53 protein-coding genes, 7 tRNA genes, 1 rRNA gene and 1 other annotated feature (1 of these 62 running past the window's edge) are annotated in these 57,671 nt (G+C 50.1%); of the genes, 17 read left to right on the forward strand and 44 right to left on the reverse strand.

What is annotated here, in order from left to right; translation table 11 throughout:
• Positions 1-134: 134 nt before the first annotated feature.
• The 6 genes from KOL70_RS19615 to rluD all read right to left on the reverse strand — a co-directional run bounded on the left by KOL70_RS19615 (position 135) and on the right by rluD (position 6,895).
• A tRNA-Ala gene (locus KOL70_RS19615) sits at positions 135-210 on the reverse strand.
• A gap of 116 nt (positions 211-326) precedes the next feature.
• A tRNA-Ile gene (locus tag KOL70_RS19620) sits at positions 327-403 on the reverse strand.
• A 73-nt stretch (positions 404-476) separates the two neighbouring features.
• Positions 477-2,018: ribosomal RNA gene (locus tag KOL70_RS19625) — 16S ribosomal RNA — on the reverse strand.
• Positions 2,019-2,490: 472 nt separating this feature from the next.
• Positions 2,491-5,064 carry an ATP-dependent chaperone ClpB gene (clpB, locus tag KOL70_RS19630; RefSeq protein WP_215481431.1) on the reverse strand — a complete coding sequence of 858 codons (2,574 nt, stop codon included), beginning with the start codon at positions 5,062-5,064 and terminating at the stop codon, positions 2,491-2,493.
• 125 nt (positions 5,065-5,189) lie between these two features.
• Positions 5,190-5,918: a purine nucleoside phosphorylase YfiH gene (gene yfiH / locus KOL70_RS19635; RefSeq protein WP_215481432.1), complete on the reverse strand. Its 729-nt coding sequence runs from the start codon at positions 5,916-5,918 to the stop codon at positions 5,190-5,192.
• Complete coding sequence (gene rluD, locus KOL70_RS19640) at positions 5,915-6,895, reverse strand: 23S rRNA pseudouridine(1911/1915/1917) synthase RluD (protein WP_021507316.1); 981 nt, start codon at positions 6,893-6,895, stop codon at positions 5,915-5,917. The genes yfiH and rluD overlap by 4 nt, the downstream gene beginning before the upstream one ends.
• Before the next feature lie 129 nt (positions 6,896-7,024).
• On the opposite strand from rluD, the gene bamD reads away from it, so the two are divergent.
• On the forward strand, positions 7,025-7,765 hold the full coding sequence (bamD, locus tag KOL70_RS19645; protein WP_058759616.1) for an outer membrane protein assembly factor BamD: 741 nt from the start codon (positions 7,025-7,027) through the stop codon (positions 7,763-7,765).
• Between the two features lie 11 nt (positions 7,766-7,776).
• On the opposite strand, the gene KOL70_RS19650 is transcribed toward bamD, so the two are convergent.
• On the reverse strand, positions 7,777-7,968 hold the full coding sequence (locus KOL70_RS19650) for a hypothetical protein (RefSeq protein ID WP_104094475.1): 192 nt from the start codon (positions 7,966-7,968) through the stop codon (positions 7,777-7,779).
• Between the two features lie 64 nt (positions 7,969-8,032).
• On the opposite strand from KOL70_RS19650, the gene raiA reads away from it, so the two are divergent.
• From raiA to pheA, 3 genes are all read left to right on the forward strand, one after another.
• Entirely contained in the window at positions 8,033-8,359 is a 327-nt protein-coding gene (raiA, locus tag KOL70_RS19655) for a ribosome-associated translation inhibitor RaiA (protein WP_021507319.1), read from the forward strand.
• A 97-nt stretch (positions 8,360-8,456) separates the two neighbouring features.
• Positions 8,457-8,581, forward strand: a sequence feature (Phe leader region).
• The gene (gene pheL, locus KOL70_RS19660; protein WP_121497579.1) at positions 8,458-8,505 is read left to right on the forward strand and encodes a pheA operon leader peptide PheL; all 48 of its coding nucleotides are present in this window, start codon (positions 8,458-8,460) and stop codon (positions 8,503-8,505) included. (Overlaps the previous feature by 48 nt.)
• Positions 8,582-8,603: 22 nt before the next feature.
• Positions 8,604-9,767, forward strand: coding sequence for a bifunctional chorismate mutase/prephenate dehydratase (gene pheA / locus KOL70_RS19665; RefSeq protein ID WP_021507320.1), 1,164 nt, complete (start codon positions 8,604-8,606; stop codon positions 9,765-9,767).
• A 33-nt stretch (positions 9,768-9,800) separates the two neighbouring features.
• On the opposite strand, the gene tyrA is transcribed toward pheA, so the two are convergent.
• Positions 9,801-10,922: a bifunctional chorismate mutase/prephenate dehydrogenase gene (gene tyrA, locus KOL70_RS19670; RefSeq protein ID WP_021507321.1), complete on the reverse strand. Its 1,122-nt coding sequence runs from the start codon at positions 10,920-10,922 to the stop codon at positions 9,801-9,803.
• Between the two features lie 6 nt (positions 10,923-10,928).
• Positions 10,929-12,008: a 3-deoxy-7-phosphoheptulonate synthase gene (locus KOL70_RS19675; RefSeq protein ID WP_021507322.1), complete on the reverse strand. Its 1,080-nt coding sequence runs from the start codon at positions 12,006-12,008 to the stop codon at positions 10,929-10,931.
• 303 nt (positions 12,009-12,311) lie between these two features.
• Between KOL70_RS19675 and KOL70_RS19680 the strand changes: the two genes are divergently transcribed.
• Positions 12,312-12,833 carry a GNAT family N-acetyltransferase gene (locus tag KOL70_RS19680; protein ID WP_215481433.1) on the forward strand — a complete coding sequence of 174 codons (522 nt, stop codon included), beginning with the start codon at positions 12,312-12,314 and terminating at the stop codon, positions 12,831-12,833.
• Between the two features lie 57 nt (positions 12,834-12,890).
• Here KOL70_RS19680 and rplS read toward each other — a convergent pair whose 3' ends face one another.
• The 5 genes from rplS to ffh all read right to left on the reverse strand — a co-directional run bounded on the left by rplS (position 12,891) and on the right by ffh (position 16,403).
• Entirely contained in the window at positions 12,891-13,241 is a 351-nt protein-coding gene (gene rplS / locus KOL70_RS19685; protein ID WP_021507324.1) for a 50S ribosomal protein L19, read from the reverse strand.
• 42 nt (positions 13,242-13,283) lie between these two features.
• The gene (gene trmD / locus KOL70_RS19690) at positions 13,284-14,048 is read right to left on the reverse strand and encodes a tRNA (guanosine(37)-N1)-methyltransferase TrmD (RefSeq protein ID WP_021507325.1); all 765 of its coding nucleotides are present in this window, start codon (positions 14,046-14,048) and stop codon (positions 13,284-13,286) included.
• Between the two features lie 35 nt (positions 14,049-14,083).
• The gene (gene rimM / locus KOL70_RS19695) at positions 14,084-14,632 is read right to left on the reverse strand and encodes a ribosome maturation factor RimM (RefSeq protein WP_021507326.1); all 549 of its coding nucleotides are present in this window, start codon (positions 14,630-14,632) and stop codon (positions 14,084-14,086) included.
• Positions 14,633-14,650: 18 nt separating this feature from the next.
• On the reverse strand, positions 14,651-14,899 hold the full coding sequence (rpsP, locus tag KOL70_RS19700; RefSeq protein ID WP_007893313.1) for a 30S ribosomal protein S16: 249 nt from the start codon (positions 14,897-14,899) through the stop codon (positions 14,651-14,653).
• A gap of 142 nt (positions 14,900-15,041) precedes the next feature.
• Complete coding sequence (gene ffh / locus KOL70_RS19705; protein ID WP_021507327.1) at positions 15,042-16,403, reverse strand: signal recognition particle protein; 1,362 nt, start codon at positions 16,401-16,403, stop codon at positions 15,042-15,044.
• Positions 16,404-16,569: 166 nt separating this feature from the next.
• Here ffh and KOL70_RS19710 point away from each other — a divergent pair, with 166 nt between their 5' ends.
• Together KOL70_RS19710 and KOL70_RS19715 are read left to right on the forward strand one after the other, a co-directional pair.
• Positions 16,570-17,364, forward strand: coding sequence for an inner membrane protein YpjD (locus KOL70_RS19710; protein WP_215481434.1), 795 nt, complete (start codon positions 16,570-16,572; stop codon positions 17,362-17,364).
• Positions 17,365-17,377: 13 nt separating this feature from the next.
• Positions 17,378-18,664 (forward strand): HlyC/CorC family transporter, encoded by a 1,287-nt coding sequence (locus KOL70_RS19715; protein WP_215481435.1) that lies wholly within the window; start codon positions 17,378-17,380, stop codon positions 18,662-18,664.
• Between the two features lie 57 nt (positions 18,665-18,721).
• On the opposite strand, the gene luxS is transcribed toward KOL70_RS19715, so the two are convergent.
• From luxS to mltB, 17 genes are all read right to left on the reverse strand, one after another.
• Positions 18,722-19,237: an S-ribosylhomocysteine lyase gene (luxS, locus tag KOL70_RS19720; RefSeq protein ID WP_010617126.1), complete on the reverse strand. Its 516-nt coding sequence runs from the start codon at positions 19,235-19,237 to the stop codon at positions 18,722-18,724.
• 150 nt (positions 19,238-19,387) lie between these two features.
• Positions 19,388-20,992, reverse strand: coding sequence for a glutamate--cysteine ligase (gene gshA / locus KOL70_RS19725; RefSeq protein ID WP_215481436.1), 1,605 nt, complete (start codon positions 20,990-20,992; stop codon positions 19,388-19,390).
• A gap of 31 nt (positions 20,993-21,023) precedes the next feature.
• A complete protein-coding gene (locus tag KOL70_RS19730) occupies positions 21,024-21,452 on the reverse strand; it encodes a YqaA family protein (protein WP_021507330.1) in 429 nt (142 codons plus the stop codon).
• A complete protein-coding gene (gene yqaB, locus KOL70_RS19735; protein ID WP_058771641.1) occupies positions 21,449-22,015 on the reverse strand; it encodes a fructose-1-phosphate/6-phosphogluconate phosphatase in 567 nt (188 codons plus the stop codon). The genes KOL70_RS19730 and yqaB overlap by 4 nt, the downstream gene beginning before the upstream one ends.
• Positions 22,016-22,285: 270 nt before the next feature.
• A tRNA-Arg gene (locus KOL70_RS19740) sits at positions 22,286-22,362 on the reverse strand.
• Positions 22,363-22,417: 55 nt separating this feature from the next.
• Positions 22,418-22,494: transfer RNA gene (locus KOL70_RS19745), tRNA-Arg, on the reverse strand.
• Between the two features lie 55 nt (positions 22,495-22,549).
• Positions 22,550-22,626 (reverse strand) — tRNA-Arg (locus KOL70_RS19750).
• A gap of 99 nt (positions 22,627-22,725) precedes the next feature.
• Positions 22,726-22,802, reverse strand: a tRNA-Arg gene (locus KOL70_RS19755).
• A gap of 9 nt (positions 22,803-22,811) precedes the next feature.
• Positions 22,812-22,904: transfer RNA gene (locus KOL70_RS19760), tRNA-Ser, on the reverse strand.
• 307 nt (positions 22,905-23,211) lie between these two features.
• On the reverse strand, positions 23,212-23,397 hold the full coding sequence (gene csrA, locus KOL70_RS19765; protein WP_021314278.1) for a carbon storage regulator CsrA: 186 nt from the start codon (positions 23,395-23,397) through the stop codon (positions 23,212-23,214).
• A gap of 249 nt (positions 23,398-23,646) precedes the next feature.
• Entirely contained in the window at positions 23,647-26,274 is a 2,628-nt protein-coding gene (gene alaS / locus KOL70_RS19770) for an alanine--tRNA ligase (protein ID WP_215481437.1), read from the reverse strand.
• Between the two features lie 135 nt (positions 26,275-26,409).
• Complete coding sequence (locus KOL70_RS19775; protein ID WP_233209874.1) at positions 26,410-26,925, reverse strand: regulatory protein RecX; 516 nt, start codon at positions 26,923-26,925, stop codon at positions 26,410-26,412.
• Positions 26,926-27,032: 107 nt separating this feature from the next.
• Positions 27,033-28,103, reverse strand: a complete 1,071-nt coding sequence (gene recA, locus KOL70_RS19780) for a recombinase RecA (RefSeq protein ID WP_021507334.1) — start codon at positions 28,101-28,103, stop codon at positions 27,033-27,035.
• Between the two features lie 93 nt (positions 28,104-28,196).
• The gene (gene pncC / locus KOL70_RS19785) at positions 28,197-28,691 is read right to left on the reverse strand and encodes a nicotinamide-nucleotide amidase (protein WP_058776003.1); all 495 of its coding nucleotides are present in this window, start codon (positions 28,689-28,691) and stop codon (positions 28,197-28,199) included.
• Between the two features lie 102 nt (positions 28,692-28,793).
• Entirely contained in the window at positions 28,794-29,570 is a 777-nt protein-coding gene (gene tam / locus KOL70_RS19790) for a trans-aconitate 2-methyltransferase (protein WP_215481438.1), read from the reverse strand.
• A gap of 212 nt (positions 29,571-29,782) precedes the next feature.
• Positions 29,783-30,118 (reverse strand): zinc ribbon domain-containing protein YjdM, encoded by a 336-nt coding sequence (locus KOL70_RS19795; RefSeq protein WP_088516493.1) that lies wholly within the window; start codon positions 30,116-30,118, stop codon positions 29,783-29,785.
• A gap of 86 nt (positions 30,119-30,204) precedes the next feature.
• Positions 30,205-31,287: a lytic murein transglycosylase B gene (gene mltB / locus KOL70_RS19800; RefSeq protein WP_031279678.1), complete on the reverse strand. Its 1,083-nt coding sequence runs from the start codon at positions 31,285-31,287 to the stop codon at positions 30,205-30,207.
• Positions 31,288-32,123: 836 nt separating this feature from the next.
• Between mltB and KOL70_RS19805 the strand changes: the two genes are divergently transcribed.
• Genes KOL70_RS19805 through KOL70_RS19825 form a run of 5 tightly spaced genes read left to right on the forward strand, consistent with a single transcriptional unit; the run spans position 32,124 to position 39,445 of the window.
• Positions 32,124-32,375, forward strand: coding sequence for a helix-turn-helix transcriptional regulator (locus KOL70_RS19805; protein WP_215481439.1), 252 nt, complete (start codon positions 32,124-32,126; stop codon positions 32,373-32,375).
• Positions 32,368-35,400 (forward strand): type I restriction endonuclease subunit R, encoded by a 3,033-nt coding sequence (locus KOL70_RS19810; protein WP_215481440.1) that lies wholly within the window; start codon positions 32,368-32,370, stop codon positions 35,398-35,400. The genes KOL70_RS19805 and KOL70_RS19810 overlap by 8 nt, the downstream gene beginning before the upstream one ends.
• A gap of 16 nt (positions 35,401-35,416) precedes the next feature.
• On the forward strand, positions 35,417-36,661 hold the full coding sequence (locus KOL70_RS19815) for a restriction endonuclease subunit S (RefSeq protein ID WP_215481441.1): 1,245 nt from the start codon (positions 35,417-35,419) through the stop codon (positions 36,659-36,661).
• On the forward strand, positions 36,661-37,791 hold the full coding sequence (locus KOL70_RS19820) for an AAA family ATPase (RefSeq protein ID WP_254185897.1): 1,131 nt from the start codon (positions 36,661-36,663) through the stop codon (positions 37,789-37,791). Before KOL70_RS19815 ends, KOL70_RS19820 begins: the two co-directional genes overlap by 1 nt.
• A 22-nt stretch (positions 37,792-37,813) precedes the next feature.
• Positions 37,814-39,445: a type I restriction-modification system subunit M gene (locus tag KOL70_RS19825; protein WP_215481442.1), complete on the forward strand. Its 1,632-nt coding sequence runs from the start codon at positions 37,814-37,816 to the stop codon at positions 39,443-39,445.
• Between the two features lie 608 nt (positions 39,446-40,053).
• Here the strand turns inward: KOL70_RS19825 and KOL70_RS23665 are convergent.
• From KOL70_RS23665 to KOL70_RS19840, 3 genes are all read right to left on the reverse strand, one after another.
• Positions 40,054-41,496, reverse strand: coding sequence for a hypothetical protein (locus KOL70_RS23665; RefSeq protein WP_254185898.1), 1,443 nt, complete (start codon positions 41,494-41,496; stop codon positions 40,054-40,056).
• Positions 41,497-42,052: 556 nt separating this feature from the next.
• On the reverse strand, positions 42,053-43,165 hold the full coding sequence (locus KOL70_RS19835; protein ID WP_125311381.1) for a hypothetical protein: 1,113 nt from the start codon (positions 43,163-43,165) through the stop codon (positions 42,053-42,055).
• Positions 43,166-43,277: 112 nt separating this feature from the next.
• Positions 43,278-43,478: an AlpA family transcriptional regulator gene (locus tag KOL70_RS19840; protein WP_125311383.1), complete on the reverse strand. Its 201-nt coding sequence runs from the start codon at positions 43,476-43,478 to the stop codon at positions 43,278-43,280.
• Positions 43,479-43,787: 309 nt separating this feature from the next.
• Here KOL70_RS19840 and KOL70_RS19845 point away from each other — a divergent pair, with 309 nt between their 5' ends.
• Positions 43,788-44,327, forward strand: a complete 540-nt coding sequence (locus KOL70_RS19845; protein WP_215481443.1) for a hypothetical protein — start codon at positions 43,788-43,790, stop codon at positions 44,325-44,327.
• A 42-nt stretch (positions 44,328-44,369) separates the two neighbouring features.
• On the opposite strand, the gene KOL70_RS19850 is transcribed toward KOL70_RS19845, so the two are convergent.
• The 5 genes from KOL70_RS19850 to KOL70_RS19870 form a co-directional block, all read right to left on the reverse strand.
• Complete coding sequence (locus tag KOL70_RS19850; RefSeq protein WP_215481444.1) at positions 44,370-45,299, reverse strand: site-specific integrase; 930 nt, start codon at positions 45,297-45,299, stop codon at positions 44,370-44,372.
• 46 nt (positions 45,300-45,345) lie between these two features.
• Positions 45,346-45,798, reverse strand: coding sequence for a DNA repair protein RadC (radC, locus tag KOL70_RS19855; protein WP_215481445.1), 453 nt, complete (start codon positions 45,796-45,798; stop codon positions 45,346-45,348).
• A 1-nt stretch (position 45,799) separates the two neighbouring features.
• Positions 45,800-46,261, reverse strand: coding sequence for a hypothetical protein (locus tag KOL70_RS19860; protein ID WP_058771194.1), 462 nt, complete (start codon positions 46,259-46,261; stop codon positions 45,800-45,802).
• Positions 46,262-46,384: 123 nt separating this feature from the next.
• A complete protein-coding gene (locus tag KOL70_RS19865) occupies positions 46,385-46,804 on the reverse strand; it encodes a DUF2787 family protein (RefSeq protein WP_254185899.1) in 420 nt (139 codons plus the stop codon).
• Between the two features lie 232 nt (positions 46,805-47,036).
• Entirely contained in the window at positions 47,037-47,411 is a 375-nt protein-coding gene (locus tag KOL70_RS19870) for a helix-turn-helix domain-containing protein (RefSeq protein ID WP_045814444.1), read from the reverse strand.
• A gap of 187 nt (positions 47,412-47,598) precedes the next feature.
• On the opposite strand from KOL70_RS19870, the gene KOL70_RS19875 reads away from it, so the two are divergent.
• The 3 genes from KOL70_RS19875 to KOL70_RS19890 all read left to right on the forward strand — a co-directional run bounded on the left by KOL70_RS19875 (position 47,599) and on the right by KOL70_RS19890 (position 49,077).
• Positions 47,599-48,126 (forward strand): hypothetical protein, encoded by a 528-nt coding sequence (locus tag KOL70_RS19875; protein ID WP_215481446.1) that lies wholly within the window; start codon positions 47,599-47,601, stop codon positions 48,124-48,126.
• 12 nt (positions 48,127-48,138) lie between these two features.
• Positions 48,139-48,498, forward strand: a complete 360-nt coding sequence (locus KOL70_RS19880) for an acyl-CoA dehydrogenase (protein ID WP_215481447.1) — start codon at positions 48,139-48,141, stop codon at positions 48,496-48,498.
• A 246-nt stretch (positions 48,499-48,744) separates the two neighbouring features.
• Entirely contained in the window at positions 48,745-49,077 is a 333-nt protein-coding gene (locus KOL70_RS19890; RefSeq protein ID WP_215481449.1) for a hypothetical protein, read from the forward strand.
• An 85-nt stretch (positions 49,078-49,162) separates the two neighbouring features.
• On the opposite strand, the gene KOL70_RS19895 is transcribed toward KOL70_RS19890, so the two are convergent.
• Genes KOL70_RS19895 through KOL70_RS19905 form a run of 3 tightly spaced genes read right to left on the reverse strand, consistent with a single transcriptional unit; the run spans position 49,163 to position 52,645 of the window.
• Positions 49,163-50,077 carry a hypothetical protein gene (locus tag KOL70_RS19895; protein ID WP_215481450.1) on the reverse strand — a complete coding sequence of 305 codons (915 nt, stop codon included), beginning with the start codon at positions 50,075-50,077 and terminating at the stop codon, positions 49,163-49,165.
• A 45-nt stretch (positions 50,078-50,122) separates the two neighbouring features.
• Positions 50,123-51,316, reverse strand: a complete 1,194-nt coding sequence (locus KOL70_RS19900; protein ID WP_215481451.1) for a hypothetical protein — start codon at positions 51,314-51,316, stop codon at positions 50,123-50,125.
• A 45-nt stretch (positions 51,317-51,361) separates the two neighbouring features.
• Positions 51,362-52,645, reverse strand: a complete 1,284-nt coding sequence (locus tag KOL70_RS19905; RefSeq protein WP_215481452.1) for a site-specific integrase — start codon at positions 52,643-52,645, stop codon at positions 51,362-51,364.
• A 217-nt stretch (positions 52,646-52,862) separates the two neighbouring features.
• Between KOL70_RS19905 and mutS the strand changes: the two genes are divergently transcribed.
• The gene (mutS, locus tag KOL70_RS19910) at positions 52,863-55,418 is read left to right on the forward strand and encodes a DNA mismatch repair protein MutS (protein ID WP_215481453.1); all 2,556 of its coding nucleotides are present in this window, start codon (positions 52,863-52,865) and stop codon (positions 55,416-55,418) included.
• A gap of 93 nt (positions 55,419-55,511) precedes the next feature.
• Here the strand turns inward: mutS and rpoS are convergent, their stop codons facing one another.
• On the reverse strand, positions 55,512-56,504 hold the full coding sequence (gene rpoS, locus KOL70_RS19915) for an RNA polymerase sigma factor RpoS (protein WP_021507339.1): 993 nt from the start codon (positions 56,502-56,504) through the stop codon (positions 55,512-55,514).
• 51 nt (positions 56,505-56,555) lie between these two features.
• A protein-coding gene (gene nlpD / locus KOL70_RS19920; RefSeq protein WP_215481454.1) for a murein hydrolase activator NlpD crosses the window boundary here: on the reverse strand, positions 56,556-57,671 show its 3' portion. Its footprint extends 9 nt past the window's final position; 1,116 of the gene's 1,125 nt are visible here — the last part of the coding sequence; its start codon lies beyond the right edge, outside the window — the gene reads right to left on this strand; the stop codon is at positions 56,556-56,558.

Below are 57,671 nucleotides of genomic sequence, written 5' to 3' on the forward strand. Positions count from 1 at the left end.
TTCATTCTTATTACGGAGAATGAAAACGACGCGTCGTTTCAAATTTTCAGCTTGTTCCGGATTGTTAAAGAGCAATAACTTCGCAATGCATTCAGTAAATGCATTCTGAAGTTGTATCAACGCGGGTTCGTTGATGGTGGAGCTAAGCGGGATCGAACCGCTGACCTCCTGCGTGCAAGGCAGGCGCTCTCCCAGCTGAGCTATAGCCCCGATGAGTGTTGTAAAACGCATGAGTACCAAGGAGAATCATTTTTCAGGCAAGGCGCAGTGTCGCGACGCATAGTCTTCTATGCGAGCGGCGCTGTAACGCAGCATGAGAAATGATTTGGTAGGCCTGAGTGGACTTGAACCACCGACCTCACCCTTATCAGGGGTGCGCTCTAACCACCTGAGCTACAAGCCTGCAGGCGTTTTACGCTCTTCTCTAAGTTCATCAGACAATCTGTGTGAGCACTTCGCGGGAAAGTATCTTCAGGTAAGGAGGTGATCCAACCGCAGGTTCCCCTACGGTTACCTTGTTACGACTTCACCCCAGTCATGAATCACAAAGTGGTAAGCGCCCTCCCGAAGGTTAAGCTACCTACTTCTTTTGCAACCCACTCCCATGGTGTGACGGGCGGTGTGTACAAGGCCCGGGAACGTATTCACCGTAGCATTCTGATCTACGATTACTAGCGATTCCGACTTCATGGAGTCGAGTTGCAGACTCCAATCCGGACTACGACGCACTTTATGAGGTCCGCTTGCTCTCGCGAGGTCGCTTCTCTTTGTATGCGCCATTGTAGCACGTGTGTAGCCCTGGCCGTAAGGGCCATGATGACTTGACGTCATCCCCACCTTCCTCCGGTTTATCACCGGCAGTCTCCTTTGAGTTCCCGGCCGAGCCGCTGGCAACAAAGGATAAGGGTTGCGCTCGTTGCGGGACTTAACCCAACATTTCACAACACGAGCTGACGACAGCCATGCAGCACCTGTCTCAGAGTTCCCGAAGGCACCAAAGCATCTCTGCTAAGTTCTCTGGATGTCAAGGCCAGGTAAGGTTCTTCGCGTTGCATCGAATTAAACCACATGCTCCACCGCTTGTGCGGGCCCCCGTCAATTCATTTGAGTTTTAACCTTGCGGCCGTACTCCCCAGGCGGTCGACTTAACGCGTTAGCTCCGGAAGCCACGCCTCAAGGGCACAACCTCCAAGTCGACATCGTTTACGGCGTGGACTACCAGGGTATCTAATCCTGTTTGCTCCCCACGCTTTCGCACCTGAGCGTCAGTCTTCGTCCAGGGGGCCGCCTTCGCCACCGGTATTCCTCCAGATCTCTACGCATTTCACCGCTACACCTGGAATTCTACCCCCCTCTACGAGACTCAAGCCTGCCAGTTTCAAATGCAGTTCCCAGGTTAAGCCCGGGGATTTCACATCTGACTTAACAGACCGCCTGCGTGCGCTTTACGCCCAGTAATTCCGATTAACGCTTGCACCCTCCGTATTACCGCGGCTGCTGGCACGGAGTTAGCCGGTGCTTCTTCTGCGGGTAACGTCAATCGGCGAGGTTATTAACCTCACCGCCTTCCTCCCCGCTGAAAGTACTTTACAACCCGAAGGCCTTCTTCATACACGCGGCATGGCTGCATCAGGCTTGCGCCCATTGTGCAATATTCCCCACTGCTGCCTCCCGTAGGAGTCTGGACCGTGTCTCAGTTCCAGTGTGGCTGGTCATCCTCTCAGACCAGCTAGGGATCGTCGCCTAGGTGAGCCATTACCCCACCTACTAGCTAATCCCATCTGGGCACATCCGATGGTGTGAGGCCCGAAGGTCCCCCACTTTGGTCTTGCGACGTTATGCGGTATTAGCTACCGTTTCCAGTAGTTATCCCCCTCCATCGGGCAGTTTCCCAGACATTACTCACCCGTCCGCCACTCGCCACCCAAAGAGCAAGCTCTTCTGTGCTGCCGTTCGACTTGCATGTGTTAGGCCTGCCGCCAGCGTTCAATCTGAGCCATGATCAAACTCTTCAATTTAAAGTTTGATTTGCTGCAACGAGTGCAGCGATGCTCTGTGAATTAAACTTCGTAATGAATTACGTGTTCACTCAGCAAAGACTTGATATTTTTTACGTCCGGAGACGCTGATATCAATCCTGCGAGTGCCCACACAGATTGTCTGATAAATTGTTAAAGAGCGGTGCGACGCGGCGTTCGGCCTGCTGTCGCGAGGTGGCGTATATTACGCTTTCCTCCTTCAGAGTCAAACACTTTTTTCAGCGTTTTTCTCCGGCGGGGTGAATCGCTTCACGCCCTGCTGAGCCGCCTGCGTTGCCGCTTTGCCGTCTCAGTGGTGGCGCATTATAGGGACTTCGTTTCGCCTGACAAGCGCTAATTTGCAGTTTTTGCGCGACCGCTCACTTTCCAGGCAACACGTTGCAAAAACCAGCTGATTCTTGCGAAACAGCATAAAAAAACGGGCCCTGAGGCCCGTTTTTGTCACGTTGCGTTATTGATGCGCGACGATGGCATCGTCCTGCACATCCATTTCGATGGTTTTTCCCGGAACCAGCGCGCCAGACAAAATCTTCTGCGCCAGCGGGTTTTCAATCTGCTGCTGAATAGCCCGTTTCAATGGCCGCGCGCCGTAAACCGGATCGTAACCATTTTCGCCCAGCAGTTTCAGCGCCGCGTCGGAAATGTGCAGCTGATAACCGCGCTCTTCCAGACGCTGATACAGCCGCTGCAGCTGAATCTGCGCAATCGAGGCAATATGTTTTTCACTCAGCGGATGGAATACCACCACCTCATCAATACGGTTGATAAACTCTGGACGGAAATGGTGTCCGACGACCGTCATCACCACATCTTTCATTTCCGCGTAATCAAGCGCGCCGAAACGTTCCTGAATCAGATCCGAACCGAGGTTAGATGTCATGATCACCACGGTATTGCGGAAGTCCACGGTGCGCCCCTGACCATCGGTCAGACGCCCATCATCCAGCACCTGCAGCAGAATGTTGAACACATCCGGATGCGCTTTTTCCACCTCATCCAGCAAAATCACCGAGTAAGGGCGACGACGCACCGCCTCTGTCAGGTAACCGCCCTCTTCATAACCGACGTAGCCCGGAGGTGCCCCGACCAGACGCGACACCGAATGTTTCTCCATGAATTCCGACATATCGATACGCACCATCGCTTCGTCGCTATCGAACAGGAAATTAGCCAGCGCCTTACATAACTCGGTTTTACCGACACCGGTCGGCCCAAGGAACAGGAACGATCCGATTGGCCGGTTCGGGTCAGACAAACCGGCGCGGCTACGGCGAATGGCGTTCGATACCGCTTCAACCGCTTCGTCCTGGCCGATAACCCGGGCATGCAGCTCCTGCTCCATCCGCAACAGTTTATCGCGCTCGCCTTCCATCATGCGGGCCACCGGAATACCGGTCCAGCGCGCCAGCACATCGGCGATCTCGACATCCGTTACGCGGTTGCGTAACAGCTTCATGGTTTTACCTTCAGCCTGCGTGGCGCTTGCCAGCTGTTTTTCCAGCTCCGGAATCTTGCCGTACTGCAGTTCCGACATCTGGCCAAGGTCACCCACACGCCGTGCCTGCTCCATAGCCAGACGCGCCTGCTCCAGCTCGGCTTTGATGTTTTGCGTGCCGGTCAGCGAGGCTTTTTCCGCCTTCCACTCTTCTTCGAGCTCAGCATATTCGCGCTCTTTCTGATCCAGCTCGCTTTCCAGCATCTCCAGACGCTTAACGCTGGCGTCATCCGATTCTTTCTTCAGCGCCTGCTGCTCCAGTTTGAGCTGGATGATACGCCGTTCGAGACGATCGAGCGGTTCCGGCTTGGAGTCGATCTGCAAACGAATACTCGACGCCGCCTCATCAATCAGGTCGATGGCTTTATCCGGCAACTGGCGATCGGCAATATAGCGGTGCGATAACGTTGCCGCAGCGACAATCGCCGGATCGGTAATTTGCACATGGTGATGCAGCTCATAACGCTCTTTCAGGCCACGCAGAATGGCGATGGTGTCTTCCACGCTCGGTTCGGCGACGAACACTTTCTGGAAACGGCGCTCCAGCGCGGCATCTTTCTCAATGTACTGGCGATATTCATCCAGCGTGGTGGCACCCACGCAGTGCAGTTCACCGCGCGCCAGCGCCGGCTTCAGCATGTTGCCGGCATCCATCGCGCCGTCGGCTTTACCGGCGCCGACCATGGTATGCAGTTCATCGATAAACAGAATGACGTTGCCTTCCTGCTTCGCGAGGTCATTCAGTACGCCTTTCAGGCGCTCTTCAAACTCGCCGCGATATTTCGCGCCGGCCACCAGCGCACCCATATCCAGCGCCAGAACGCGCCGGCCTTTCAGCCCTTCCGGCACTTCGCCGTTAATGATGCGCTGTGCCAGCCCTTCAACGATGGCGGTTTTACCGACGCCCGGTTCACCGATGAGCACCGGGTTGTTTTTGGTACGACGCTGCAATACCTGAATGGTGCGGCGAATCTCTTCGTCACGCCCGATAACCGGATCTAACTTGCCGAGCTCAGCGCGCTCCGTCAGATCGATGGTGTATTTTTTCAAAGCCTGGCGCTGATCTTCAGCCCCCTGATCGTTCACGTTTTCCCCTCCCCGCAGTTGCTCGATGGCCTTAGCGAGTTTGTCCGCCGTGGCACCGGCAGACTTCAGTAAGTCCGCCAGCGAGCCGCGCGATTCGAGGGCCGCCAGAACAAATAATTCAGATGAAATAAAGTTGTCGCCGCGCTTTTGCGCCAGCTTGTCGCACAGATTCAGTACCCGGACCAAATCCGCTGATGGCTGAACGTCGCCGTCGGTCCCTTCGACCTGCGGCAAACGATTGATGGCTTGTTCGATGCTGGTACGCAGGTTAGCGACATCCGCCCCCGCCGCACTGAGCAGCGGACGTACCGATCCACCCTCCTGGTTGAGCAGCGCGCTCATCAGGTGCAGGGGTTCGATGAATTGATTATCGTGTCCCAGAGCAAGGGACTGTGCATCGGCAAGGGCCAACTGGAATTTGTTGGTAAGACGATCCAGACGCATGATTCCTCCCATTACAGGTCAAAATGCTACTGGAGATTAAATGAGGTCATCCCTCAAATTTTCAAGGTTAATGACCTGAGTTGTGAGCAAAAAATACGCTTACTGGATCGTCTTGCGGCGTAAGGTTATCTCAGCCAAATCAAAGTTGCCATACGCCCGGTGATTCCGTCGCGTCGGAAGGAGAAAAAATCGGCGCTTTCCTGATAGGTACAGCGCTTCTCAGCCGTGACAGATTGCACGCCAGCGGCCTGCAGACGCTGGGTTGCCAGCAGCCAGATATCGGCAAAATATTTCTCACCGGCCGGGCGAAAAGCCGCATCGGCAGCGGCATCCTGCGCCAGGAACGCACTGCGCACCTCGGCCCCCACTTCAAATGCCTGCGGACCAATCGCCGGACCGAGCCAGGCATGAACCTCGCTCGCCGGGCAGTGAAACTGTGCCAGCGTTTGCTCCAGCACTCCATGACACAACCCGCGCCAGCCGGCATGTACCGCGGCAACTCCGCTGCCATCATGGCTGCAAAACAGCACCGGCAGGCAGTCGGCGGTCATCACTGCACACACCACGCCACTTTCCCGCGTTATCGCCGCATCGGCTCGCGGCAGGGACGCAGCCGCCGGCAGACGCGCCACCGTCTGGCCGTGCACCTGCTCCAGCCACTGCGGCATCGCCGGTAGCGCAAGTTGCTCTACCACGCGCTGACGATTGTGCATCACGCGATCCGCCTCGTCCCCGACGTGCGCGCCGAGGTTGAGGGAATCCCATGGCGCCGCGCTAACGCCGCCGTGCCGCGTGGTCGAATAAGCCTGAACGCGCGCCGGCGCCGGCCACTGCGGCACGATCCAGTCACTCATAGCCAGTCCAGCTGATCGCGGAACTCGTCGGTATCGGCTTTAAGTGCCTCAATCAGATCAACCATGTCCTGCGGCAGTGGCGCGTGCCACTCCATCTCAATCCCGGTGATCGGATGATAAAGACGCAGCATAGTGGCGTGCAGCGCCTGGCGGTCAAAACCGCGCAGCGTACTGATGAAAGCCTCAGAAGCGCCCTTTGGCGGACGCGGACGACCACCGTACAGCGGATCGCCCACCAACGGATGGTTAATGTGCGCCATGTGCACGCGAATCTGGTGAGTACGGCCGGTTTCCAGGCGCAAGCGTAAACGCGTATGGGCGCGGAAATGCTCCATGATGCGATAGTGCGTGGTGGCCGGTTTACCCATCGGATGCACCGCCATGTGGGTACGCTTGGTAGAGTGACGCGCCATCGGCTCGTTCACCGTACCGCCAGCGGTCATGGTGCCAATCGCCACCGCTTCATATTCGCGGGTGATTTCACGCAGCTGCAGCGTTTCAACCAGATGCGTCTGCGCCGGTACCGTTTTGGCCACTACCATCAGTCCGGTGGTGTCTTTATCCAGACGGTGCACGATGCCGGCGCGCGGCACGTCGGCAATCGCCGGATAGTGATAAAGCAGCGCATTCAGTACCGTGCCGTCCGGATTACCGGCGCCAGGGTGGACCACTAAGTCGCGCGGTTTGTTGATCACCAGGATGTGGTCATCTTCATAAACGATATCCAGCGGAATATTTTGCGCTTCCCAGCGCTGCTCCTCTTCGATCTCGGCATCAATCGCCACCCGCTCACCGCCGAGTACTTTCTCTTTCGGTTTATCGATGATGGTGCCGTTGACGCTGACCCGACGCTCAAGGATCCACTCTTTTATGCGGGAACGTGAATAATCAGGGAACAATTCCGCCAAAGTCTGATCTAAGCGTTGTCCAAGCTGTGCTTCGGACACCGTTGCGGTGAGTTGAACTTGTTGTGCCATATACAGCTTCTTCGTTAACGTTGGGTTTTCACGGCGATGCCGTTTAATATAATGTGCTATCGTACTGGTCATTACCGGGAGCTATACGGACAGCTTCCGCCATAACACTTTGAGGATAATCATTTCGTCATGACGCGTATGAAACATCTGGTGGCTGCTGCCACACTGAGCCTGAGCCTGGCACTGGTGGGCTGTTCCGGCTCATCGGACCCGGTCCCGGACAGCCCGCCGTCTGAAATTTACGCCACAGCGCAGCAAAAGCTGCAGGACGGTAACTTTAAAGCGGCGATTAAGCAACTGGAAGCGCTGGATAACCGTTATCCGTTTGGTCCTTACTCGCAGCAAGTGCAGCTGGATTTGATCTACGCGTACTACAAAAATGCCGATCTGCCACTGGCGCAAGCCGCCATTTCCCGCTTTATGCGCCTGAACCCGACGCACCCTAACATTGATTACGTGATCTATATGAAGGGCCTGACGGACATGGCACTGGATGATTCCGCGCTGCAGGGCTTCTTCGGGATCGATCGTTCCGACCGCGATCCTACCCATGCGCGTGATGCATTCCGTGACTTCTCTCAGCTACTGCGCGGCTATCCGAACAGCCAGTACGCGGCAGATGCGCAGAAACGTCTGACGTTCCTGAAAGATCGCCTGGCGAAGTATGAGCTCTCCGTGGCGCAATTCTATACCAAGCGCGGTGCCTATGTCGCCGTTGTTAATCGGGTTGAAGGTATGATGCGCGATTATCCGGACACCCAGGCCACGCGTGACGCGCTGCCGCTGATGGAAAATGCCTATCGCCAGCTGCAGCTGACGACGGAAGCTGACAAAGTTGCGAAAATCATTGCGGCGAATAGCGCGTCCTGATTTTCGTGCCATTAAAAAAGCAGCCGCTGTGGCTGCTTTTTTTTGGTCAGAAAACCGTCTGAAATGGTTTTTTCCGCTACGGTTAACTCATCAATCTTGCCCCTATCCCCGCTGTGCATCAAGCTTTTTTCGCCCTTTTCCCGGCCTTTCTCACAATTCGCTGGCATTGACAAAAAGTGACATTCCAATGTGATCCAGATCACACATTTTCCTGATTTGCGCGGTATGCTGGTCCTACCCAGACGGAAATGACAGAGAGGTTTAACTATGATTCTGAACATTACCAGCAAACAAATGGAAATCACTGCGGCAATCCGCAACCATGTCGAAGACCGTCTCGCCAAGCTGGAAAAATGGCAAACCCACCTGATAAATCCGCACATTGTGTTATCGAAAGAGCCGAAAGAATTTGTGGCCGATGCCACCATTAACACGCCAAACGGCACGCTGGTCGCCAGCGCGAAACACGATGATATGTATACGGCCATCAATGACCTGATCGCCAAGCTGGAGCGCCAGCTAAATAAAGCACAGCACAAGCCTGAAGCTCGGCGCGCCACCAGCAGTGTTAAAGATTTCACCCCTGCCGGGTAATTTATCGCTATTCAGCAACGCGCCTGCGGGCGCGTTTTTTATTGACAGCTTTTAAGCTGTGCGGTTACTCTCAGTTCACTTTATTGCCGGAATTGATCATGAAACTGCTGCCGTTCTTCTTCGCATTCTTTTTTACCTTCCCCTGATTGGGAGGCGATTCGTCGTGTGAAAATGAATGCGAAGACGAACAACAAAGCCTCCCAACCGGGAGGCTTTTTTATTGGACATTTTACAGGTGAGCCCTATGAATCCCGAGAATCCGCTGCTGGCGTTACGCGATAAGATCAGCGCCGTCGATGCCAGGCTGTTAACGCTGCTGGCTGAACGGCGCGCGCTGGCCGTTGAGGTAGCGCAGGCCAAGCTGGCCACCCACCGCCCGATTCGTGACGTCGAGCGCGAACGCGCCCTGCTGGAAAATCTCATCGCGCTGGGTAAAAAACATCAGCTGGATGCGCACTACATCACGCGCCTGTTCCAGTTAGTGATTGAGGATTCGGTGCTGACCCAGCAGGCGCTGCTGCAGAAAAACCTGAATCATCCACATGCGCATGCGCCGCGCATCGCCTTCCTCGGCCCAAAAGGCTCCTACTCGCACCTTGCCGCCCGTAAATACGCCACGCGCCACTTCGATTCGATGGTGGAAATGGGGTGTCTGAAATTCCACGACATCATTCAGCAGGTTGAAAGCGGTCAGGCGGATTACGCGGTAATGCCGATTGAGAACACCAGCTCCGGCTCGATCAATGACGTATACGATCTGCTGCAGCAAACGTCGCTGTCGATCGTCGGCGAGCTGACCATTCCTATCGAACACTGCGTGCTGGTTAGCGGTAATACCGATTTGCAGCAGATTGAAACCGTGTATAGCCATCCGCAGCCGTTCCAGCAGTGCAGCCAGTTCATCAACCGCTTCCCGCAGTGGAAAATCGAATACACCGAAAGCACGGCGGCGGCGATGGAGAAAGTAGCCGCGATGAACTCGCCGCACGTGGCCGCGCTGGGCAGCGAAGCCGGCGGTGAGCTGTATGGTCTGCAGGTGCTGGAGCGCAACCTGGCGAATCAGCAGCAGAATCATACCCGCTTCATTGTGCTCGCGCGTAAACCGATTGAAGTCTCCAGCCAGGTGCCGGCCAAAACCACGCTGATAATGGCGACGGGCCAGCAGGCCGGCGCGCTGGTTGAAGCACTGCTGGTGTTGCGTAATCACAATCTGATCATGAGCAAGCTGGAAAACCGGCCAATCAACGGTAACCCGTGGGAAGAGATGTTTTACATTGATGTGCAGGGCAATCTGCAGTCGGAGAACATGCAGCAGGCGCTGGAAGAACTGCGTGCGCTCACGCGTTCACTGAAGGTGCTGGGCTGTTATCCGGGTGAGAATGTGGTACCGGTAGAACCGCGTCTGTAAAACAAAAAGGCATCCTCACGGATGCCTTAATCATTACTGGCGACTGTCGTTGGCGGAGCGCAGCATGCTGCGGCTCTCGACAAGGAAGCGTTTCGCGTAGTCGCCAAACCAGTGTTCCACGCGCTCAAAGCTGTTGATGAACGCCTGTTTATCGCCCTGCTCCAGCAGCGTGATGGCTTCACCAAAACGCTGATAGTAGCGTTTAATCAGCGCCAGATTACTTTCCGACGACATGATGATGTCGGCGTACAGCTGCGGGTCCTGCGCAAACAGCCGTCCTACCATCGCCAGTTCGAGGCGATAGATAGGCGAGGACAGCGCCAGCAGTTGATCCAGATTGACGTTCTCTTCCGCCAGATGCAAACCGTAAGCAAACGTGGCGAAGTGGCGCAGCGCCTGAATGAACGCCATGTTCTGATCGTGCTCAACAGCACTGATGCGGTGTAAGCGCGCGCCCCACACCTGAATCTGCTCCAGGAACCACTGATAGGCTTCCGGCTGACGGCCATCGCACCATACCACCACCTGCTTCGCCAGGCTGCCGCTGTCCGGACCGAACATCGGATGCAGTCCCAGTACCGGGCCGCTGTGCGCCGCCAGCATCGCCTGCAGCGGACGGTTCTTCACCGACGCCAGATCCACCAGAATGCAGTCATCAGGCAGCGCTGGCAGATCGGCAATAATCTGTTCGGTCAGATGGATCGGCACGCTGATGATCACCATGCCCGCATCGTGCAGCAGTTCATCCGCGCGCGGCCAGTCATCTTTATCAAGAATACGCACCTGATAGCCGGAGAGCGTCAGCATCTTCTCGAACAGACGTCCCATCTGACCGCCGCCGCCGACAATCACCACCGGACGCAGTTCAGGACACAGCGTTTTGAAGCCTTTGTCATTTTCATGCGCATAGGATTCACGCATCAGACGACGCAGTACATCTTCGATCAGGTCCGGCGACACGCCGAGCGCTTCCGCTTCCTGACGACGCGACGCCAGCATACTGGCCTCGCGCTCAGGCACATAAATCGGTAAACCGTAGCGGCTTTTGACTTCGCCGACTTCGGCCACCAGCGCCAGTCGTTTCGCCAGCAGCCCCAGCAGGGCTTTATCTACTTCATCAATTTGATCGCGCAGCGCGGTCAGTTCAGCCACCATGACTCATTACACCTCGTGTGACAGACGCGCCGACAGCACTCCCTGCAGATCCCGATGGATTTCACGCAGCAAAGTTTCAGTGGTTTCCCAGTTGATGCAGGCATCAGTGACGGAAACACCGTACTTCATCTCGCTACGCGGTTGCTCAGAAGACTGGTTGCCTTCGTGAATATTACTTTCCAGCATCAGGCCAATGATGGAGCGGTTTCCATCTTTAATCTGCGCGATAGCCGATTCGGCTACGCCAGGCTGACGGCGATAGTCTTTGTTAGAATTGCCATGGCTGCAATCTATCATTAAGGCCGGACGCAGTCCCGCTTTCAGCATCTCTTTTTCGCACTGCGCGACATCTTCCGGGCCGTAGTTTGGCGCTTTGCCGCCGCGCAGAATCACGTGACCGTCCGGGTTGCCCTGAGTTTGCAGCAGGCACACCTGACCGGCCTGGTTAATGCCGACAAAGCGGTGCGGCATCGCGGCGGCGCGCATGGCGTTGATCGCGGTGCCGAGGCTGCCATCGGTGCCGTTTTTAAAGCCTACCGGCATCGACAGGCCAGACGCCATTTCACGGTGCGTCTGCGATTCTGTGGTACGCGCTCCAATCGCCGACCAGCTAAACAGATCGCCGAGGTATTGCGGGCTATTTGGGTCGAGCGCTTCGGTGGCCAGCGGCAGACCCATCTCCACAAGATTGACCAGCAGCTGACGCGCAATGTGCAGGCCGGCTTCCATATCAAACGAGTTGTTCATGTAAGGATCGTTGATTAACCCTTTCCAGCCGACGGTGGTACGGGGTTTTTCAAAATAGACGCGCATAACGATATACAGCTGATCCTTCAACTGTGCAGAGAGTGTTTGTAACTGACGAGCGTAATCCAGTGCGGCTTCGGTATCGTGGATCGAGCAGGGACCGCACACCACCAGCAGACGCGGATCGCGACCCGCGATGATATCCGCGATGGTCTGGCGGGAAGCGGCAATTTGCGCTTCCTGCGCCGCAGTCAGCGGGAACTTCGCTTTCAGTTCCTGTGGCGTAATTAAAATCTGTTCGTCGGCGATATGCACATTGTTCAGCGCGTCTTTTTGCATGATGGCGATCCTTTTTCACTCGTTATGCGGTTTTACGATCCTCACTGAGGATGACGCTTACTTTACCACAGCATGTAAATCATGCAATCCATGTATGTACACTTTTATTACCACCATCTTTTAAACCACAAAATAAAAGTTAATTAAAATATATAAATCATTAAGTTAACAACCTTAAAGCCTGTAAGATCCATCAAACAAAAATGTAAATTTTTAATTACACCAATCTGACCAGACCAGATGTTTTTTCCTTACGATATCGCTAACATGCTGTTATCCATTTAATTAATTCAGGATCGCTTTATGTCTATCCCTGAAGTCGCCCTGCGTCCCTTTATTCTGCAGGATGCCGAAGCATTTACGCGTGCCGTTAATCAGTCTCTGGGCAGCCTGCAGCCGTGGATGGTATGGGCACATGCGGATTACAGCGTTGATGAAGCCGTGAGCTGGATCAACTTCACCCATCTGCAGCGTCAAAAGGGTGAAGCTGAAGAGTTCGCGATTGTTGATGGCAACGATCGGTTGCTGGGCGGTGCTGGCTTACGTTATGCGCGTCAGCCCGGTGAGTTCAGTGCGCTGGGCTACTGGGTTCGCAGCGAGGCGCAGCAACAGGGCGTTGCCCGCCGGGCGGTGGCACAGCTGGTGAATCTGGCGTTCGCCCAGCCACATATTGCTGTGCTGGAGATTCTTGCTGCAGAAGAGAATCACGCCAGCCGCGCCGTGGCCCTGCGCAGCGGCTTCTCGTTTGTGGATTACCGCTACGGGTTGATTGTGCTGGAGAGCGGTCCGGTCAACACGGCGATCTATCACCTCAGACGCCCATAAAAAAAGGGGCTGGCCTTATGGCCAACCCCTTGTTTGCTATTAACTTTGGGATGTCGCTTACGCGCCAAGACGCTCTTTGATACGAGCTGACTTACCGGTACGCTCACGCAGGTAGTACAGTTTGGCTTTACGCACAGCACCACGACGTTTGACAGTAATGCTGTCAATTACCGGAGAGTGAGTCTGGAAGACACGCTCAACGCCTTCGCCGTTAGAAATCTTGCGAACAGTGAATGCAGAGTGCAGACCGCGGTTACGAATAGCGATAACCACGCCCTCGAATGCCTGCAGACGTTTCTTAGAACCTTCAACGACCCATACTTTCACTTCCACGGAATCACCCGGACGGAAGGAAGGTACGTCCTGTTTCATCTGCTCTTGTTCAAGTTGCTTGATAATGTTGCTCATAATTAAATCTCTTATCCTGGGTAAACTGATAGTCAGGGAAGATTACTCTTCCACCTCATCGTTTTGTTGCTGCTGATGTTCCCGCTGGAACTCACTTAGCAACCTTGCTTGCTCTTCAGTCAGAGCCAGGTTTTCCAGAAGTTCAGGTCTTCTTAGCCAGGTACGGCCCAGCGACTGTTTCAGGCGCCAGCGGCGAATATCGGCATGGTTGCCCGACAGCAGAACTGGCGGAACCTCCATCCCTTCTAACACTTCAGGTCGGGTATAGTGCGGGCAATCCAGCAAACCTTCCGAGAACGAATCCTCATCGGCTGACGCCTGTTTCCCCAGCACGCCAGGAATAAACCGGGCGACCGAGTCAATTAACGTCATCGCTGGCAGCTCACCGCCACTGAGCACGTAATCACCGATTGACCATTCTTCATCAATCTCAGTGTGAATCACACGCTCATCTATCCCTTCATAACGACCGCAAACCAGAATTAACTTCTGGCTGGTCGCCAGTTCGCAAACGCCTTGCTGGTCAAGTTTGCGACCCTGAGGTGAAAGATAAATCACCTTAGCGCCTTCTCCCGCCGCCGCTTTCGCTGCGTGGATAGCATCCCGTAAGGGTTGCACCATCATCAACATACCCGGTCCGCCGCCGTAAGGACGATCGTCCACGGTACGGTGCCGGTCGTGCGTGAAGTCACGTGGACTCCAGCTCTCTATGTTGAGCAGGCCATTTTTTACTGCCCGGCCAGTTACCCCGTACTCGGTAATAGCGCGAAACATCTCTGGAAACAGGCTAATAACACCAATCCACATCGCGTTCGCCGTTACGTTACCGGATTGTCCGGAGATCAAAAACCAGGATCCCAGTCTACTTCAATGGTGCCAGTAGCGAGATCGACTTTCTTGATAACCTGTTCATCAAGAAACGGTATTAACCGCTCCTGTACACCGAATGCATCTTTCAGGTTTGCCTTTACGACGAGAACGTCGTTCGAGCCGGTCTCCATCAAATCAATGACTTTGCCCATCTCGTAGCCGTCGAGGTTTACCACTTTGCAACCCATCAGGTCTTTCCAGTAGTAATCGCCCTCTTCCAGCGCCGGCAGCTGCGTGGAGTCAACCGTAATTTCGCAATTGGTCAACTGTGCTGCAGCGTCCCGATCGTCAATGCCTTTGACTTTGATGATCAGGTCCTGATTGTGGTGCTTCCAACCCTCAAGCTCTACCTGCTGCCATTGACCGGCGCGCTGGATAAACCAGGGTTGATAGTCGAAGATGCTTTCAGCGTCTTCAGTGGAGGAAAACACTTTGAGCCAACCCCGAATTCCGTAAGCGGCACCCATTTTGCCCAGAATGATTGGGTTAACGGGAGGCTGTGCGGCAGGTTTACTGCTCATGCTCACCACCGTGACAGATTAAGCTGCTTTTTTTGCTTCTTTGATCAGCGCGTTAACGCGATCAGAAAGCGTTGCGCCCTGGCCAACCCAGTGCTCAATACGGTCCAGATCCAGACGCAGACCTTCAGCCTGACCAGAAGCGATCGGGTTGAAGAAACCTACGCGCTCGATGAAACGACCGTTGCGAGCATTGCGGCTGTCAGTGACGACGACCTGATAGAACGGACGCTTTTTAGCGCCGTGACGTGCCAAACGAATGGTTACCATAACATCCTCTTTAGTTAATAAAACAACCGGGCCCCATCGAGGAACGGGGCCCGGGTGCAATATAAAAAGCCCGAAAATTTTACTCATTTTGGCGCAAAAAGCAACCTGAGTGTCTCACTTTTCTGGTTCGGGCTGTGTCGCCTTAGCGGCCGGGGAATCCTGGCGGCATCATGCCTTTCATGCCACGCATCATTTTGGCCATGCCGCCCTTCTTCATTTTCTTCATCATGCGCTGCATATCATCAAACTGCTTCAGCAGCCGGTTGACGTCCTGCACCTGCATACCGGAACCGGTGGCGATACGGCGCTTGCGCGAACCTTTGATGATCTCGGGCTTCTCACGCTCTTTGCGCGTCATCGAATTGATGATGGCTTCCATGCGCACCAGCACTTTGTCATCCATCTGCGATTTAACGTTATCCGGCAGCTGGCCCATGCCCGGCAGTTTGCCCATCAGGCTGGCCATGCCGCCCATGTTGCGCATCTGCTTAAGCTGCTCCAGGAAGTCGTTGAGATCAAAGCCGTCGCCGGTTTTCAGCTTCTTCGCCAGCTTTTCCGCCTGCTCGCGGTCAACTTTGCTCTCGATATCTTCAATCAGCGACAGCACGTCGCCCATGCCGAGAATGCGCGATGCAATACGGTCCGGATAGAACGCTTCCAGCGCATCGGTCTTCTCGCCCATCCCCATGAATTTGATTGGCTTGCCAGTGATGTGACGAATCGACAGCGCCGCACCGCCGCGCGCATCGCCGTCGACCTTTGTCAGGATCACACCGGTGAGCGGCAGCGCTTCGTTGAACGCTTTCGCGGTATTGGCGGCATCCTGACCGGTCATGGCATCGACAACAAACAGCGTTTCAACCGGATTGATCGCAGCATGCACCTGCTTGATCTCATCCATCATCGCTTCGTCAACGTGCAGACGGCCGGCGGTATCCACCAGCAGCACGTCATAGAACTGCAGACGGGCTTCTTTCAGCGCGTTGTTAACGATATCCACCGGCTTCTGACTGAGGTCGGACGGACAGAAATCCACACCGACCTGCTGCGCCAGGGTTTCCAGCTGTTTGATCGCCGCCGGGCGGTAGACGTCCGCAGACACCACCAGCACCTTTTTCTTGTGCTTTTCGCGCAGGAATTTACCGAGCTTACCGACGCTGGTGGTTTTACCGGCACCCTGCAGGCCCGCCATCAGCACCACGGCCGGGGGCTGAGCATTAAGGTTCAGTGCGTTATTTTCGGCCCCCATCGCCGCAACCAGTTCGTTGCGCACGATTTTGATAAACTCCTGACCCGGCGTCAGGCTTTTGTTTACATCCTGACCTACCGCGGCTTCTTTCACGCGGTTGATGAAATCGCGCACTACCGGCAGCGCAACATCGGCCTCCAGCAGCGCCATACGCACTTCGCGCAGCGTATCTTTGATGTTGTCTTCGGTCAGCCTTCCGCGGCCACTGATATTGCGCAGGGTTTGCGACAAACGATCGGTTAAATTATCAAACATGCTCTCTCACTTAATAGCGTAGCGAGGCCGCCAGGGCGACACAATGCGGCGGATTATAACACGAAGCCAGGCCGATCTCTGCAATTGACCGTGAGATCGTTTGGAGCCTGCTGCCGCTGGCGCTATACTGCTTTTTTCCTTATCTGACCGACACCTGAAAGGATCTATGTTCGTTTTCGCGATCGTGGCGCTGTTCGCCTACTCTCTCAGTCTTGCATTGATCATTCCGAGCCTGCTGAAACGCAACAGCGGCTGGCGGCGTTTTGCCGTGCTATCCGCCTGCGTGGCGCTGATTGCCCATGCGGTAGCGCTGCAGCAACGCATATTTGCCGTCGATAATGGACAAAACCTTAGCCTGCTGAATATTGGTTCGCTGGTCAGTTTGCTCATCTGCGCCATCATGACTATCGTCGCGTCGCGCAATCGCGGCTGGCTGCTGCTGCCGATTGTTTACAGTTTTGCGCTGATCAATCTGGCCTTCGCCACCTTTGTGCCAAACGCCTTTATCACCCATCTTGAGACCACGCCTGGCATGATGGTGCACATCGGTCTGTCGCTGTTTGCCTATGCCACGCTGATCATCGCGGCGCTGTATGCGCTGCAGCTGGCGTGGATCGACTATCAGTTAAAGAACAAAAAGCTGACGTTTACCCAGGATATGCCGCCGCTGCTCAGCATCGAGCGTAAGATGTTCCATATCACGCAGATAGGCGTGGTATTGCTGACGCTGGTGTTGTGCACCGGCCTGTTCTTTATAAATAACCTGTTCAGCCCGGAAAACATTGATAAAGCAGTGCTGTCGATTATCGCCTGGTTTGTCTACATCGTGCTGCTGTGGGGCCACTATCATGAAGGCTGGCGCGGTCGCCGTGTGGTGTGGTTCAACTGCGGCGGTGCGCTGCTGCTGACCATGGCCTATTTCGGCAGCCGCGTACTGCAGCACCTGCTCACCTCTCACTAAAGGAATTTTTGCGTTGGAACATGTTTCAACCACCACGCTCATTATCACGCTGATCATTATGGTGCTGGTCTCGGCCTACTTCTCGGGTTCAGAGACCGGCATGATGACGCTCAACCGCTACAAACTGCGCCACAAAGCCAAAAGCGGCAACCGCAGCGCGCGTCGCGTTGAGAAACTGCTGCGTCGCCCCGACCGTCTGATTAGCCTGGTGCTGATCGGCAACAACCTCGTGAATATCCTCGCCTCGGCGCTCGGCACCATTGTCGGTATGCGCCTGTACGGCGATGCCGGCGTGGCCATCGCCACTGGCGTGCTGACCTTCGTGGTGCTGGTGTTTGCCGAAGTGCTGCCTAAAACCGTCGCGGCGCTCTATCCGGAAAAAGTCGCGTACCCCAGCAGCTTTCTGCTGACGCCGCTGCAGTACGTGATGCTGCCGCTGGTGTGGCTGCTCAATACCATTACCCGCATTCTGATGCGCATGGTGGGCATTAAGACCGAAGGGTCGATTAACTCCGCCCTCAGCAAAGAAGAGCTGCGCACTATCGTATATGAATCCCGCTCGCTGATGTCGCGCCGCAACCAGGATATGCTGCTGTCGGTGCTGGACCTTGAGAAGGTCAGCGTTGACGACATCATGGTGCCGCGCAATGAGATCGTCGGCATCAATATCAACGATGAGTGGAAGTCGATCGAGCGTCAGCTAAGCAACTCACCGCATGGCCGTATTGTACTGTTCCGCGACTCACTGGACGATAGCGTCGGCATGCTGCGCGTGCGCGAAGCGTGGCGCATGATGGCCGGGAAAAAAGAGTTCAATAAAGAGCGACTGCTGCGCGCTGCTGATGAAATCTACTACGTGCCGGAAGGAACGCCTCTTAACGTGCAGCTGGTAAAATTCCAGCGCAATAAAAAGAAAGTGGGGCTGGTGATCGATGAGTACGGCGACATCAAAGGACTGGTTACCATCGAAGATATTCTGGAAGAGATCGTCGGCGACTTCACCACCTCCATGTCACCGTCACTGGCCGAAGAAGTGATGCCGCAAAACGACGGTTCGGTATTGATTGAAGGCAGCGCCAACGTGCGGGAAATCAATAAGGCCTTCAACTGGACGCTGCCGGAAGAGGAAGCGCGCACCATCAACGGTATGCTGCTGGAAGCGCTGGAAGAGATCCCGCAGATGGACACGCAAGTACAGGTTGGCCATTACGACATTGATATTCTTGATGTGCAGGACAACATGGTGAAGCAGGTGCGCATCACGCCGCATCAGCCGCTGAAAGCGTCCATCGGTTCCTGAGACGATAAAAACAAAACGCCGCGATAATCGCGGCGTTTTTTATGGCTGAAGCGGCAACTAGAGTTGCAGCTCTTTGAGCTTTTCAGCCGGCAGCTTCAGATCTTCGTTACGGTTGACGCCAATGTCGTGCGCCAGCACGTTGCGCGCAATCTGCTGCGCTTCGTCCAGCGAGTGCAGCTTGTAGCTGCCGCACTGGTATTCGTTCAGTTCCGGAATCTGGTTCTGATCTTTTACCTTCAGCACATCTTCCATCGCGCCTTTCCACGCTTTTGCCACGCGCTGCTCGTCTGGCGTACCAATCAGGCTCATATAGAAGCCGGTGCGGCAGCCCATCGGTGAGATATCGACGATTTCCACGCCGTCACCGTTGAGGTGGTTACGCATGAAGCCCGCGAACAGGTGCTCCAGCGTGTGGATGCCGCGTTCGGTCAGGATGTCGATGTTCGGACGGCAGAAACGCAGATCGAAAACGGTGATGGTATCGCCATGCGGAGTGTTCATGGTCTTCGCCACGCGTACCGCTGGCGCGCCCATGATGGTGTGATCAACAGTAAAACTATCCAGTAGTGGCATACGTCACCTCCTGTTTTGAGATTTTTTTTAAAACGATGAAACTTTTCTGTTCGCCCAACGTCTGAATATATGAAAGACGCGCATTTGTTATCATCATCCCTGACAACAGAGATGTTAATTTAGGCCACAGTGATGTGGCCATTTTCTTTTCTAGCCTTCGCGACCTGCCAGATAGCTGGCAAAATCCAGTGTATCACTCTGCTCCAGCTGCTGCTGTTTCAGCACCGACTCCTGCGCCTGACGGCTAAAATCGGCTTCGGTGAGAATTTCCAGCGGCTCTTCGCACAGCAGATGACGATACTGCTCGGCCAGCGCCACGCCGGCTCCGGTCAGCCCCTGCTCTTTAATGGCTTGCAGAATGCGCGCCGAATAGGTTAGCTCAGGATCGTCAAACGACGCTACCAGTTGATCGCAAACCTGTTGATATTGCGTGCTGCCGTCATTGCTATCCAGCACTTCAGCCACCCGGCGCAGATCGGCAAACAGCGCTTTACCGACATCAACCAGCAGATGTTCCGTATCACTGCAGCCCACGCCGATCACCTGACCCGGCTTGCGCCCTTCCAGCACCACGCGGTTCCAGTTTTTCCGGCTGCACAGCAGCTCATCTGCGCTCATCTCCGGCGCATCGGCCAGCGTACACCAAATCAGGAACAGGTCGAGGAAGCGCGCCTGATCGGCATCCACACCAATGGCAGAGAACGGGTTGATGTCCAGTGAACGCACTTCAATATACTCAATGCCGCCGCGCAGCAGCGCATCGGATGGCGCCTCACCCGAGCGGGTCACGCGTTTCGGACGAATCGGTGCGTACAGTTCGTTCTCGATTTGCAGCACGTTGGTATTGAGCTGCAGCCAGTTGCCTTCCGCGTCCTTGGTGCCCATCGCCGCATATTCGGCAGACGGCGTTTTGATCGCCGCTTTCAGCGCAGCGACATACCCTTCCAGCGAGTTGAAGGTAATGCCCAGCCCGCTTTGTGATTTATTGGTGTAGCCCAGATCGCTCAGGCGCAGCGACGTGGCATACGGCAGCCACAATGTTCCTTCGCCGTTGGTTTCGAACGGCAGCTTACTTTCCCGTCCCTGCAGGAAGGAAGAGCAGATGGCTGGCGAAGCGCCAAACAGATAAGGAATCACCCAGCCGTAGCGATAGTAGTTGCGAATCAGGCGCAGATAGCCCGCCGAGATGGTCTCTTTGCCGCTCTCCGCGTCTTTGATATCCGCCCACTCCTGCCAGAACGACAGCGGCAGCGAGAAGTTATAGTGCACGCCAGAAATAATCTGCATCAGCGCGCTGTAGCGGTTTTTCAGCCCCTGACGATACAGGGTTTTCATTTTGCCGATATTGGAGCTGCCGTACTGTGCCAGCTCAATGTTGTCCACATCTTCAACATAGCCCGGCATACTGAACGGCCACATGCGCTCGTCGCCCAGCTCGCGCGCCACGTGACGGTGGATGTCACGCAGAAACGCCAGGGAGCGATCGATGTTCTGATCCACCGGGGTGATGAACTCCAGCAGCGTTTCAGCAAAATCGGTGGTAATCCAGTCGTGCTTCAGCGCAGAACCCAGCGATTCAGGGTGGCCAGTGGTCGCCAGATGACCATTCGGCTGGACGCGAAGTGTTTCACGTTCAATGCCACGGCCGATACCCTTTAACGCGTCGGGATGCGCTTCCAGCCAGGAGAGCGCTTTTGATACGTCCGGGATCACATTAACCTCCCGCTGTGTGAATAATTTATTTTTGTTCAGCATAATGTTAACCGTAGCCTCGAATCTGTGCGAATCAATGCCACCATTGCATACCTTGTAAAGTGGCGGTCGCGATAACGATATAACGCAGCGTTTTACCCAGGGCGAGAAACAGCACGCAGGGCAGCCAGGAGAAGCGCAACCACCCTGCGAGCACGCAGAGTAAATCGCCCACCACTGGCAGCCAGCTAAACAGCAGCGCTGCGGGTCCCCATCGTTGTAGCCACGTCATTGCTGTGTCGTGCCATCGCCCCTGCCCTGTTGCTGGCATCAGGCGACCAAGAAGAATGTTGGTCAGGCCGCCCAGCGTGTTTCCCACTGATGCAGCCAGTAACAATCCATAGACCGACCCTTTCTGGGCGATCAATAACGCAATCAGCACCGCTTCTGAGCTGCCCGGAAGCAGCGTTGCACTCAGAAAGCTACTGCCGAATAACGATCCATACGTCAGAAATTCATTCACAGTAAACGGACATCAACCACATCCATGCCCGCCGCTTTAGCCGCCTGCACGCCAAAGTCAGCATCCTCGAATACCACGCAGCGCGCAGGCGCAACCCCCATCAGCTCCGCACAGCGTAAGAAGGTATCAGGCTGCGGCTTATGACGCTGGACATCGTCCGCGCCGACTACCGCATCAAACAGATGATAAACGTTGAGCGCTTCCAGCAGCGCTTTGGCTAAGCTGTGTTCGCTGCCGGTGCCAACCGCCATCGGACGGCGACCGTGATAGGCTTTGACCACCTGCATCAGCGGCAGCGGACGCACGTCTTCCAGCAGCATCGCTTTCAATGCCGCCGTTTTCTCTGCCGCCAGCTGATGCGGATCGTGCTGCGCCTGATTCTGTTCCAGAATGTAGCGGGCCAGTTGCCAGGTGGGTGCCCCGTTGAATGCCACCATCTTTGCTTCGTCCATGGTGAAACCATAGCGGCTCAGCACCTGCTGCCAGGCTTTTCGATGTGTCGGCTCGGTATCAAGAATGGTGCCGTCCATATCGAAAATCAGGGCGTCATAGTGGTCGTACATTGTGACTCCATTAACACCACAAAATGAGCCATTACTTTAGCGTAATGCGCTCAGGTTGTCGCCAGGCAGGCTTAACCGCAAATGCTTTGAAAGCATTAGCAATTTTCGTTTTCAGAATAAGGTCAGAGCGCGCGACCGGCGATAAATGGCGGTAAATGCAGTGATTTTTTGATGGAGACGGCGCGTGAGAAAATCTTTCGGAATGCGGATGTTGAATCGGGTCAGGAATCAAGCGGAACAGCGCACAAGGGCAGTTTGCTTTTTATTTGATGGTGCATCCAGGAGGATTCGAACCTCCGACCGCTCGGTTCGTAGCCGAGTACTCTATCCAGCTGAGCTATGGATGCATTGAGATTTTCTTTCGATGAACAAACTGAACAGACTTGAGAATAACACAGAGAATGGTGCATCCAGGAGGATTCGAACCTCCGACCGCTCGGTTCGTAGCCGAGTACTCTATCCAGCTGAGCTATGGATGCATTGAGATTTTCTTTCGATGAACAAACTGAACAGACTTGAGAATAACACAGAGAATGGTGCATCCAGGAGGATTCGAACCTCCGACCGCTCGGTTCGTAGCCGAGTACTCTATCCAGCTGAGCTATGGATGCATTAAATGATTCTTGTACAACGCAGGGTGCTAACAACTCACCATGAAAGGAACTACTCGTTCACTCTTACTACTCTGAAGTAAATACCATATCCGAAGATGGTGCATCCAGGAGGATTCGAACCTCCGACCGCTCGGTTCGTAGCCGAGTACTCTATCCAGCTGAGCTATGGATGCATCGGAAAATGGCGGTGAGGCGGGGATTCGAACCCCGGATGCAGCTTTTGACCGCATACTCCCTTAGCAGGGGAGCGCCTTCAGCCTCTCGGCCACCTCACCTTACGCGTTCTTGCGAACCGTGCTTTTGAACTTTGTTTCCGCTCATCGGCACTGCGTGGCGCACATATTACTTTCCCGGACTTATAAGTCAAACAATTTTTCCCGACTTTTTACCGATTCAGGTTTGATTGCGCAAATGACGTGCAATCCGCATATTTTGCCGACAAAAAGAGTGATTTATCAACAGTAAAAGCGTGCGGCAGCCGACATAATTCGCGGAAAAAACAGCAGAGCGTGAACGGATAAAAATAACGACGGGAGGAAGAGAAGCGGTAGCGCCTCGCCACACAGCGAGGCACTGAATACGTTATTGAGGTGTACTCTGTGTTTTTTCAGCCTGAATACGCTGATAGATCTCTTCACGGTGAACCGACACTTCTTTTGGCGCGTTTACGCCTATGCGGACCTGGTTACCCTTAACACCCAGCACCGTTACAGTTACCTCATCACCAATCATGAGGGTTTCACCAACTCGACGAGTTAGAATAAGCATTCTTTGCTCCTTGAAAGATTAAAAGAGTCGGGCCTGTTCGGTCTCCCGGCCATATCCATCATATAACGCTGAACAATGCCTATGACAAATACACCATTGTGTTCTGCCATGCCAATACATTCTGCTGATAGTTAGTTTAGCCGAAATACACTACATCAACCGGACTTTGTCATTACCTGGTGCACACCGCGTTAAAAAGCGCCGAAACAGATGTTCCTGGCGCTCTTCACGATGCTTAATTTTATTTCGTTACAGCCGGTTACTCACCCACTCCGGCACGCCAGCCAGCGCGCCAGAAAGTGCCTGGGCGTCGGTTCCGCCAGCCTGCGCCAGGTCCGGACGCCCGCCGCCTTTACCGCCGACCTGCGCAGCCAGTTCGCCAATCAGCTCACCGGCCTTCACCCGATCGGTCAGATCTTTGGTGACGCCAGCAATCAGCGACACCTTACCTTCTGCAACGGTTGCCAGTACGATGACAGCAGAACCAAGCTGATTTTTCAGATCGTCCACCATCGTGCGCAGCATTTTTGGCTCGACATTGCTGAGTTCGCTTACCAGCAGTTTCGCGCCCTTCACCTCAACCGCTTTGCTACTCAGTGAAGCGCTTTCCTGCGCCGCTTGCTGATCGCGTAGCTGTTGCAGCTCTTTCTCCAGCGCACGCACGTTTTCTACCAGTCCGCGCACTTTCTCGTTCAGATTACTGTGGTTGGCTTTCACCACCTGAGCAATGTCGGTTAGCTGATCGCTCTGCGCGTGCAGTTGTGCAATCGCGGCTTCACCGGTCACCGCTTCGATACGGCGAATACCCGCCGCCGTGCCGGCTTCGCCCTGAATGCGGAACAGGCCGATGTCACCAGTGCGTGCCGCATGCGTACCGCCGCACAGCTCAATGGAGTACTCGCCCATGCTGACCACGCGCACACGCTGATCGTACTTCTCACCGAACAGCGCGGTGGCGCCCAGCGCTTTCGCCTCTTCCAGGTCCATCACGTTAGTAGTGATAGGCAGGTTGCGGCGAATCTGGGCGTTAACGATATCCTCAACCGCACGAATCTGCTGCGGCTTCATGGCTTCGCCGTGTGAGAAGTCAAAACGCAGGTACTTGTCGTTGTTAAGCGAGCCTTTCTGGCCAACGTGATCGCCCAGCACTTCGCGCAACGCTTCGTGCATCAGATGCGTCGCGGAGTGGTTGAGGATGATGCGCGAACGACGCACTTCATCGACCTGCGCCTGCAGGCGATCGCCCACCCGCAGCTGACCCTGGCGTAGCTTACCGATATGACCAAAGGCTTTGCCATATTTTTGCGTATCCTGCACGCTAAATTCAGCATTTTGCCCGGTCAGAACGCCGGTATCACCCACCTGGCCGCCAGACTCACCGTAGAACGGGGTCTGATCCAGAATCACCACCGCATCCTGCCCGGCTGTGACCTGCTCAACCTGCTGGCCGTCTACAAACAGCGCCTGCACCGTCGCCTCGAGCGAGAGGTGGTCGTAACCTTTGAATTGAGTCGGCGTATCAAAGCGGATAACCGTGTTGTAATCGGTACCGAAGCCGCTGGCTTCACGCGCACGCTGACGCTGCTGCTCCATCGCCGCTTCAAAGCCCGCTTCGTCAATCTTCAGATTGCGCTCACGGCATACGTCAGCAGTCAGGTCCGCCGGGAAGCCGAAGGTGTCATACAGACGGAAGACCGTTTCGCCGTCGAGGGTGTCGCCTTTCAGCTTCGCCAGCTCGTCGTCCAGCAGTGCCAGGCCACGCTCCAGCGTTTTAGCAAACTGCTCTTCTTCATTTTTCAGGGCGTTCTCAACGTGCTTCTGCTGACGCTTGAGATCTTCACCTGCTGCGCCCATCACCTCGATCAGCGGAGCCACCAGTTTGTAGAAGAACGCTTCTTTCGCGCCCAGCATGTTGCCATGACGCACCGCGCGACGAATGATGCGGCGCAGCACATAGCCACGGTTTTCATTCGACGGGATGACACCATCGGCAATCAGGAAGGCACATGAACGGATGTGGTCGGCGATCACGCGCAGTGATTTGTTGTTCAGATCGGTGGCGCCGGTTACCTGCGCCACCGCGTTAATCAGCTTCGCGAACAGATCGATTTCATAGTTGGAGTTCACATGCTGCAGTACCGCGGCGATACGCTCAAGGCCCATACCGGTATCCACCGACGGTTTCGGCAGTGGCTGCATGGTGCCGTCGGCCTGACGGTTGAACTGCATGAACACGATGTTCCAGATTTCGATATAGCGATCGCCATCTTCTTCCGGACTGCCCGGAGGGCCGCCCCAGATATGGTCGCCGTGATCGTAGAAGATTTCGGTGCACGGACCGCAAGGGCCGGTGTCACCCATCTGCCAGAAGTTGTCAGAGGCGTAAGCACCGCCTTTATTATCGCCAATGCGGATAATACGTTCGCGCGGTACGCCGATGTCATTGGCCCAGATTTCAAAGGCTTCGTCATCGGTTTCGTATACGGTTACCCACAGACGCTCTTTCGGCAGCTTAAACCACTGCTCGCCCGTCAGCAGTTCCCAGGCGTAGGCAATGGCTTCTTTCTTGAAGTAGTCGCCAAAGCTGAAGTTGCCCAGCATTTCAAAGAAGGTGTGGTGACGCGCGGTGTAGCCGACGTTTTCCAGGTCATTGTGCTTACCGCCGGCACGCACGCAGCGCTGCGACGTGGTGGCGCGCGAATAATCGCGCTTGTCCTGACCAAGGAAAACGTCTTTAAATTGCACCATGCCGGCGTTAGTAAACAGCAACGTCGGATCGTTGTTTGGTACGAGGGAGCTGCTGGCTACAACCTGATGTCCCTTGCTATGAAAAAAGTCGAGAAACGCTTGACGGATCTCAGCAGTGCTCTTGCTCATAAAATTCCTGGAATCACGCTAACGAACGTTCCCTTTCGCTGGCAAACCGCATGCGCCCGGCCCGCCACTGACTGAGGAACAAAAAGTGGGAATAAGATAAATTTTCTTCAATGGGAAGTAAAATCCCATCGCCTTTCAGTCGTCAATATTTCTGAAAATCGCCTGAATGTCTTCCATCATAAAGCCTTTCGACATCAGAAAGCGCTGGACTTTGCTTTTTTCCGCCCAGCTTTGCGGCAGCGGTTCGCCGAATTTACGTTTAGCGACCTCGGCCGCGCACTGGCTCCAGTCAACCTCGCTATCGAACAGCGCCTGGTTGATCTCATCACGGTCGATGCCTTTTTGCTGCAGCTCCATGCGCACCCGCTGTGGACCATAGCCTTTGCGCGCGCGACTCTGAATAAAGTGTTCGGTAAAACGCTGGTCGTTGAGCCAGCCATTCTCCTGACACCAGTCGAGCACTTTCTCCAGCAGCGCTTCCGGTATCGGCTGGCTCTCCTGTTGCTGTAGCCAGGCCGCACGCTGATTGTTCAGCTGCAGTTTGCGTTTCAGCTCGTCGCGGCTATGGTCGCGCTGCGACAAAATACGCATGGCACGATCGAGTACCCGGGAAAAGGTTGGCTCCGGAGCCTGTGATGAGGTCGATGACATAGGATTACCTTGTTGTGACTGTTGCGCAGGGTAAAGCAAGAAGGCAGAGAGGAAAAGCACGGGCGGGAAAAAGCAAAACGGGAGCATTGCTGCTCCCGTGGGTATGATTAGAAATCTTCGTTGGTTTCGCTGGCTTCTTCGTATTTATCAGCCGCGCTATCCGCTGTTGCCGCTTCTGCCGTTGCACCGGTCAGCAGCATGTCACGCAGCTTAACGTCGAGCTCATTGGCAATCGCCGGGTTCTCTTTGAGGAAGTTGGTGGCGTTCGCTTTACCCTGGCCGATTTTATCGCCGTTGTAGCTGTACCACGCACCGGCTTTTTCCACCAGTTTGTGCTTCACGCCGAGGTCAACCAGCTCGCCGAAGGTGTTGATGCCTTCACCGTACATGATCTGGAACTCAGCCTGCTTAAACGGTGCCGCCACTTTGTTCTTCACCACTTTAACGCGGGTTTCGCTCCCCACCACTTCGTCGCCCTCTTTAATGGCACCGATACGGCGGATATCCAGACGCACGGAGGCGTAGAACTTCAGGGCGTTACCACCGGTGGTGGTTTCCGGGTTACCGAACATCACACCAATCTTCATACGAATCTGGTTGATGAAGATCAGCAGCGTGTTGGACTGCTTAAGGTTACCCGCCAGCTTACGCATCGCCTGGCTCATCATACGCGCAGCCAGACCCATGTGCGAATCACCGATTTCACCTTCGATTTCCGCTTTCGGCGTCAGCGCCGCCACGGAGTCAACGATGATCACGTCTACCGCACCCGAACGGGCCAGCGCATCACAGATCTCCAGCGCCTGCTCACCGGTATCCGGCTGCGAACACAGCAGGTTATCAATGTCGACGCCCAGTTTCTTGGCGTATACCGGATCCAGCGCGTGCTCGGCATCGATAAAGGCACAGGTTTTGCCTTTACGCTGCGCAGCAGCAATGACCTGCAGGGTCAGCGTGGTTTTACCGGAGGACTCAGGTCCGTAGATCTCAACGATACGGCCCATTGGCAGGCCACCCGCGCCCAGCGCGATGTCCAGCGACAGGGAGCCGGTAGAGATGGTTTCAACATCCATCGAGCGGTCTTCACCCAGGCGCATGATGGAGCCTTTACCAAATTGTTTCTCAATCTGGCCCAGCGCGGCAGCTAAAGCCTTCTGTTTGTTCTCGTCAATCGCCATTTCCACTCCTAATCATGCCGGGTGAGCGGGCACCGTGTATGCCTGCTCGTTCTGTTGCCGCTAATTATACTGTATAGTCATACAGTATCAAGTTTAATTTGTCAGAAATTCATCCAGCAGCGCCTGCAGCGCCCAGCTGACCGACTGACGCCGGACAGCATCGCGATCGCCGGCAAACTGCTGGCGCTGCGCCAGCACGCGGCCCTCCGGACCCGCCAGCGCAAACCAGACGGTACCGACCGGCTTTTCAGCCGTGCCGCCATCTGGTCCGGCGATGCCGCTCACCGCAATACCGTAGCCAGCGCCGGCCGCGGCACAGGCGCCGGTCACCATTTCGCGTACCGTTTGCTCACTGACGGCACCATGCTGCGCCAGCGTCGCCGCCTGCACGCCAACCATCTGCTGCTTGGCCTCATTGCTATAGGTAACAAAGCCGCGCTCAAACCACGCAGAACTGCCGCTGATGTCGGTAAATACCTTGGCAATCCAGCCGCCGGTACAGGACTCCGCCGCCGTCACCGTCGCCTGACGATGCCTGAGCTGTTCGCCAATACGTCGGCTGAGCTGCTGAAGTTGTTCGTCGTTCATCGCCTTCTCCTGTTGTGGCGCTTCACGTTAGCAGTAAATGGTGCGGCAACAAGCCCTTTTCAACCGCCACCGTCGCATTTTGCGCGCTGCGTTCCGGTGAGGTCAGTGCGTTTTCACCGCCACCATAAATAAACGCGGAAAGGCCAGCAAAACCTGTCCATTACTGCGCGTCGGGTAAGCGGGCAGCAGCGCCTGATGATAGTCGCGTAAAAAGTCAGCCTGCTGCGCCTCATCCAGCGCGGCAAGGAACGGACGCAGCCCGGTGGCACGCAACCAGCTGATAATCGCCTGCGCATCCGCCATCGGATGATAGTAAGTGGTGCGCCAGATATCGACCTGACAGCCTGCATCGCCTAATAAATCATAGTAGCGATCGCTGCTCAGCAGGCGTTTGCGTTCTGCCGCCTGAGGCGAAATATGCGCCTGCCAGCGTGAGCTGGCCGCCACCTCACGCATCAGACGATGCGACGGCTCCTGCAGGTTATCCGGCATTTGCACCGCCAGTGCTCCGCCCGGTGCCAGCTGGTTTACCAGATGCGGCAACAAGGTTTCGTGGTCGGTCAGCCATTGCAGCGACGCGTTGGCATAAATGACCTGTTGCGGCTGCTCAGGCTGCCAGCTGCGGATATCGGCCTGACGAAAATCACAGTCCGGCAGGCGTTGCCGCGCCTGTTCCAGCATCGCCTCAGAGCTGTCGATGCCAGTGATGTGCGCCTGCGGCCAGGCCTGTGCCAGCAGTTCCGTGCTGTTGCCCGGGCCACATCCCAGGTCGGTAGCAAAGTGCACCCCGTGGACGGGAATACGCGCCAGCAGCTCCTGTGCCGGGCGCGTACGCTCAGATTCAAACTGACGATACAGCTGGGGATTCCAGTCTTGCATAGCAACGCTCCTGTCTGTGTGGAAGAGTCACACACTACCTGTTTTGCTGCGCGAGGCGCGAAGAGAAAAGTGCGGTTGCAGAAAAAGTGTGGATGGCGCAGCGGAGTCAGGTGCTGCAGGCTCAGGCGTGGTGATAGCGCGCAGGATGCGGATGTCATTACTTCCGCATCCTGCGGGGAAAAGCAACAGGACGGCGCATGGCCGTCCTGCAATTAGTTCTTTTTCACAAACTCAGATTTGAGTTTCATCGGACCGAAGCCGTCGATTTTGCAATCGATATTGTGGTCACCTTCAACCAGACGGATGCTTTTCACTTTAGTGCCGATTTTCAGGGTGGAAGAGCTGCCTTTCACCTTGAGATCTTTCACTACGGTTACGCTATCGCCATCTGCCAGCAGGTTACCGTTGGCATCGCGCACTACCAGCCCTTCGCTGCTGTCATCCGCGCTGGCGGACCAGATGTGGCCGCAGGAGGGGCAGTTCAGGTTATCACCCTCCTGCCAGGTGTAATCTGCCTGGCAGGCCGGGCAGGCAGGTAAAGTCGTCATACATATTCCTCAGTAGTCGGTATGCGATGAAGAAGGCACCGCAAAAGGGGCGCCATCTTATACCCTCATACTTTATAAGGACAGTATTAAAGCATGTTGCCCTGACGCGCCTGGGCGACCGCCTGCCCCAGCTGCCACACCGCCATGGCATAGTGCGTGCTGTGGTTGTAGCGCGTAATCACGTAGAAATTAGGCAGACCGTACCAGTATTGATAGCTGGTGCCGAGATCCAGCCGCAGCAGGCTGACCTGGCTGTTGCCGTCCAGCGAACCCTGCGGTGCCAGACCGCTGGCCGCCAGCGTATTCACTGAATAAGAGGTTTTGAAACCGTTCTCCAGCGCCGGTGCCTGACCGCTGGCGGGCACGGCGACGTTTTCACCGGAACGCCAGCCGTGCGCTTTAAAGTAGTTGGCAACGCTGCCGATGGCATCCACCGGATCCCACAGATTGATATGGCCGTCGCCGTTAAAATCGACCGCATACTGCTTATAGGAGGACGGCATAAACTGGCCGTAGCCCATGGCACCGGCGAAAGAGCCGCGCAGATCCAGCGGATCGTCCTGCTCGGTGCGCGCCATCAGCAGGAAGGTTTCCAGCTCGCTGCTGAAGTAAGCGGCACGGCGCGGATAGCTGAACGAGAGCGTTGCCAGCGCGTCCAGCAGACGTGTTTTGCCCATCACCCGGCCCCAGCGTGTTTCCACCCCGATAATCCCGACGATGATCTCCGGCGGTACGCCATACACCTGCTGGGCGCGCTGCAGCGCATCCTGATACTGATTCCAGAAGGCGACGCCGTTCTGCACGTTATCCGGGGTGATGAATTTATTGCGATAGCGAATCCACGCGCCGTTCGGCCCGCTCGGCGGCGTATAGCTCGGCGCCTGCTGATCCATCAGGCGCAGCACGTAATCCAGTCGCTTCGCCTGACCAATGACCGCATGCAGCTGGTCGCGGTTGAAACCGTGCTTCGCCACCATCTGATCGATAAATTGTTCCGCCGCCGGATTACCGGCAAAGTCGCCAAACATCGGCTGAATGGCGTGAGAAGGTTCCAATAAAAACCCCCCTTTCGGTGCAGGCACAACGGCGGATTGCTGCTGGGGGGCAGGCTTACTGCTGCAGGCAGCAAGCAAACAAATAAGCGGAAGAAGAGCAACCTTAAAACGCATCGGATATCCATAAGCCAGATGAAACACGAATGCTCATGGTAATCGTTCAACGAAGCGACTTACAGAGCAATGTCGTAAATTTACGCCCGTTGTGATTCTGCAGTTATGACCAGCCATATCTCTGGTCAGGTAATGAAAACGCCGCTGAGGTAAGGGGTGCACTGACCGAACTGACGCTCACCTGTAGCGCGGCAGCGGCCTCGCCCGGCCGCGGCTAAGCGCCGAATTTGCGCGCTGGCTCCACAGTTTTCCCCGCCGCGTAAAATTTGCTTTTTACCGCCTGTCGCAATTTGATATGGTCGCCAGCCAGAAACATCGGCTGGCGGATGAAGCGGGCTGCGCAAAAATGCTAACATCTGCCCTTTCGTTATCCGCCAGTGTGATAACCATCCATCCCCGGCTGCCCCTGTCCAGCCAGCGGAAATCAAAAGAGTGAATCCTGAGTGAGAATGAGATGAAAGGAGCAGAGCAAATGGACTTCAGTGGCCACACCCCCATGATGCATTGGTGTGTTGTGATTGATAAATAACAATTATTTTTATAGTGGCGGCAAAAACAACATTCTAACCTATACTTACATAACTAACTGACTTATCTGTTGTAACCCCATCCAGTTACAAAACATCGCCCAGTGACACTTCAAGCATATCTGATATCCGCACCATAAACTTTGACAAACCCTACTACATGCAGTTTGTGCCACCTGAGAACATCTGGTTTGTGAACGTCCTTTACTTCAATCTAATGATTTCCACCTGAAAAAATTAAAGATAACCTTCAATTTTTTCACATAAATACTTATACTCTGCACTCGACCTAATACATCAAGGCTCAAAATGATACGTTGCCACCTAGCTCGTTTGATGGGAGAGCGCAAAATGAAAATCTCTGATGTTTTGCGAAAAACTGGCCTCGGACGAAACACTGTAAGCCTAATGTACAAAGAGACAGCCCAGAAAATCGATATTGAAGCTCTAGATAAGCTTTGTAAGCTTTTTGAATGCGAGGTGGCTGATATTCTAGAGTTCACCAATCAATGCAATGCAAAGCCCCATCAAGGACCACACACTAGGTTAGCAAATGACTAAAGAACAACAGATTGAGCAAAGGTTAATTGCTAAACTAAAAGATCTAAAATACAGTTATCGCGACGATATTCACGATAAAATTAGCCTTGAGGAGAACTTTCGTAAGAAGTTTGAAACTCTGAATCGTGTTAACCTCTCAAATGCAGAATTCGACCGTTTACGCGAGGAAATCATCACAACTGATGTATTTAAGGCAGCACAGACATTACGAGAGAAAGGTAAATTCACTCGAGAAGACGGTACTCCACTTGAATATACTTTGGTTAACATTAAAGATTGGTGCAAAAACGATTTTGAAGTAATAAACCAATTACGTATAAATACAGATAGTAGCCACCATCGTTACGATTTAATACTGCTTATCAATGGCCTTCCATTGGTGCAAATCGAACTAAAAACCCTGCAAATCAGCCCACGTCGGGCCATGGAACAAATCGTTGAATACAAAAACGATACCGGTAATGGTTATACAAACACCCTGCTGTGCTTTATGCAGTTGTTTGTAGTAAGCAACGGTAACGATACGCGTTACTTTGCTAACAATCGCAAAGAACACTTTAGTTTCAATGCTGATGAACGTTTTTTGCCCATTTATCAACATGCAGATAAGAACAATAAAAAAATTACTCATTTGCACGATTTTGCCGATGATTTCTTGGCTAAATGCACACTAGGGAAATTGCTAAGCCGCTATGTGGTACTGGTTCAAAGTGAACAAAAAATTCTCATTATGCGCCCGTATCAAATTTATGCGGTGAAAGCCATCGTTGACTCAATTCAACAAAATCGTGGAAATGGTTATGTTTGGCATACAACTGGCTCAGGTAAAACCCTTACATCATTCAAAGCATCCACACTACTAAAAGACAATCCCGATATTGAAAAATGTCTATTTGTGGTGGACCGTAAAGACCTTGACCGTCAGACACGCCAGGAATTCAATAAATTCCAAGAAGGCTGCGTGGAGCACAACACTAGTACTGAAGCATTAGTGCGCCGAATGCTGTCAGAAGACTATGCTGATAAAGTTATTGTGACTACCATCCAAAAACTAGGACTAGCACTGGATGAAAATAGTAAACGCAATAAGTCTCAGCAAAAAAAGGGGATAAAAACTTACAAAGAACGTCTAAAGCCTCTTAGTGATAAGAGAGTTGTTTTTATCTTTGATGAATGTCATCGTTCTCAGTTTGGTGAAAACCACAAAGCTATCAAAGAATTCTTCCCTAAAGCACAGATGTTTGGTTTTACTGGAACACCTATATTTGATGATAACTCAAACTATCAGCAAATCGATGGAAATTTAGCTTCTTTCAAAACTACAGAAGATATATTTGAAAATGAATTGCATGCTTACACCATCACTCATGCAATTGAAGATAAGAATGTACTAAGTTTTCACATCGATTACTATGGTAAACATGGTGATATAAGGCCTCAAAAAGGGCAAACACCACCACCAGAAGCTGTAGTCAAGGCTATACTAGATAAGCATAATAATGCAACTAATCGACGCCGTTTCAATGCTGTTTTAGCTACTGCATCTATAAATGATGCAATTGAATACTATGAGTTATTTAAAACCCTTCAAGCACACAATAACGCAGATGACGGAGACTTCGAGCCACTAAACATTGCTTGTGTATTCTCTCCCCCTGCACAAATTGCTAAGGATAATGAAAGTAATGGAGCAGACAAAGTTAAGAATGTCGCGGATATAAAACAACTGCAAGAAGATCTGCTACAAGAAAGAAAAGATAATGAAATTGATCCAGAGAAGAAAAAGGCAGCATTGATAAACATAATCGAAGATTACAACAAACAGTACGGCACTAATCACACAATTAATGAATTTGATCTTTACTATCAGGATGTACAGCAACGTATTAAAGACCAAAAGTATAGCAATACCGACTATCCACGTAATAACAAAATAGACATCACTATTGTAGTGGATATGCTTTTAACTGGTTTCGATTCTAAATATCTAAATACTTTGTATGTGGATAAAAACCTTAAGTACCATGGATTAATTCAAGCCTTCTCACGAACTAACCGCGTACTAAACGACACTAAACCTTGGGGAAACATTCTCGATTTCCGCTACCAAGAAGATGAGGTAAACACAGCGATTGCATTGTTCTCTAATAGTGACAGAGATAAAGCCAGAGAAATTTGGTTGGTCGATCCCGCACCTAAAGTGGTTGAATCATTCATCAAAAAAGTCGACGAACTTCAGAACTTTATGACGTCTAATGGTCTAACTTGCACACCCGCAGATGTACACAACCTTAAGGGCGATATTGCTAAAGCTGAGTTTATACAGCACTTCAAAGAAGTACAAAAACTTAAAACCCAGTTAGAGCAATATACAGACCTAGATGCAGAAAGCAGAGAAACTATTGAGAAAAAACTGCCTACTGACACTCTACGGGGTTTTAAATCTATTTATATAGACACGGCAATGGAACTGAGAAGTAAACAAGGTAAAGGTGTAGGTAAGATAGAAGAAGTTGAAGAGCTTGAGTTTGATCTGGTGCTATTTGCGTCCAGCATAATCGACTACGACTACATAATGGGACTAATTGCCAAATCCACTCAAAAAAATAGCAAACAAAAAATGACACGTGAAGAGCTTATCAGCATGATTAGTTCCAGCGCAAATCTTATGGAAGAGCGTGAAGATATTATTGCATACATTAATAGCTTGAGAGTAGGTGAAGCATTAAATGAAAAAGAAATTCGAGAAGGATATCAAACATTTAAAGATCACAAAGCAAATCAAGAGTTAACAAAAATTGCTGAAAAACATGGTTTGCAGACAAATTCAATTCAAGTATTTGTGGATGAAATTATCGAACGTATGGTTTTTGATGGATCGCAGTTAACTGACCTACTAGCTCCTTTGGGATTGGGCTGGAAAGATAGACGTTTAGCTGAATTGGCGTTAATGGAAGATCTAATTCCTTATCTTCAAAAGCAAACTAATGGGCGCGAGATTTCGGGGTTAGATGTATATGATTAAGAGAAAGAAAATGGTTATGACGCCTAAAACACGTTTTCCCAATTTTAGCGATGCCGATCGTTGGGAAATGACAAAATTGTCGGATGTACTTACTGAACATGGTCTAAAAAAGTCAGGGGAGGAGGTCGTTTTCTCTGTTTCTGTACATAAAGGATTAGTAAATCAAATCGAACATTTGGGAAGAAGTTTTTCCGCTTCAAATACCGATCGCTATAACAGGGTTCTTCCTGGTGACATTGTTTATACAAAGAGTCCAACTGGCGATTTTCCATTTGGCATAATTAAACAAAGCAGATTAGATCAGTCAGTAATTGTGTCCCCTCTATATGGAGTCTTTACTCCTAAAACACTCGGCTTGGGAACTTTACTAGAGTCGTATTTTGAGTCATCTGAGAACACGAAGCTTTATCTAGAACCTCTTATCCAGAAAGGGGCAAGGAACACTATAAATATAAATAATAAGAAATTCCTATCTGGAGAATTGCCACTTCCTCAAAGTGATTCTGAGCAGAAGAAGATAGGAAAATTTCTTGATTCTATTGACGAACTAATAAAACTTCACACCCAAAAACTGAACGAACTCCACACCTATAAGAAAGGTCTGATACAACAAATTTTTCCTGCCGAAAATGAAACCACTCCTGAGATTAGATTCCCCGAATTTCGAAACTCTGGCAATTGGGTAAATAGAAAGGTAAGTGATTTACTTAGAAAAACATCTAATCCAGTCAACGTGGAGGACGATGAATACTATCGAGAAATTGGTATTAAATCTCATGGTAAGGGAATATTTCATAAGGATAAAATCAAGGGAAAAACAATCGGTAATAAACGAGTTTTTAAAGTAGAAAAAGATTTATTAATTCTAAACATAGTATTTGCTTGGGAATTGGCTGTTGCAAACACTTCTGCAGCTGAGGAAGGAATGATTGCCTCTCACAGATTCCCAATGTACAAGCCATATAAAGAAAGATCTGATGTAACTTATATGAAGTACTTTTTCTTGACCGAAAAAGGTAAAGAATTATTATGGATAGCCTCACCTGGTGGGGCGGGTAGAAATAAAACATTAGGTCAGAAAGAATTCGAGAAATTGGAACTTTTGATACCAGAGTCTTTAAATGAACAACAAAGGATAGCTGGATTCCTGTCATCGATCGATGCATTAGTTGACTTACAAGTTCATAAGTTAGACGAACTGAAATCCTACAAAAAAGGATTGATTCAGAAAATTTTACCAGTTATGGATGATTTTACTTAATGAATGACAAGCCAAAAATTTATAACTACAAAAGCCTCCGAAACGTCGTTACTCGAATGAGAGATGACCTAAGACCAAATGCTGGTGGCGTTGATTTTTTACTGCTATATGCATATAACGGAACTGGTAAAACACGCTTGTCGATGGAGTTTAAAAATGCAGGAAAGAGATTAAGAGGTATTGCTCGCGATACACTTTATTTCAATGCGTTTACTGAAGATTTATTTCATTGGGACAATGATCTAGCGAACGATGCTAATCGGGTATTGCAAATAAACTCAGATTCAAAATTTTTTGATGGTTTTAAAGAACTTGCATTAGAAGAGAAAATTTTTTCATACTTAACTCGTTACAGTAGTTTCAATTTTAGAATTGATTACGATAATTGGTATATCACTTTTAGTAAACTTGTTAAGAACCCTAAATTTAGACCAGGTGCAGATGAACCCGAGACGGTGATGCAAGACAATATTAAAATTTCTCGAGGTGAAGAGAATATTTTAATTTGGTGTATTTTTTTAGCAATTTGCGAGTTGGTAATTGATGGCTCTGAGTCCTATAACTGGGTAAAATATTTTTATATTGACGATCCCATTTCCTCATTAGATGATAACAATGCTATAGCCATAGGTTCTGACCTGGCTAAACTATTGCGACGTTCGATTGGCAAAGTCAAAACTGTTATATCGTCTCATCATAGTTTATTTTATAACGTTATGTGTAATGAGTTGAAAAAACAGGAACACAAATCCTATTTTTTTTATAGTCATAATGGTAATGGTCATAGTCTTCAATCAACTAGCGACACACCATTTTTTCATCACGTAGCGATGTTGAGTGAATTAAAAAAAGCCTCAGATACAGGTAGATTATACGCCAGCCACTTTAATATCCTCCGTGGTATAATGGAAAAAACCTCATCTTTTTTTGGCTTCAAAGATTTTTCCGACTGTATCCATGGTATTGAGGATGAGGTACTATTTTCTCGAGCCTTAAACCTATTGAGTCATGGCGACTACTCTTTGTTTGATCCAAAAGAGCTAACCGAAGACAATAAGAGACTTTTTAACAGCATCTTGAATGGCTTTTTAGATCGATATGTATTCGATTTGCCAAACATCCGTTCATAAAATTTAGGTAGATTAAACAATTATGACTACAGAACAACTAAGCCAACTTGGTAAAACCCTTTGGAATATTGCCGATAAACTACGCGGCGCAATGAATGCTGATGATTTTCGAGACTATATGCTGTCGTTCCTATTTTTACGTTATCTCTCAGATAACTATGAGCAGGCAGCCAAAAAGGAATTAGGTAGCGATTATCCAGAAACAGTAGAGGATGATCGCCGAACACCGCTCGCCATTTGGTATGAGAATAACGTTGAGGATATTGCTGACTTTGAAAAGCAAATGCGATTAAAAACTCATTATGTTATTGAGCCGAAGTTCTTGTGGAGTAGCATTTCAGAAATGGCTAGAGTTCAAAATGATGATTTGCTCAAAACCCTCGATGAAGGATTTGGTTATATCGAAGAGCGGTCGTTTGGTCGTACTTTTCAAGGGTTATTTTCAGAAATTAACCTATACTCTGAAAAATTAGGTAAATCACAAAAAGACAGAAATAATAAATTATGTGTAATAATTAAAAAAATATCAGAGGGTATCTCTCAGTTTAGTACTGATACTGATATCTTAGGCGATGCCTACGAGTACTTAATTGGACAGTTCGCCGCTGGTTCAGGAAAAAAAGCTGGCGAATTTTATACCCCACAGCACGTTTCTACTATTTTATCGGAGATAGTTACTCTAGATAGTCAAAATCCAGCGACAGGTAAAAAAAAGAAAATAAAGCAAGTGCTAGATTTTGCATGTGGTTCAGGCTCACTGCTGCTTAATGTAAGAAAACAACTTGGCCCTAATGGTATTGGCAAGATCTTCGGCCAAGAGAAAAATATTACTACTTACAACTTAGCACGCATGAATATGTTATTGCATGGAGTGAAGGATACAGAATTTGAAATTCATCATGGTGATACTTTAGAAAATGATTGGGACCTTCTTAATGAGATGAATCCTGCCAAAAAGATGCAATTTGATGCAATTGTTGCGAATCCTCCTTTTAGTTTGCGTTGGGAACCAAATGATTCTTTAGAAGAGGACTTCCGTTTCAAAAATTACGGACTTGCTCCTAAGTCAGCGGCAGACTTTGCATTCTTACTGCATGGTTTCCATTTTCTTAGCGAAGATGGCGTAATGGCGATAATTTTGCCTCATGGAGTACTCTTTCGCAGCGGTGCGGAGGAGCGAATTCGCACAAAACTATTAAAAGACGGCCACATTGATACGGTAATAGCTTTACCTGCCAACCTCTTTTTTTCAACTGGCATTCCTGTATGCATTTTGGTTCTCAAGCGTTGCAAAAAATATGACGATGTTCTTTTTATAAATGCATCTGAACACTTCGAAAAAGGTAAAAACCAAGACTACCTCTTACCAAAGCATATCGAAAAAATAATTAACTCTTACCAGTTTCGAAAAGAAGAAGGCCGATATGCTCGTCGTGTATCAATGGAAGAAATTAAAAAAAATGACTATAACTTAAACATTTCTCGCTATGTGAGTACGGCTCAACCGGAGAAAAAAATTGATTTAAGCGTTTCGCATAGTGTACTTGTTTCAATTGAAGAGAAAATTTATAGCTCAACTCAACACCATAACGAGTTCCTTGAAGAACTCGGTCTTCCCTCACTACCGTTGACCGGGAAAAAAACATTACAATAAATCACGCCTTTATAATGTGAAATAAAGCCCGAACACTAATGATTCGGGCTCATTTTAAACAACGACGAAATATGATGCTTTTATGCTTTTGCTCAGCTTTTTCTAAATCTAAAGTGAGTAACTTCGAAGTGATGACGTTAAAATATACATTAATAGATATCTGATACACTAAAAGCCAAATAACTTATTATAAATTTGACACTTAAAACATCATGCAAAAACTCAGAAAAATTATAAGACAGGAACCATCTAGGTTCGTCATAATTCAAATTAGCGGATGGTATCAAACGTTTCAGACAAAAAGGTACGCATAGTTTATAAAAATGAGTTATCATTTTTTTTAATAAGAAGCTTTATTTAACCACCTTCTTCTCCTGAATAAAAATGGTATGTGGTGGACCAGTCAGTTACCTCTTCATAATTAATAAATCCATCGCTATTTAAAGCACACGATCTTTAAAAGCTGGCGACATAATCATAGACATCCCAGCGCTCTAAGCTTTCCAGCATGTGTGACAACAGATTCCGGCTCATCACATTCGAAATCCTGCGTTTACACGACGCGACATCATTAAAGGTAATGTTGAATGCTTGTCGTACCGAGTTAGTTAATGTTTCATTTTCAATTTAAGGTACGGATGGTTCCAGCATATCTCACAATTGGTCACAAGCCCGTCATGCTCAATCGAACTACATATGCCCGGATTGGCCAGAATTGTCTCGTATACGGCCTTACTCTCAATACCTTGGATCATATGCGATAGAAGACTTCGGCGAACACTCGCGGTTATCTTTTCAGGACTAACCATAAAAGTCTGGCGAACGGCATTACGTATGGCCCAGCCGCGACCGGGGCAGTTAACATGCTCATCAAGATATCGCGACACCAACTTTTGAAGCGCCCTCCTCACTGGTCGAACAAACTTAATCCACTCATCAGCCACACGCACCGCCTCACCGTAGCCATACAAATCACAAAGCTTACGAAACGCAGCGCTGTCCTTATGTTTTCGGAACTCACCCAGCGAGTAGATAAGGCTATAAATGAATAGCTTAGCCAACTTCTCATCAACGTTGAACCGCCGCATTATCTTCTTCTTGGTGATCTTCGCCAGCCGTTTACATTTGATGCCGTATCGCTCCAGCTCATGTTTCAGGATGGTCAGCTGGCTGCTTTTGATATCATAGTTATGGCCTTCAACTACCGACCATTTTATAGCAGCCTTTAGCGCCTGAAAGCCGCCGTTCTTCTCAAAGGAACGAGTTCCCCGCTCCGCCAGTTTGTATTCAGGGAAGTATTCAACCACCAAAGGAACGCTTGAAACCATCCTGCAACCACGCTCAGCCAGATGTTGGAGGAAGTGAGACTTCAGAAGGGCCTCCCTTTCGTCTTCAGGAACGTACGCCTGAAGTTTATCAAGGTTGATACGCAACGCTCCCATACTGAGATATACCTGACGCATATATTGCTGAGTTTCACGGGATACATGACGTGTGGAGTGGCGGGGCTTATTGAAATGCGATAACGCTTTGTGGATCAATTGCTCTTCCGTCATGATCTTTTGGTCACGCTGGCGTTTACCCACAGACAGATAAACGTAACGATCATCGCGCTGCTTGTAGTCATCAGGAGAGACTTCAAACCAGCGTTTGAGGTATGCCTTAGATAAAGCAAAAGTGCGGCTTTTCCCATTCCCATATGAGTGTTTTTGAATATCTATAATTCCTGCATCTTTCAGCAACTCTAACGCCCGGTCACAACACAGATATTTATTCTGTTTAAAGACAAACGGTAATTCCTTTTTACCCAGCTCATTATATATTGGCGAGTATTTCGTCCATGGATTATCCTCTGGGGTGTCTTTAGCATAAAGAAAGTTATTACAAATCAGATGCTGCAAAAACCGTTGAATATCCAGATAGTATGGCGGAGACTGGCGACCATCTTTCCCAATGAAAGGTATGTTATGTACATCCTCAATGAACTTATTATAAGTATCCAGTGTAACCAGAATAGCACGCTTAATAATATAACCCGCAGAATATTTCACAGAACACCTCGTAATTGTAAGTTGCATAACACAAGAAACACTGTTGTTTTTTACAACTTCAATTACGAATACCTTAAAGAAGGCCAATTTTTTTCATATTACCAATACACTCATAACACTCACGCTCTCCTCGCTCTATTTCCGCTGCTGCTGCTATATCACTATTAATATGGCAGTGACATATGCATACTATATAATGAGTATTATAGGGTTATACCTGATAACTACCTTGAGGGTTGCATTAACCGGCATAATTAACAAAAATGCAGAGTTGGAAATACAAACAGGGATCCTGTGCTATGGGTAGAATCGTTAATCCCTGCGGTTAATACCAGGGTACTAAAGCCGATGTTTGGAATAAAAAACCGTCAGCAGTTTTCCCCTACCATTGTACGAGATGCGAATTTGACACTAAACAGCAGCGGTAGTTAGCTGGTCTGTCACACCAAAATCCTGCAACGATGGGCGGTTTAAAACGGTCATCTTTCAGGTTTCTGATTTAACATGTCCGCCATTTTCATACTTTGTAGCAAGCGGCCTCCCTGCCGCACCACGATTACCCCTGTTTCAGTCGCAACTGAAGCCACTTCTGGCGATGTTTAAATTGCCAGTATTGTGGTTGTGCGAGAATCCCAAGTTTTTCCACCACAAGCGGCAACATAGCCCATATAACTTCTGAGTCGAACAATTCTACACGGTAGCGCTCCATGAGTTTATCAACGCGCTTATCAGCAGCTTTTTTCGATGAGCTGACCTGCTTACGATTCAGTGTCGCTGACGGCTGGTAATCCGCTCTGGCAACCGGGTAAGGGACATACTCACGTAGCAGGCGAGAAAAATCAGGTTCAAGCTTAGAATCTACCAGCGCGTTACGGTCATAAAATGCAAGTTTAGATACCAGATTCTCCATATTTAGCAGGTTGTTCAGCATGAGCTTTTTCTTGCCGGGTGATAAACGCAACTCCAGACGCAGAAACCGCCGGAACTGTTGTTCATCAAGCAGAAGGACAGCTTGATCATACCTTCTTTCAGTTGCCACATCCGGAGCATCGGCCTTTTCATATATTGACGCGACGATAGTCGTAGACCCCAGCCGTAACCCTTCCTGCTCTCCATGCAAATCGTTAAAGTCGCCGCTCCTTGCACCAACCAGCCGGATTAAATAGTCGTGGAGCTTCATTCCCACTACATCCAGCGCGTAGTGGATAGTTGTTATCCAGGCATTACGTAATCCCCGATATAGATACTTGCCGATGCGTCCCTTCCGCCCCAGCCACACAAACAAATCCGTTATCTGTTTCGCAGAATAGTGCTGGGGACTAAGTTCCATTCGCTGAAATCCACGCTGACGACTGGTTGGGGCAAAATGGATTGCCAGCAATATGGGGTGCTTGCGAGATTTAGCTTTCAGTCGGATTTCCACCACCCAGCGATAGTGCCCGCCACACTCATACTTACCAGCCGGTCGAATTTTGATCAGATAGCGCCCACCTGAAGCGAGGCTAAACAAACGCTGTCTGAGTATCTGATTCTCTTCCCAGACATGCATGTCCGTTACCCATGCAATTTTGTCTATACTGCCATGCGTAGACTGGCCTGCACCATTAACTCCAAGTGAGGTTTTGTCACGTAAGGATGTCACCCGTTCACGATTAAATTGTTGCATCATATTCTGCTCCGATAGCTCATAGCAGTAACAGTGATCCCCCCTTCATATGCAGGTATCATCACTGTTACTGGTTATATGGTTGGTATGTCAGGGGTTGTATGAGGCTTACAGATCACTGCGTATCGCTAATTCCGCGTGATAGAATCCAATTTTGAATTTCATTTGATCCCCAGCCCACAGCCCGACCGCTATCACCAGTCAGTTTCATAGATTTTGGAAAGTCTCCTTTAGCTATGAGTCGGTACAACGTCGCGGACGAGATCCCTACTAGGTGAAGAACTTCTTTTTTACGGAGAATACGGTTGGTGTTCATGCTTTTGCTCCTTTGAGCTGTTTCAGGAGCGCTGCTATTTACAACCACGAAAACCGTATATTTTCGTACAAATCATACTTTTTTCGTGATAATCACGGGTTCTGGTTATTTTTGCGTATTGAAAAACCGTGATTATCATGGGATGATTCTATCTCACGTGATAATCACGGCATTACTATCCAGGAGAAGTGTTTGCAGTAATCACTTATGCAAAATACCAATTGCAATACCGTTCTAGCGTGATAATCATGAAATCAGCTGGGCATATTTAGCTCGTAAGATCATTGTTCAATTTCAGGAGATGTACTCATGCCAAATGACGATATGATTTCGCAGCAACCAGCGCAGGAGAAAAAAGAAAGGGAAAAGAACCTCGACAAAATGAGGCAGAAAAAAAGAAGGGAATTAGTAGCAAAAAAGTTTGGAAAGATTGTACCCATCCATATGCTGGAAGAGACCAAAGCGCGACTGGAGATGATTGCTAAAAAAACAGCCATAAGTCGTAAGGAACACAATGCCGCAGAGAAACGAAGCTCGGTCATAGCTGAACTGGTTAACCAGTACTACATAGATAATCTCTTGGCTTACGAACATGAAAACTCTGAGTTGGCATACAATACTTATAAGAAGATATGGCAGGCTAACTTTCAAGGAAAACCTGCTGATGTAATAGCCAGACAGCTCACCAAGGCTGGCACCCGCATACCCTATTTTGATGAAAAAAGCGGTAAAATAGTTGTTGAATCAGGAAAGTGGAAAAAAGACGATATTGAAACGTTTTCCGACACAGCTCTTGTTATAAAAATGATTGAATCAAATGAGAAAAACACTAAAAGAAACGCTAAGTAGGTTCAATATATTCAGGCCCAATCACCGATAAACGCCATCACTTTACCAGCACCGCAATCGCTGCGATGCTTTGGCTTTCATGCCCTCATCACGATAGTCATAGCGCGTCGTGGTGGATATGTCGCTGTGGCCTGCCAGCTGGCGCACGGTGTTAATATCCACGCCCTGCTCCAGTAAACGGGTGATGAAGGTGCGCCGCATGTCATGCGGGGTAAACCGCGCTATGCCTGACGTTTGCTGTAACTGCTCCAGGATACCCGTTAACCCGGTTGTTGTCAGGGGGTGGCTGGCGACCTTACCGTTGCGCTGGATACGGTTGAACAGTGCGCTGTCAGCTTCATCTGCGCCAACTTTCAGCCACGCGCGGATGGCCCTGTCTACTGCATCCGCCACGTGTATTTCGCGGTATTTTCGCCCCTTCCCTTGCCTAACCGTCAAGATGCTGTTGTCATAGTCCCGGCGCTCGAGTTTGACCAGTTCTCCAGCCCGCAGGCCTGTTCCGCAGAGCGTCAGGACAATTGCGACATCACGACTACGCCGAACCGATAGCGGATGCCGTTTTGCTGCCTGAATCAATGCCCGGATTTCCGACTTGTCTAACGCCCTTCCCTTACGCTGAATATCACCGCTAACGCGCTTAACTGACCGGATACGTGCCAGCGTTTCGGCATTCATGCAATTCAGGTTAAAAGCAGTCTGCGCCACGCCCCGTAGTGCTGATAAAGCCATGTTGACCGACGACACGGCGTACCCGTCATCCAGCAGTGCCGCACGTACTTTAGCGACGGCGGCGTAGTTGAGTTGTTCCCACGGGTAGTTATCTGCACACGCACCGCGTTTAAGTATGCCGGCACTGCGGTTTAACAGGCTGGTGATACCTCTCCGCCCCGAGGGAGCCAGACCGCCAATATACGCATCAAACACGGTTGTTTGTACCATAGGCACGACCTGACGTAACGCAGTCCTGCTCATGCGCCTAACCCGCAATAACGTACATTAAACCAAGTAACTTTCAGCATCACACCAGCCCTCGCTCAGCCATTGATACTGTGTCAGTTCCTGCCACGATAAAGTGATCAAGTAACCGCACATCCAGCATTTCCAGCAGTTGCTGAAGCTTTTTGGTCAACCGGATATCGCAACGGCTGGGTTCGGGCTCACCGCTGGGGTGGTTGTGGACAAGGATGACTGCGGCGGCATTATGTTTCAGTACAAGCTTGATTACTTCGCGGGGGTGAACGCTGACCGTATTCAATGTACCCCTGAACAAAGTTTCCCGATGTAACAGCTGATTCTGATTATTGAGCAAGATTATGCCAAACTCTTCATGTTCAAGCGGTGCCAACTCAACCATTACGCACCGCCTGACATCATCAGGACAGGATAGCTGAACGCCATACTGATAATACCTGCTGATAATGTCGCGCGCCTTATCAAGGATGCGGGTTTCACGTTGGTTAAACATCGTCATGTCAGAACTCCCGTTCAATAAAATAGATAGCATCTGCAAATAGCTGGCGGCGAGTCAGACCAATGCGCAGTGAGAAGGCTTTACGTGGCATAGTGGTGCGCCCGTTACTGTCGAAGAACCAGAGAGTTTCCTCGTCCATTTTGACCAGAAGTGACCAGTGAAACTGATCGCTGAGAAGGATGAGGCGGGAATGGTCAGTGACGTCCAGAAACCGCTGCATTTCCCTGAAAAGTCGTCCGTCTGCCAGCCCCTTCTTTCCAGCAAAGGGTTTGGTTATTTCAACCGGGAACTGACGGCTGTAATGTCCTTTCTGCAAAACCTGAGCCATCAGCCAGTCGAGGCGATCTTCCTCAATACCTTCGGTCAGCCATTCATTTAAAGGCCAACGCAGCTGATAGGTCTGAGTAAGCCGATTCATTAGTGGGCGTCGCTTAACCTTCCCGTCATATAACCAGCTCAGCATATTAACCAAGCAATAAGCACCGCAAAGGCTGTCCAGTTCTCCCTGTTGAGACGCACGTATCCCTCTGTTTGCAGTCACAGATAATGTCTCCGTTGTATTTAATGATTAATCAGTGCGGTGGGATTAGCTTTCCCAACTGACGGTGAGCGAGTAGGCCTTCAGAAAGTGATAGTGGACAAAGTTACGCTGCCATAGCTCAAAAATGTCGCGCCCTTCTCCTGGATGTAAGTCACCAACGAAAGACAGGAATACATAACGCTGGCTCCAGCTAAAATCAATATCTTTTTCAAGCTCAGGGTAAAGCCCCATATATTTGAAGTCGGTGATGTAATCGAAATACCATTCATCGTTTCTGGACGTCAGTCTTATCTCTACAGGATGATATCCACCGTTTTCAGCACTGTAATTGAAATCTTTGAATAATAAAGTGACTGCCCGAACATTGGGTCTGGTGGGTGGCCTCCTAGATATCTCTTTAAATATAATATTAATTAACTCCTGACTTACGGGCATAGAAAGCCCTTCCTGACGGATAATATTCATGCTCATCTATTCCGGTAAATATATAATGGGTTAATAACAACATTGCAACTCACTACCCCCCATTTTTAACGCTTAAATGATAAGCGTCCGCCCGACAGAAGGGATATAGAATGAAGTGGCACATTGGTTATTAATTTGGTATATCAGTGACTGAGTAATATTACACTATCCAGTAATGACATTTTACCAGGAATAAAAATCAAGAGCAAATAGTTTCACCAAGGAACTAATTTTATTTTGTGAATTCATCAAGGAATATAATCAAAATTTTCTTTTTATCATGATCGAGTTTCATCCAAACTTGATCGAGTCGTTGCTTTAGTTCCATATCATGGCCTGTCAAATACTTCGGTTGCATTTCGTCAAAGTTGAAATTATCCATACAGTCTATAAAGAACCAACTTATCGGTGTCTTTAAAGCAACCGCAATTGTGATCAAATGAGCAATATTGATCTTATTCGTCCCGCGCTCATAACGAGAAAGCTGTTGCTGCGAAATATCAATAGACTCCGCCAGCTCAGCTGCGGTTAATCCTGCCTCCTTACGTCTGGCCTGAATACGCTGTCCTACCAGCTTATCCGCTGAGTCTGCCACGAGCTTAACCATTACATGATCTCCAGTACGTCCATAAAAGGAAGTCTGGGGCCTTTTTACACTTGCATGAACATCACTAATGGACATAAAATCACTAAAAATTCCTTTTATAGACCTGATGTGGAAAAATTTGCTGATCAGGTCTTTAACGTAGCTTGTAACCCCACGGGTTGATAGGTGGCTGGTTAGGGAGAGCATTGTGGCAACCACCATTAGTGAAATAACTGACTGCTTTGAGTACTTTTTCAGCTCCCTTTACCGGCGCGAATTTGTCAAAACATTGCGTCTGAATGAATGTAACGAGCGTGAACTACTACCATTAGTTCGTTGCTATTTACTGGGCTGGTTTGCGGATAACCTCTCGCCGGAAGTAAAAAGCAAACTACCAGGATCGGTATCCGGTCATGGGCTCATTGATTTTGTCATTGACGATGTGGCCGTTGAGTTTGCCGTCCGTAAGCCAACAGCAGCTCGTTCTAATGTCTCCGCAACCGTTAATAGCACTGAGGTGAAGAAATTAATGAAGCACGACGGCAAAGCTCTGCTTGTCCTGTTTGACTTCTCTATCACACCCTACTCGGAAGCTCAGATTGAGGCTTTTCGCGACTGGCCTTCTCTCGGTCGTGGCAATCATAAAAAGTCAGCGTTTAATGTCGCCTATTTTTATGTAGAAAAACGTAGACCACTCACATTCGGTAAAATCACCAAAAATATTCGTATTAATTGACAAGGAAAAACGATGAAAAGAGTCATTTTAGCCACACTGATATTTAGCACATCTACACTGGTTAACGCTGCGGAATACGTTAAAAAGAATGGATATCTGGAAATAACGAATCATAAAGAGTCTGCCGAGTTTTCAATTAACTCATCAACACCGGATGGCTCAGGAGTATGCAACATGGAAGGGAATGCAAGTGCAATTTCAGCCAGCACGGGACAAAGAAAACGCTGGCTTTGGAATGATTCGTCAAACCAGTGTGTAGCTGTTATCAGTGAATTATCGACGGGAGGAGCTACAGTTATGACTAAAGGGTGCGAGGATTACTGCGGGAGTTCAGCGACAGGCACTATGGATGGAGTGTATAAACCAAAGTGAAAGACAGCCAGAGAATATCCCCTGACACAATCAACATTACAGAAACAATCAAGAACGAAAATGATGCACCCACCGACCTCCTGTATGAACAGACCCTTGAGTTAATTTTTAATGAAGGATTAAAAGTTGTCAAAGTAAGTACTGTACAGCATCATTTTAGAATAGATTACAACCGGGCCGCTAATATTCTTGAGAAAATCAGAAATTCAAATTAAGACTATGATTAAAAACACAAGAGAAAACCACATGTTTAAAATTTTCATTAGTTTAGTTATTGCTTTTATTCTCTCTGGGTGCAACGAAGACACACCTAAATGCAGCAGTACTGATGCAAAGAACTTAGTTATTGATATCTCCCGCAAGGAGATTGAAAAATCATTAAAACTGGATGCGGACGTGTTAATTTCCGTAAACAACGTCAGAACACTGAGTCACGACTCAAAGTTAGATGTGTATCAGTGTGCAGCTGATCTGACATTCACTAAGCCGAATTTAAAGCAAGACATCCCAATAACTTATCGCATTCAAAAGGTTGATGAAGGAAAAGGTCAATTCTACATTAATGTTTATGGTATTTAAATAAGATTAGGCAGGGCCACCCTGCCTAATAAAAAACAAAATTAACATACAAACAATGCGGACCATTATTAAAATCGAATTTAACCTACTGCCCACCCACAATTTTGAACGGATTTTCCAGTCCGGCTAAAAAGTTCTTATCAATGCTTTTGACACAACTCGTCTCTCTAGTCAATCTATCATAAATATCCTGATGTTTTTTTGTAGCTTTATCAGATTCTTTTCCGCAATCAATACTCAAAACCCGCCCATCCTCCATATAGAAAAGTGAGTATGAGTAAAGATTACCATTATTTCTCAAAGACAAAAACGAATATTCAAAATCAACTTCATTGATAAAATCATTCCATACAACCAAATTAATCTTGGAGCTTTTAAAGCCTTTTATTTTATTTGCTGGCACTGAGTCATATGTACAACCATGAAAACCAGGAAAACGTAGTATGTCATTCATTAAATAAGTTATTACTGGATAAAACCTTACATCATCATTATTTATCAAGTCCAAAAAAGGTTTCGTTCGCCCGGAACTTTTACTTAACGTAAAAAAAGCCATCTCGCGATTGATAGTAAATTGAGATCTTAAAAAACAATCACCATCTTTAACTTTGCACTCTACTTCGGCAGTTTCAGGCGAGTCCGAGAGATACATTACCCTTGAGTCTTTTTCATTATACCTCCCTGGGGTTAAATTCACTAATTTAGGATTTGGCGGGTAGAAATCGCTGATTTTTATTCCACCATTTATAAAGCGCACCGCATCATCATTTTGAATTACTCTTACTCTTGAAAAAACAGTTTTCTTTGGAAAAACTTTAGTCTCAGCCCTGAAGGCTGATATTTTGAATTGGAAATTTGGATGGCTTTTAAATGAATCATACATAGCCATATCTATATAGTCACTAAGAGGTTTTCTAGAAGGGCCTGGAAACATGATCTTATGAATTAATCTTTTGTACCCTATGACACCTATATCTTCATTGAATATTTTGAAATCCATATCTCAAACACCTATTTAAAATAAATCACAGATAAAACCACCTCATTATAAAGGTGTATAGAAAAACTCTTCCACATCAACAACCTTAAATAAACAATCCTCATCATCATTTATAAGGTGTTGATTCTCAATTTCATTTATATGGCTCCTAGCAGACCTAATCAACGCCTCATAATAATCATTAGATAATTCGCTCTCGTCTGGACTGTCAAGTAGCAAAAAGTCTGGGGTTACACTTGGGTCATAATCGTCTTGGTGGCGAATTGACCAAATCATCCCAGCTAAAAATGACGATTTAACCGTGTAATAATCAAACCCTCTAATAAAGCTCTCGCGTAATGAAGTATACTCTGGGTTCTGCAAATCCCATGACATTATAGTAATGAACAATAAATGCAGATATCGATTCCTGACTTTAGGATGAGGATGCGACACATCAAAGTTTGTTAGATTTTCATACGCTGAGGGATTGATATAATAGAATAGGTTAAATAAAGAACTTTGAGCATATAATAAGCAATACACATTTTGAGGCATAAAAACATCATTTTTCAACATCATTCTAAATGTTAAATAAAGCCCCTCCATATCAGCCAATATTTCCCTTGCCTGACTATCAATTTCATTTGAAGGTATCTCATCTCCAACCTCAAGAAACTCCTTGTGAATTCCAGAAGCATTATTTTTCTTGAATTTATAATGACCTTGAACGTGATGGCTTAATTCATGAAAAAATACCCATGACAGCATGCATTCATACATTGTGAAGCGGCATATATAGTCATCGATACTGAATTGACTTTCTTCAGGGACATTATTTTCGACTCCCATTAAATTTAAACATTCAGCTACAAAATTCGACTTTATGATTTTGGGAGGGATACCTCCTTTAAATAACAGCTCCGCCCCTTTAAATTGATCATCAAAAACATTAAAACCCCAACCATCTTTTTCTAGCTTCTTACAATATGCAGGATAAGCCAAACACTCTTTATATATAGCACGTAGCATTCCATAAGTTACTTCTATGGTCGCTTTATATGGATAAGCCGGGTAACTTATTACCCTTGCATTCACTCTTTCGTCAAGAGTTAATTCGTAGGTTAAATCACCTCCATATTTATTAAAAATCGCATCATTCGCCCACGCTGAAAGGTTTGAGAAACACATTTTAGCCGTCAACTCTAACCAATCTAACGGTGCGCATTTATTTTCAAGATCATCTCTATAATCTTCCATAGTTAACATCCTGTTTTTATGTTAAAGACTATTATTTTAACCACATTATTTCATAATGTTTTCAAGGTAATCAGACCAACTTTGGAGCCACTTTTTGCATTCTGCATCGTAGGCATAAAGATTATATATACCTTCAACTCCTCCTCGTGTGTGCCCCAAGATCGCTTCAGCAACTTCGTTAGGACATTGTATACGAGACAAACCTGTACGAACTGTACGTCGTAAGTCATGAGGCGTCCAATGAGGTATATCAAGCATTTGTCCACTTTCCCGCAACCGCCATGAGTTCTCAGTGAGATACTTCTGCTGTATAGGTTTTTTAGTTGCTTGTGAAGGGAATAAATAGTTATCGGAAGTCATGCGGAGAACTTTAAGAAAATCGATAGCCTGCTTTGATAACTGAACATATCGTTCAACACCCGTCTTCGTTTCTTTTAGATGGATTGTGCCTTTCTCAAGATCAACATCCTTCCATTCCATATTGCACACTTCACCCGTACGGCACCCCGTCCATAGAGTGAGTCTAAGGACGTTTTTAATCGTTGGCGTATAGGCTGAACCCGGTAACCACTTTAGAAACTTTGCAAGCTCAGATTCACTAAGCACTCGTGTCCCACGTCCATTGGTAAGCTTGATACGGGTTTGTTTTAGGCTTGATTTAGCAAGCAATGCTGGGTTGGCGAAATCATCAGTAAAACGCCCCAAACCTATTGCAAACTCATAGGCGAGCGATAGTTCCCGCAACACATTACCCGCTTGAACATTGGCACCTCGGGCAACAATACTGCTAACCAAATCTATCACGTCTTTTCGCGTAATATCCTTGGCGATCCGAGTGCCTAAGTGTTTGACTGCATCACCATATAGTGTACGGCGCACCTCACTCTGCCCTTTTTTCTTTCTGGCGCCAGCGACAATCTTCCCATCTGCCGTTTTGCGATCTTCAATCCTTTGAGTGAGATATAGCTCGACTAATCCTTCAACGGTTAGCTCAGGGATGATGACCTTACTAGATTCTTCTATTAACTTTGCCTTTGCAGCTTTACCTTCAGTGGCAGGGCATCGCCCTTCCTGACGCAGCAATTTTAGTTCGTGCAACTTAGTACGAGCGATTGCAAGACTGACTTGAGGGAAGTTACCGATTTTGACTTGAACCAGCTTGCCAGTGACTGGGCTAGTGTAACGATAGAAAAAGGACTTAATGCCAGTTTTCCCGCATGATACGCGCAAACCTCTGTTTTCTCCGACATCAGCTTTATCGCTATCGCCAGATTTCATTGTTTCGAGCGCCCTCGAAGAAAGGGGCTTGCCCGCAGGTTTTCCTGTCATACAGACTCCGTTATCATATTCTCCACGTACTCGTGAAAGAAAATGTAGGTTGTGGCTATTAGAGCTACATTTTACCAATCTACAGTTTGGCAAGCTACACTTTAACCTACAGTAAAATGTAGGATTTCATGAGATCCAGTGAGACAACGTGAGAACAAATGATAATCATAAAATCACTTAACTATCTAATTTTTATGATAATGGACATCTCAATACAATGAGTGCATTAGAAAATATCACTTCCCACACGCCTATGATGCAGCAATACCTGCGCCTGAAGGCCGATCATCCTGACATCCTGCTGTTTTATCGCATGGGCGATTTCTATGAGCTGTTCTACGACGATGCCAGACGCGCCTCGCAGCTGCTGGAGATCTCGCTGACCAAACGCGGTGCGTCCGCCGGTGAACCGATCCCGATGGCCGGCGTGCCCTATCATGCCGTGGAAGGCTATCTGGCGAAGCTGGTGCAGCTGGGCGAATCGGTGGCGATCTGTGAGCAGATTGGCGATCCGGCACTCAGCAAAGGGCCGGTTGAGCGTAAAGTGGTGCGCATCGTAACGCCCGGCACCATCAGTGATGAAGCGTTACTGCAGGAGCGCCAGGATAACCTGCTGGCAGCCATCTTCCAGAGCCAGCGCGGTTTTGGCTACGCCACGCTGGATATCAGCTCCGGGCGTTTCCGCCTCAGCGAGCCGGGCGATGTCGAGACCATGGCGGCCGAACTGCAGCGCACCAATCCGGCAGAGCTACTTTATCCGGAAGATTTGCAGGCCATGACGCTGATCGATCAGCGCCGTGGCCTGCGCCGCCGTCCGCTGTGGGAATTTGAAATCGACACCGCGCGTCAGCAGTTGAACCTGCAGTTTGGCACGCGCGATCTCAGCGGCTTTGGCGTCGAGCAGGCGCATCTGGCGCTGCGCGCGGCGGGCTGTCTGCTGCAGTATGTCAAAGATACGCAGCGCACCTCACTGCCGCATATTCGTTCACTGAGTATGGAGCGCCAGCAGGACAGCGTCATTATGGATGCGGCCACCCGGCGCAATCTGGAAATCACCCAGAATCTGGCGGGCGGCAGCGAAAATACGCTCGCGGCGGTGCTGGATAAAACCGTCACGCCGATGGGCAGCCGCATGCTGAAGCGCTGGCTGCATATGCCGCTGCGCGACGTAGCCACCATCACGCGCCGCCAGGAATCAATTGCCGAACTGCAGTCGCTGAGCGAAGAACTGCAACCGGTGCTGCGCCAGGTAGGCGATCTGGAGCGTATTCTGGCACGTCTGGCGCTGCGCACCGCGCGTCCGCGCGATCTGGCACGCATGCGTCATGCCTTCCAGCAATTACCAGAACTCAATACCCAGTTAGCGGGCGTGGCCGCACCTCATCTGAATGTGCTGCGCGACCGGATGGGGGATTTCAGCGAACTGCGCGAACTGCTGGAAAGCGCCATTATTGAATCGCCGCCAGTGCTGGTGCGCGACGGTGGTGTTATCGCGCCCGGCTATAACGCCGAGCTGGACGAGTGGCGCGCGCTGGCCGACGGCGCCAGCGACTATCTTGACCGCCTGGAGATTCGCGAGCGCGAAAAACTGGGGCTGGATACGCTGAAGGTTGGCTTCAACGCTGTGCACGGCTATTACATCCAGGTCAGCCGCGGACAGAGCCATCTGGTGCCTATCCATTACGTCCGCCGCCAGACGCTGAAAAATGCCGAGCGCTATATCATTCCCGAACTGAAAGAGTACGAAGACAAGGTCCTCACGTCGAAAGGCAAAGCGCTGGCGCTGGAAAAGAGCCTGTATGACGAGCTGTTCGATCGCCTGCTGCCGCACCTCGAAGCGCTGCAGCAGAGCGCCGCGGCGCTGGCTGAACTGGACGTACTGGCCAACCTGGCCGAGCGCGCCTGGACGCTCAACTATTGCCGCCCGGTGCTGCAGGAGAAAGCCGGGATTCGCATCACCGCCGGTCGCCATCCGGTGGTGGAACAGGTGCTGAAAGAGCCGTTCATTGCCAACCCGCTGTCGCTCTCGATGCAGCGTCGCATGCTGATCATTACCGGCCCCAACATGGGCGGTAAGAGTACTTATATGCGGCAGACGGCCCTGATTGCGCTGATGGCCTGGATCGGCAGCTATGTGCCAGCGGAAGAGACGGTGATCGGCCCCATCGATCGCATCTTTACCCGTGTCGGTGCCGCTGACGATCTCGCCTCCGGTCGCTCTACCTTTATGGTCGAGATGACCGAGACCGCCAACATTCTGCATAACGCCACCGAAAACAGCCTGGTGCTGATGGACGAAATCGGCCGCGGGACGTCCACTTATGATGGCCTGTCGCTCGCCTGGGCCTGTGCCGAAAGCCTGGCGAATCGCATCAAAGCCATGACGCTGTTTGCCACCCACTACTTCGAGCTCACGACCCTGCCGGAGAAAATGGAAGGCGTGGTGAATGTGCATCTTGATGCGGTGGAACACGGTGACACCATCGCCTTTATGCACAGCGTGCAGGATGGCGCCGCGAGCAAGAGCTACGGCCTGGCCGTGGCGGCGCTGGCCGGTGTGCCGAAAGAGGTGATTAAGCGTGCGCGCCACAAGTTAAAAGAGCTGGAAGCGCTGTCGGGCAGTTCTGCCGGCTCAACGGTGGAGGGCTCACAGCTGCCGCTGCTGGTGGCGGAAACCTCGCCGGCAGTGGAAGCGCTGGAAGCGCTCGATCCGGACAGCCTGACGCCCAAACAGGCGCTGGAGTGGATTTACCGTCTGAAAACCCTGATGTAATCAGTCACCGGCGCGTTCGCGGCGCGCCGGCCTGAATGACAGGCATAAAAAAACGGTGACCTTATGGTCACCGTTTTTATTGCCAGCTACGGCTTATTCGCGGAACAGTGCTTCGATATTCAGACCCTGCGTCTGCAGAATTTCACGCAGACGACGCAGACCTTCTACCTGAATCTGACGGACACGCTCACGGGTTAAACCGATTTCGCGGCCCACATCTTCCAGCGTTGCCGCTTCATAGCCTAACAGGCCGAAACGACGCGCCAGCACTTCACGCTGCTTGGCATTGAGTTCAAACAACCACTTAACGATGCTCTGTTTCATATCATCGTCCTGCGTGGTGTCTTCCGGACCGTTGTCTTTCTCATCGGCCAGGATATCCAGCAGCGCTTTCTCGGAATCACCGCCTAACGGCGTATCAACCGACGTAATGCGCTCGTTGAGACGCAACATACGGCTTACGTCATCAACTGGCTTGTCCAGCTGCTCGGCGATCTCTTCCGCACTCGGCTCATGGTCCAGCTTGTGCGACAGTTCACGCGCGGTACGCAGGTAAACGTTCAGTTCTTTAACAATGTGAATCGGCAGACGAATCGTACGGGTTTGGTTCATGATAGCCCGTTCAATGGTCTGACGAATCCACCAGGTGGCATAAGTTGAGAAGCGGAACCCGCGTTCCGGGTCAAACTTCTCTACGGCGCGAATCAGGCCGAGATTACCCTCTTCAATCAGGTCCAGCAGCGCCAGACCACGATTGCTATAACGACGGGCAATCTTTACCACCAGGCGTAAGTTACTTTCGATCATGCGACGACGAGAAGGAATGTCACCGCGTAATGCGCGACGGGCGAAGAACACCTCTTCTTCCGCCGTTAACAGTGGTGAATAACCAATCTCGCCGAGGTAAAGCTGCGTCGCATCCAGAACGCGTTGCGTCGCACCCTGTGACAGCAACTCTTCTTCAGCTACTTCATTATCACCAGGTTCGTTCTCAACGAGAGCCTTCTCATCAAAAACCTCAGCTCCGTTCTCCTCGAATTCCGCATCATCGTGTAACTCATTAACTTTCAGCGTATTCTGGCTCATAAGCGGCTCCTACCCGTGATCCAAGGGCAGAACACCTAAGGTTCTGCCGGATTATCGCTGCGGTAAATAACGCAACGGGTTTACGGATTTCCCCTTGTAACGAATTTCAAAGTGCAATCTTACTGAACTGGTTCCGGTGCTACCCATGGTAGCGATTTTTTGCCCCGCCTTAACTTCCTGTTGTTCCCGGACCAGCATGGTATCGTTGTGGGCGTAGGCACTCAGGTAATCATCGTTGTGTTTGATGATAATTAAATTACCGTACCCGCGGAGCGCGTTGCCTGCGTATACCACTCTTCCTGATGCAGTGGCGACGACAGGTTGTCCACGCGACCCGGCGATATCGATCCCTTTGTTTCCGCCTTCCGCAGCGGAGAAGTTATCGATGATCTTCCCATCAGTCGGCCAACGCCAGCTTCCCACTGGTGTTGTGCTATTAGTTGTGCTGCTAACTGTGGGCGGTGCGGTAACCGGAGCTGTGGTCGTTGCCACATTATTTGCCCCTTTCGACGGCAGCATTTTCCCGCCTGTCGAACCCGAATCATCAGAATACGTAATAACAGGTTGCTGTGCAACAGGGGTGGATTTAATTTGCGTCTGATTCGATGCCACCGGAACGCCGCCCTGCGTGGCATCCGCTGCGGTTATCGCGTTACCACCGGTGATGGTCTGACCGTTACCGTTACCCACCTGTAATGTCTGCCCGGCGCTCAGGCTATAGGGCGCCGCGATATTATTGCGCTGTGCCAGATCGCGGAAATCATTGCCGGTAATCCAGGCAATATAGAACAGCGTATCGCCTCGCTTAACGGTGTAGGTTTCACCGCCGTAGCTGCCTTTAGGAATATTCCCATAATTGCGATTGTACACAATACGACCATTTTCGGTGGTCACATTATTATTGCCACTAACCATTCCACCCGCAGGCGCGGCTGATGGTGTACCATCGCTTAACATTCCACCACGCGGCATCGCCGGCACGGTGCTGTTCTGCGCGGCGATCATGCCGCCGCCTGTGGTGGGAGCAGCAGCCATACCGCTGTCGCCGCTGTTGCTGCCAATCTGGCTGATGGGGGCTTGTGTGTTGTCGCCAGAGCTACAGCCTGCCAGCCAAAAACCGACCAGTGAAAGTGCCGCCAGACGGCGTAATTGAAATACTGTGCTTCC

This window comes from Pantoea sp. B270 (genome assembly GCF_018726825.1).
GTDB classification, from domain to species: Bacteria; Pseudomonadota; Gammaproteobacteria; order Enterobacterales; family Enterobacteriaceae; genus Pantoea; species Pantoea dispersa.

Excerpts from the sequence above, each read along its gene's own strand:
- clpB (WP_215481431.1), bottom strand. The coding sequence starts at position 5,064 with ATGCGTCTGGATCGTCTTACCAACAAATTCCAGTTGGCCCTTGCCGAT.
- yfiH (WP_215481432.1), bottom strand. The coding sequence starts at position 5,918 with ATGAGTGACTGGATCGTGCCGCAGTGGCCGGCGCCGGCGCGCGTTCAG.
- rluD (WP_021507316.1), bottom strand. The coding sequence starts at position 6,895 with ATGGCACAACAAGTTCAACTCACCGCAACGGTGTCCGAAGCACAGCTT.
- bamD (WP_058759616.1), top strand. The coding sequence starts at position 7,025 with ATGACGCGTATGAAACATCTGGTGGCTGCTGCCACACTGAGCCTGAGC.
- raiA (WP_021507319.1), top strand. The coding sequence starts at position 8,033 with ATGATTCTGAACATTACCAGCAAACAAATGGAAATCACTGCGGCAATC.
- pheA (WP_021507320.1), top strand. The coding sequence starts at position 8,604 with ATGAATCCCGAGAATCCGCTGCTGGCGTTACGCGATAAGATCAGCGCC.
- tyrA (WP_021507321.1), bottom strand. The coding sequence starts at position 10,922 with ATGGTGGCTGAACTGACCGCGCTGCGCGATCAAATTGATGAAGTAGAT.
- KOL70_RS19675 (WP_021507322.1), bottom strand. The coding sequence starts at position 12,008 with ATGCAAAAAGACGCGCTGAACAATGTGCATATCGCCGACGAACAGATT.
- KOL70_RS19680 (WP_215481433.1), top strand. The coding sequence starts at position 12,312 with ATGTCTATCCCTGAAGTCGCCCTGCGTCCCTTTATTCTGCAGGATGCC.
- rplS (WP_021507324.1), bottom strand. The coding sequence starts at position 13,241 with ATGAGCAACATTATCAAGCAACTTGAACAAGAGCAGATGAAACAGGAC.
- trmD (WP_021507325.1), bottom strand. The coding sequence starts at position 14,048 with ATGTGGATTGGTGTTATTAGCCTGTTTCCAGAGATGTTTCGCGCTATT.
- rimM (WP_021507326.1), bottom strand. The coding sequence starts at position 14,632 with ATGAGCAGTAAACCTGCCGCACAGCCTCCCGTTAACCCAATCATTCTG.
- rpsP (WP_007893313.1), bottom strand. The coding sequence starts at position 14,899 with ATGGTAACCATTCGTTTGGCACGTCACGGCGCTAAAAAGCGTCCGTTC.
- ffh (WP_021507327.1), bottom strand. The coding sequence starts at position 16,403 with ATGTTTGATAATTTAACCGATCGTTTGTCGCAAACCCTGCGCAATATC.
- KOL70_RS19710 (WP_215481434.1), top strand. The coding sequence starts at position 16,570 with ATGTTCGTTTTCGCGATCGTGGCGCTGTTCGCCTACTCTCTCAGTCTT.
- luxS (WP_010617126.1), bottom strand. The coding sequence starts at position 19,237 with ATGCCACTACTGGATAGTTTTACTGTTGATCACACCATCATGGGCGCG.
- gshA (WP_215481436.1), bottom strand. The coding sequence starts at position 20,992 with ATGCTGAACAAAAATAAATTATTCACACAGCGGGAGGTTAATGTGATC.
- yqaB (WP_058771641.1), bottom strand. The coding sequence starts at position 22,015 with ATGTACGACCACTATGACGCCCTGATTTTCGATATGGACGGCACCATT.
- csrA (WP_021314278.1), bottom strand. The coding sequence starts at position 23,397 with ATGCTTATTCTAACTCGTCGAGTTGGTGAAACCCTCATGATTGGTGAT.
- alaS (WP_215481437.1), bottom strand. The coding sequence starts at position 26,274 with ATGAGCAAGAGCACTGCTGAGATCCGTCAAGCGTTTCTCGACTTTTTT.
- KOL70_RS19775 (WP_233209874.1), bottom strand. The coding sequence starts at position 26,925 with ATGTCATCGACCTCATCACAGGCTCCGGAGCCAACCTTTTCCCGGGTA.
- recA (WP_021507334.1), bottom strand. The coding sequence starts at position 28,103 with ATGGCGATTGACGAGAACAAACAGAAGGCTTTAGCTGCCGCGCTGGGC.
- pncC (WP_058776003.1), bottom strand. The coding sequence starts at position 28,691 with ATGAACGACGAACAACTTCAGCAGCTCAGCCGACGTATTGGCGAACAG.
- tam (WP_215481438.1), bottom strand. The coding sequence starts at position 29,570 with ATGCAAGACTGGAATCCCCAGCTGTATCGTCAGTTTGAATCTGAGCGT.
- KOL70_RS19795 (WP_088516493.1), bottom strand. The coding sequence starts at position 30,118 with ATGACGACTTTACCTGCCTGCCCGGCCTGCCAGGCAGATTACACCTGG.
- mltB (WP_031279678.1), bottom strand. The coding sequence starts at position 31,287 with ATGCGTTTTAAGGTTGCTCTTCTTCCGCTTATTTGTTTGCTTGCTGCC.
- KOL70_RS19805 (WP_215481439.1), top strand. The coding sequence starts at position 32,124 with ATGATACGTTGCCACCTAGCTCGTTTGATGGGAGAGCGCAAAATGAAA.
- KOL70_RS19810 (WP_215481440.1), top strand. The coding sequence starts at position 32,368 with ATGACTAAAGAACAACAGATTGAGCAAAGGTTAATTGCTAAACTAAAA.
- KOL70_RS19815 (WP_215481441.1), top strand. The coding sequence starts at position 35,417 with ATGACGCCTAAAACACGTTTTCCCAATTTTAGCGATGCCGATCGTTGG.
- KOL70_RS19820 (WP_254185897.1), top strand. The coding sequence starts at position 36,661 with ATGAATGACAAGCCAAAAATTTATAACTACAAAAGCCTCCGAAACGTC.
- KOL70_RS19825 (WP_215481442.1), top strand. The coding sequence starts at position 37,814 with ATGACTACAGAACAACTAAGCCAACTTGGTAAAACCCTTTGGAATATT.
- KOL70_RS19835 (WP_125311381.1), bottom strand. The coding sequence starts at position 43,165 with ATGATGCAACAATTTAATCGTGAACGGGTGACATCCTTACGTGACAAA.
- KOL70_RS19840 (WP_125311383.1), bottom strand. The coding sequence starts at position 43,478 with ATGAACACCAACCGTATTCTCCGTAAAAAAGAAGTTCTTCACCTAGTA.
- KOL70_RS19845 (WP_215481443.1), top strand. The coding sequence starts at position 43,788 with ATGCCAAATGACGATATGATTTCGCAGCAACCAGCGCAGGAGAAAAAA.
- KOL70_RS19850 (WP_215481444.1), bottom strand. The coding sequence starts at position 45,299 with ATGAGCAGGACTGCGTTACGTCAGGTCGTGCCTATGGTACAAACAACC.
- radC (WP_215481445.1), bottom strand. The coding sequence starts at position 45,798 with ATGACGATGTTTAACCAACGTGAAACCCGCATCCTTGATAAGGCGCGC.
- KOL70_RS19860 (WP_058771194.1), bottom strand. The coding sequence starts at position 46,261 with ATGCTGAGCTGGTTATATGACGGGAAGGTTAAGCGACGCCCACTAATG.
- KOL70_RS19865 (WP_254185899.1), bottom strand. The coding sequence starts at position 46,804 with ATGAATATTATCCGTCAGGAAGGGCTTTCTATGCCCGTAAGTCAGGAG.
- KOL70_RS19870 (WP_045814444.1), bottom strand. The coding sequence starts at position 47,411 with ATGGTTAAGCTCGTGGCAGACTCAGCGGATAAGCTGGTAGGACAGCGT.
- KOL70_RS19880 (WP_215481447.1), top strand. The coding sequence starts at position 48,139 with ATGAAAAGAGTCATTTTAGCCACACTGATATTTAGCACATCTACACTG.
- KOL70_RS19890 (WP_215481449.1), top strand. The coding sequence starts at position 48,745 with ATGTTTAAAATTTTCATTAGTTTAGTTATTGCTTTTATTCTCTCTGGG.
- KOL70_RS19895 (WP_215481450.1), bottom strand. The coding sequence starts at position 50,077 with ATGGATTTCAAAATATTCAATGAAGATATAGGTGTCATAGGGTACAAA.
- KOL70_RS19900 (WP_215481451.1), bottom strand. The coding sequence starts at position 51,316 with ATGGAAGATTATAGAGATGATCTTGAAAATAAATGCGCACCGTTAGAT.
- KOL70_RS19905 (WP_215481452.1), bottom strand. The coding sequence starts at position 52,645 with ATGACAGGAAAACCTGCGGGCAAGCCCCTTTCTTCGAGGGCGCTCGAA.
- mutS (WP_215481453.1), top strand. The coding sequence starts at position 52,863 with ATGAGTGCATTAGAAAATATCACTTCCCACACGCCTATGATGCAGCAA.
- rpoS (WP_021507339.1), bottom strand. The coding sequence starts at position 56,504 with ATGAGCCAGAATACGCTGAAAGTTAATGAGTTACACGATGATGCGGAA.